General features: G+C 44.7%; 55 protein-coding genes and 1 tRNA gene (1 of these 56 running past the window's edge). 16 read left to right on the top strand and 40 right to left on the bottom strand.

What is annotated here, in order from left to right:
* Window positions 1-356: the 3' portion of an alkaline phosphatase gene (locus ACED45_RS02710; protein ID WP_371713269.1), read on the top strand. It extends 1222 nt beyond the left edge of the window; only the last 356 of its 1578 coding nucleotides appear in the window; its start codon lies off the left edge, out of view; its stop codon occupies window positions 354-356.
* 180 nt (window positions 357-536) lie between these two features.
* Here ACED45_RS02710 and ACED45_RS02705 read toward each other — a convergent pair whose 3' ends face one another.
* Complete coding sequence (locus tag ACED45_RS02705) at window positions 537-974, bottom strand: YcgN family cysteine cluster protein (RefSeq protein WP_285953179.1); 438 nt, start codon at window positions 972-974, stop codon at window positions 537-539.
* Between the two features lie 159 nt (window positions 975-1133).
* On the opposite strand from ACED45_RS02705, the gene ACED45_RS02700 reads away from it, so the two are divergent.
* The 3 genes from ACED45_RS02700 to ACED45_RS02690 all read left to right on the top strand — a co-directional run bounded on the left by ACED45_RS02700 (window position 1134) and on the right by ACED45_RS02690 (window position 3056).
* A complete protein-coding gene (locus ACED45_RS02700; RefSeq protein ID WP_017106172.1) occupies window positions 1134-1382 on the top strand; it encodes a YkgJ family cysteine cluster protein in 249 nt (82 codons plus the stop codon).
* A gap of 93 nt (window positions 1383-1475) precedes the next feature.
* Window positions 1476-2165 (top strand): aquaporin Z, encoded by a 690-nt coding sequence (gene aqpZ / locus ACED45_RS02695; protein WP_371713268.1) that lies wholly within the window; start codon window positions 1476-1478, stop codon window positions 2163-2165.
* 231 nt (window positions 2166-2396) lie between these two features.
* Window positions 2397-3056 (top strand): porin family protein, encoded by a 660-nt coding sequence (locus ACED45_RS02690; protein WP_048662027.1) that lies wholly within the window; start codon window positions 2397-2399, stop codon window positions 3054-3056.
* A 98-nt stretch (window positions 3057-3154) separates the two neighbouring features.
* Here ACED45_RS02690 and recR read toward each other — a convergent pair whose 3' ends face one another.
* The 7 genes from recR to ACED45_RS02655 all read right to left on the bottom strand — a co-directional run bounded on the left by recR (window position 3155) and on the right by ACED45_RS02655 (window position 9106).
* A complete protein-coding gene (gene recR / locus ACED45_RS02685) occupies window positions 3155-3754 on the bottom strand; it encodes a recombination mediator RecR (protein ID WP_019823189.1) in 600 nt (199 codons plus the stop codon).
* Window positions 3755-3831: 77 nt separating this feature from the next.
* Entirely contained in the window at window positions 3832-4161 is a 330-nt protein-coding gene (locus tag ACED45_RS02680) for a YbaB/EbfC family nucleoid-associated protein (RefSeq protein WP_017062338.1), read from the bottom strand.
* Between the two features lie 152 nt (window positions 4162-4313).
* The gene (gene dnaX / locus ACED45_RS02675; protein ID WP_371713267.1) at window positions 4314-6545 is read right to left on the bottom strand and encodes a DNA polymerase III subunit gamma/tau; all 2232 of its coding nucleotides are present in this window, start codon (window positions 6543-6545) and stop codon (window positions 4314-4316) included.
* Between the two features lie 18 nt (window positions 6546-6563).
* On the bottom strand, window positions 6564-7109 hold the full coding sequence (apt, locus tag ACED45_RS02670) for an adenine phosphoribosyltransferase (RefSeq protein WP_060982251.1): 546 nt from the start codon (window positions 7107-7109) through the stop codon (window positions 6564-6566).
* A gap of 161 nt (window positions 7110-7270) precedes the next feature.
* The gene (locus tag ACED45_RS02665; protein WP_371713286.1) at window positions 7271-7642 is read right to left on the bottom strand and encodes a YbaN family protein; all 372 of its coding nucleotides are present in this window, start codon (window positions 7640-7642) and stop codon (window positions 7271-7273) included.
* 74 nt (window positions 7643-7716) lie between these two features.
* Entirely contained in the window at window positions 7717-7854 is a 138-nt protein-coding gene (locus tag ACED45_RS02660; protein WP_017067606.1) for a hypothetical protein, read from the bottom strand.
* 148 nt (window positions 7855-8002) lie between these two features.
* Window positions 8003-9106 carry a response regulator gene (locus tag ACED45_RS02655; protein WP_371713266.1) on the bottom strand — a complete coding sequence of 368 codons (1104 nt, stop codon included), beginning with the start codon at window positions 9104-9106 and terminating at the stop codon, window positions 8003-8005.
* Between the two features lie 228 nt (window positions 9107-9334).
* Between ACED45_RS02655 and ACED45_RS02650 the strand changes: the two genes are divergently transcribed.
* Window positions 9335-10210, top strand: coding sequence for a LysR family transcriptional regulator (locus ACED45_RS02650; protein ID WP_060982248.1), 876 nt, complete (start codon window positions 9335-9337; stop codon window positions 10208-10210).
* A 76-nt stretch (window positions 10211-10286) separates the two neighbouring features.
* Here ACED45_RS02650 and purF read toward each other — a convergent pair whose 3' ends face one another.
* From purF to ACED45_RS02605, 9 genes are all read right to left on the bottom strand, one after another.
* Window positions 10287-11801, bottom strand: coding sequence for an amidophosphoribosyltransferase (gene purF, locus ACED45_RS02645; RefSeq protein ID WP_048660823.1), 1515 nt, complete (start codon window positions 11799-11801; stop codon window positions 10287-10289).
* Between the two features lie 34 nt (window positions 11802-11835).
* Window positions 11836-12327, bottom strand: coding sequence for a CvpA family protein (locus ACED45_RS02640; protein ID WP_009848678.1), 492 nt, complete (start codon window positions 12325-12327; stop codon window positions 11836-11838).
* 61 nt (window positions 12328-12388) lie between these two features.
* Entirely contained in the window at window positions 12389-12964 is a 576-nt protein-coding gene (locus ACED45_RS02635) for an SPOR domain-containing protein (protein WP_048662025.1), read from the bottom strand.
* Window positions 12965-14227, bottom strand: a complete 1263-nt coding sequence (gene folC / locus ACED45_RS02630) for a bifunctional tetrahydrofolate synthase/dihydrofolate synthase (RefSeq protein ID WP_371713265.1) — start codon at window positions 14225-14227, stop codon at window positions 12965-12967.
* 42 nt (window positions 14228-14269) lie between these two features.
* A complete protein-coding gene (gene accD, locus ACED45_RS02625) occupies window positions 14270-15196 on the bottom strand; it encodes an acetyl-CoA carboxylase, carboxyltransferase subunit beta (RefSeq protein ID WP_017062348.1) in 927 nt (308 codons plus the stop codon).
* A 176-nt stretch (window positions 15197-15372) separates the two neighbouring features.
* The gene (gene truA / locus ACED45_RS02620; RefSeq protein WP_004734161.1) at window positions 15373-16167 is read right to left on the bottom strand and encodes a tRNA pseudouridine(38-40) synthase TruA; all 795 of its coding nucleotides are present in this window, start codon (window positions 16165-16167) and stop codon (window positions 15373-15375) included.
* A 194-nt stretch (window positions 16168-16361) separates the two neighbouring features.
* Window positions 16362-21341: a FimV/HubP family polar landmark protein gene (locus tag ACED45_RS02615; RefSeq protein WP_371713264.1), complete on the bottom strand. Its 4980-nt coding sequence runs from the start codon at window positions 21339-21341 to the stop codon at window positions 16362-16364.
* Between the two features lie 207 nt (window positions 21342-21548).
* Window positions 21549-22562 (bottom strand): aspartate-semialdehyde dehydrogenase, encoded by a 1014-nt coding sequence (locus tag ACED45_RS02610; RefSeq protein WP_371713263.1) that lies wholly within the window; start codon window positions 22560-22562, stop codon window positions 21549-21551.
* Window positions 22563-22574: 12 nt separating this feature from the next.
* Window positions 22575-23708, bottom strand: coding sequence for a 4-phosphoerythronate dehydrogenase (locus ACED45_RS02605; RefSeq protein WP_048611503.1), 1134 nt, complete (start codon window positions 23706-23708; stop codon window positions 22575-22577).
* A 150-nt stretch (window positions 23709-23858) separates the two neighbouring features.
* Between ACED45_RS02605 and ACED45_RS02600 the strand changes: the two genes are divergently transcribed.
* Window positions 23859-24122 carry a hypothetical protein gene (locus ACED45_RS02600; RefSeq protein WP_371713262.1) on the top strand — a complete coding sequence of 88 codons (264 nt, stop codon included), beginning with the start codon at window positions 23859-23861 and terminating at the stop codon, window positions 24120-24122.
* A 71-nt stretch (window positions 24123-24193) separates the two neighbouring features.
* Here ACED45_RS02600 and fabB read toward each other — a convergent pair whose 3' ends face one another.
* Window positions 24194-25420 (bottom strand): beta-ketoacyl-ACP synthase I, encoded by a 1227-nt coding sequence (gene fabB, locus ACED45_RS02595; protein WP_057622324.1) that lies wholly within the window; start codon window positions 25418-25420, stop codon window positions 24194-24196.
* A gap of 56 nt (window positions 25421-25476) precedes the next feature.
* Between fabB and mnmC the strand changes: the two genes are divergently transcribed.
* Window positions 25477-27627 carry a bifunctional tRNA (5-methylaminomethyl-2-thiouridine)(34)-methyltransferase MnmD/FAD-dependent 5-carboxymethylaminomethyl-2-thiouridine(34) oxidoreductase MnmC gene (mnmC, locus tag ACED45_RS02590; protein WP_102433598.1) on the top strand — a complete coding sequence of 717 codons (2151 nt, stop codon included), beginning with the start codon at window positions 25477-25479 and terminating at the stop codon, window positions 27625-27627.
* 120 nt (window positions 27628-27747) lie between these two features.
* Here mnmC and ACED45_RS02585 read toward each other — a convergent pair whose 3' ends face one another.
* The 3 genes from ACED45_RS02585 to ACED45_RS02575 form a co-directional block, all read right to left on the bottom strand.
* On the bottom strand, window positions 27748-28269 hold the full coding sequence (locus ACED45_RS02585) for an NADPH-dependent FMN reductase (RefSeq protein WP_017632536.1): 522 nt from the start codon (window positions 28267-28269) through the stop codon (window positions 27748-27750).
* A 175-nt stretch (window positions 28270-28444) separates the two neighbouring features.
* The gene (locus ACED45_RS02580) at window positions 28445-28708 is read right to left on the bottom strand and encodes a YfcL family protein (protein WP_017632537.1); all 264 of its coding nucleotides are present in this window, start codon (window positions 28706-28708) and stop codon (window positions 28445-28447) included.
* A gap of 9 nt (window positions 28709-28717) precedes the next feature.
* The gene (locus ACED45_RS02575) at window positions 28718-29248 is read right to left on the bottom strand and encodes an elongation factor P hydroxylase (RefSeq protein ID WP_146492289.1); all 531 of its coding nucleotides are present in this window, start codon (window positions 29246-29248) and stop codon (window positions 28718-28720) included.
* A gap of 299 nt (window positions 29249-29547) precedes the next feature.
* Here ACED45_RS02575 and ACED45_RS02570 point away from each other — a divergent pair, with 299 nt between their 5' ends.
* Complete coding sequence (locus ACED45_RS02570; RefSeq protein WP_004734183.1) at window positions 29548-30171, top strand: trimeric intracellular cation channel family protein; 624 nt, start codon at window positions 29548-29550, stop codon at window positions 30169-30171.
* A 112-nt stretch (window positions 30172-30283) separates the two neighbouring features.
* Here ACED45_RS02570 and aroC read toward each other — a convergent pair whose 3' ends face one another.
* On the bottom strand, window positions 30284-31369 hold the full coding sequence (gene aroC / locus ACED45_RS02565; protein ID WP_004734182.1) for a chorismate synthase: 1086 nt from the start codon (window positions 31367-31369) through the stop codon (window positions 30284-30286).
* 270 nt (window positions 31370-31639) lie between these two features.
* Window positions 31640-31716 (bottom strand) — tRNA-Arg (locus tag ACED45_RS02560).
* A 211-nt stretch (window positions 31717-31927) separates the two neighbouring features.
* Between ACED45_RS02560 and folD the strand changes: the two genes are divergently transcribed.
* Complete coding sequence (folD, locus tag ACED45_RS02555) at window positions 31928-32785, top strand: bifunctional methylenetetrahydrofolate dehydrogenase/methenyltetrahydrofolate cyclohydrolase FolD (protein WP_017629535.1); 858 nt, start codon at window positions 31928-31930, stop codon at window positions 32783-32785.
* 117 nt (window positions 32786-32902) lie between these two features.
* Here the strand turns inward: folD and ACED45_RS02550 are convergent, their stop codons facing one another.
* The 5 genes from ACED45_RS02550 to ACED45_RS02530 all read right to left on the bottom strand — a co-directional run bounded on the left by ACED45_RS02550 (window position 32903) and on the right by ACED45_RS02530 (window position 38661).
* Window positions 32903-34717: a cation:proton antiporter gene (locus ACED45_RS02550; protein ID WP_371713261.1), complete on the bottom strand. Its 1815-nt coding sequence runs from the start codon at window positions 34715-34717 to the stop codon at window positions 32903-32905.
* Window positions 34718-34881: 164 nt separating this feature from the next.
* A complete protein-coding gene (locus ACED45_RS02545) occupies window positions 34882-36081 on the bottom strand; it encodes a NupC/NupG family nucleoside CNT transporter (RefSeq protein WP_371713260.1) in 1200 nt (399 codons plus the stop codon).
* Window positions 36082-36286: 205 nt separating this feature from the next.
* The gene (locus tag ACED45_RS02540) at window positions 36287-37207 is read right to left on the bottom strand and encodes a LysR family transcriptional regulator (protein ID WP_080967320.1); all 921 of its coding nucleotides are present in this window, start codon (window positions 37205-37207) and stop codon (window positions 36287-36289) included.
* A 134-nt stretch (window positions 37208-37341) separates the two neighbouring features.
* The gene (locus ACED45_RS02535; protein WP_102433616.1) at window positions 37342-38340 is read right to left on the bottom strand and encodes a lytic murein transglycosylase; all 999 of its coding nucleotides are present in this window, start codon (window positions 38338-38340) and stop codon (window positions 37342-37344) included.
* Window positions 38341-38370: 30 nt separating this feature from the next.
* The gene (locus tag ACED45_RS02530) at window positions 38371-38661 is read right to left on the bottom strand and encodes a YcgL domain-containing protein (protein WP_017062372.1); all 291 of its coding nucleotides are present in this window, start codon (window positions 38659-38661) and stop codon (window positions 38371-38373) included.
* A gap of 220 nt (window positions 38662-38881) precedes the next feature.
* Here ACED45_RS02530 and minC point away from each other — a divergent pair, with 220 nt between their 5' ends.
* Genes minC through minE form a run of 3 tightly spaced genes read left to right on the top strand, consistent with a single transcriptional unit; the run spans window position 38882 to window position 40648 of the window.
* Entirely contained in the window at window positions 38882-39544 is a 663-nt protein-coding gene (gene minC / locus ACED45_RS02525) for a septum site-determining protein MinC (protein ID WP_017629530.1), read from the top strand.
* 21 nt (window positions 39545-39565) lie between these two features.
* Entirely contained in the window at window positions 39566-40378 is an 813-nt protein-coding gene (gene minD / locus ACED45_RS02520; protein WP_009848498.1) for a septum site-determining protein MinD, read from the top strand.
* 6 nt (window positions 40379-40384) lie between these two features.
* On the top strand, window positions 40385-40648 hold the full coding sequence (gene minE / locus ACED45_RS02515; protein ID WP_004737949.1) for a cell division topological specificity factor MinE: 264 nt from the start codon (window positions 40385-40387) through the stop codon (window positions 40646-40648).
* 113 nt (window positions 40649-40761) lie between these two features.
* On the opposite strand, the gene rnd is transcribed toward minE, so the two are convergent.
* The 8 genes from rnd to ACED45_RS02475 all read right to left on the bottom strand — a co-directional run bounded on the left by rnd (window position 40762) and on the right by ACED45_RS02475 (window position 48803).
* Window positions 40762-41880, bottom strand: a complete 1119-nt coding sequence (gene rnd, locus ACED45_RS02510; protein ID WP_102433594.1) for a ribonuclease D — start codon at window positions 41878-41880, stop codon at window positions 40762-40764.
* 143 nt (window positions 41881-42023) lie between these two features.
* Window positions 42024-43718, bottom strand: coding sequence for a long-chain-fatty-acid--CoA ligase FadD (gene fadD, locus ACED45_RS02505; protein WP_048664620.1), 1695 nt, complete (start codon window positions 43716-43718; stop codon window positions 42024-42026).
* A 106-nt stretch (window positions 43719-43824) separates the two neighbouring features.
* Window positions 43825-44676: an alpha/beta fold hydrolase gene (locus ACED45_RS02500; RefSeq protein ID WP_102433593.1), complete on the bottom strand. Its 852-nt coding sequence runs from the start codon at window positions 44674-44676 to the stop codon at window positions 43825-43827.
* Between the two features lie 47 nt (window positions 44677-44723).
* Window positions 44724-45284, bottom strand: a complete 561-nt coding sequence (locus ACED45_RS02495) for a Slp family lipoprotein (protein ID WP_048660838.1) — start codon at window positions 45282-45284, stop codon at window positions 44724-44726.
* Between the two features lie 39 nt (window positions 45285-45323).
* Window positions 45324-45629 (bottom strand): hypothetical protein, encoded by a 306-nt coding sequence (locus ACED45_RS02490; protein ID WP_017074520.1) that lies wholly within the window; start codon window positions 45627-45629, stop codon window positions 45324-45326.
* Window positions 45630-45747: 118 nt separating this feature from the next.
* Entirely contained in the window at window positions 45748-46449 is a 702-nt protein-coding gene (tsaB, locus tag ACED45_RS02485; RefSeq protein WP_048664625.1) for a tRNA (adenosine(37)-N6)-threonylcarbamoyltransferase complex dimerization subunit type 1 TsaB, read from the bottom strand.
* 59 nt (window positions 46450-46508) lie between these two features.
* Window positions 46509-48437, bottom strand: coding sequence for an ATP-dependent DNA helicase (locus ACED45_RS02480; RefSeq protein ID WP_371713259.1), 1929 nt, complete (start codon window positions 48435-48437; stop codon window positions 46509-46511).
* Window positions 48438-48602: 165 nt separating this feature from the next.
* Entirely contained in the window at window positions 48603-48803 is a 201-nt protein-coding gene (locus ACED45_RS02475; protein WP_146492298.1) for a hypothetical protein, read from the bottom strand.
* A gap of 301 nt (window positions 48804-49104) precedes the next feature.
* Between ACED45_RS02475 and purU the strand changes: the two genes are divergently transcribed.
* Window positions 49105-49938: a formyltetrahydrofolate deformylase gene (gene purU, locus ACED45_RS02470; RefSeq protein ID WP_048660881.1), complete on the top strand. Its 834-nt coding sequence runs from the start codon at window positions 49105-49107 to the stop codon at window positions 49936-49938.
* 288 nt (window positions 49939-50226) lie between these two features.
* Here the strand turns inward: purU and ACED45_RS02465 are convergent, their stop codons facing one another.
* On the bottom strand, window positions 50227-50823 hold the full coding sequence (locus ACED45_RS02465) for a VOC family protein (protein ID WP_102433591.1): 597 nt from the start codon (window positions 50821-50823) through the stop codon (window positions 50227-50229).
* Window positions 50824-51170: 347 nt separating this feature from the next.
* On the opposite strand from ACED45_RS02465, the gene argS reads away from it, so the two are divergent.
* The 3 genes from argS to ACED45_RS02450 all read left to right on the top strand — a co-directional run bounded on the left by argS (window position 51171) and on the right by ACED45_RS02450 (window position 54329).
* Window positions 51171-52904: an arginine--tRNA ligase gene (argS, locus tag ACED45_RS02460; protein WP_371713258.1), complete on the top strand. Its 1734-nt coding sequence runs from the start codon at window positions 51171-51173 to the stop codon at window positions 52902-52904.
* Between the two features lie 331 nt (window positions 52905-53235).
* Window positions 53236-53664 carry an HIT family protein gene (locus ACED45_RS02455; RefSeq protein ID WP_371713257.1) on the top strand — a complete coding sequence of 143 codons (429 nt, stop codon included), beginning with the start codon at window positions 53236-53238 and terminating at the stop codon, window positions 53662-53664.
* A gap of 137 nt (window positions 53665-53801) precedes the next feature.
* Window positions 53802-54329, top strand: a complete 528-nt coding sequence (locus ACED45_RS02450; protein ID WP_371713256.1) for a YqhA family protein — start codon at window positions 53802-53804, stop codon at window positions 54327-54329.
* Window positions 54330-54393: 64 nt separating this feature from the next.
* On the opposite strand, the gene ACED45_RS02445 is transcribed toward ACED45_RS02450, so the two are convergent.
* Genes ACED45_RS02445 through ACED45_RS02435 form a run of 3 tightly spaced genes read right to left on the bottom strand, consistent with a single transcriptional unit; the run spans window position 54394 to window position 57116 of the window.
* Window positions 54394-54624 (bottom strand): FeoC-like transcriptional regulator, encoded by a 231-nt coding sequence (locus ACED45_RS02445; RefSeq protein ID WP_146492303.1) that lies wholly within the window; start codon window positions 54622-54624, stop codon window positions 54394-54396.
* Entirely contained in the window at window positions 54621-56894 is a 2274-nt protein-coding gene (gene feoB / locus ACED45_RS02440; protein ID WP_285953149.1) for a Fe(2+) transporter permease subunit FeoB, read from the bottom strand. Before feoB ends, ACED45_RS02445 begins: the two co-directional genes overlap by 4 nt.
* Window positions 56895-57116 (bottom strand): FeoA family protein, encoded by a 222-nt coding sequence (locus ACED45_RS02435; protein ID WP_060982221.1) that lies wholly within the window; start codon window positions 57114-57116, stop codon window positions 56895-56897. It abuts the gene before it with no gap.
* Window positions 57117-57671 lie beyond the last annotated feature (555 nt).

The following is a 57671-nucleotide window of genomic DNA, read 5'->3' as shown; positions in this document are numbered from 1 at the left end:
CAGAAAAGCTGGCTGAGATCGTCAACAAAAACAGTGAGTTCCCTATCACAGCTGAACAAGCGAAAAACGTCTTAGCAAGTAAGCCGAACTCATACCGATTGGCTCAGCACAAATACTTGTCGGCAGAAGAAGTGCCTGCTATCAACGATTTCGATGCTTTCTTCCCATATAACGACCGTGGCAACCTACTTGCTCGAGAACAAGCAACAGGTCAAAACATCGTTTGGGGTACAGGTACACACACTCACACACCAGTGAACGTGTTTGCTTGGGGTCCTGCTGAAAAGATACTGCCAGTTTCGAAAATCATGCACCACTCAGAACTAGGTGAGTACATTAAACAACAAGTAAACTAGCCTGAATCTTTTTTGCTCGTTTAACTTTAGCGCCCTTCGGGGCGTTTTTTGTTTTAAACCTTTAAGCCTTTAAGCCTTTAAGCCTTTAAGCCTTTAAGCCTTTAAACTAAGTAAGTTTCAAATTTAGGTGACGCCAAATAGCAAAACAGCCGCTATTGAGCGACTGTTTTTCTTTAATCATTAACGATTTGGGTGGTTCAAGATGTGGTCTTCCCAATCAACAACATCAATTTCGTAAACCACTTTATTACGAACACTTTCACCAGCTGCATGCATCTCTGATTTAGAACCCGTGATCAATGGGTGCCATTCAGGGATCGGCTTAGATTCAGATAGAAGACGATAGGCACAAGTATCTGGCAACCAATGGAATTCATCGATCTTGTCACGAGTCAGCTTCAAACACTCTTCACCTGAAGTGAAGCGGTTCGGGTAATCTTTACATGAACATGTTTTGTCGTTTAACCAGCTACACGCGACATTGGTGTAGTACACTTCATCGCTATCTTCATCCATTAGCTTATGTAGACAACACTTACCACAACCGTCACACAGTGATTCCCACTCATTCTCGGTCATTTGTTCTAGTGTCTTTTCTTGCCAAAATGGATTCGTCATAGGATTACTTCTTACTCTTTTACTGGGGTGCGTGTTATACCGCTAGCCCATAAAAAGTTCAAGGATAATAATTGTTCATTCTTTGATTCAATCAACAGCTGTCACTCTCATCATTTTTTGCTACTATCGCGCACCCTGTTATTTAGTGAGTTTAATTTGATGGAATGTCGCCTAGGTTGTGGAGCATGCTGTGTCGCTCCAAGTATTACATCTGCTATTCCTGGAATGCCAAATGGCAAGCCTGCTGGCGTGCGTTGCATTCAATTAAATGAGCAAAACCTCTGTAAGCTATTTGGTCAGTCTTCACGCCCCAAGGTGTGTCACCAATTTAAAGCTTGTCCTGTAATCTGTGGAAAAACAGATCAAGAAGCACTTGATAACCTTATTGAGCTCGAAGCAATAACCTAACAATACTTTTCTTTTTATATATGCCCAAGATTTCACAACTTTGATAAATTTAAACTATCTTATTGATACTGGTAAAGATTAATAAGGATCGTTATGAATAGGTATATCGCAGAAATGTTCGGTACATTTTGGTTGGTGTTAGGTGGTTGTGGTAGTGCAGTATTGGCCGCCGCTTTCCCCGATGTGGGAATTGGTCTACTCGGAGTTTCCCTCGCCTTTGGTTTAACCGTACTCACCATGGCCTTTGCTATTGGGCATATATCCGGTTGTCACCTCAACCCCGCTGTTACTATCGGCCTTTGGAGTGGTGGTCGCTTTGATGGCAAAGATGTTGCACCTTATATTATTGCCCAAGTGATTGGCGGTATTATCGCGGGTGGCGTGCTATTTGTTATAGCTTCCGGCCAAGCAGGTTTTGATGCTGTCTCATCAGGCTTTGCTTCAAATGGTTATGGTGAACACTCTCCAGGAGGCTATTCACTTACCGCAGCACTCGTGTGTGAGGTTGTCATGACCATGGTGTTCCTGTTCGTGATTATGGGCGCAACCGATTCAAAAGCACCGGCTGGATTCGCACCTATCGCTATCGGTCTATGTTTAACCCTAATTCACCTTATCAGCATTCCTGTAACCAACACCTCAGTGAACCCCGCTCGAAGTACTGGCGTAGCTGTGTTTGTTGGTGATTGGGCTGTGTCGCAATTATGGCTATTCTGGGTTGCACCGATTATTGGTGCCGTGATTGGCGCAATGATCTACAAAGCAGTGAGAGGTTCAGATTAAGTCCTATAACTCAATAAAAACCTACGTTAAATAAATGCAAGGCCGTTAAATTAGCGGCTTTGTGTTTTATGTCGTTTAGTTACTTATAAAGCTCTACCTGTATCTTCCTATCACATCGGTCACCTCTAGCTTGATAACTTTTGGTTAACAGGGCTATTCCATTGAATCATTAGCCGCAGTTGTCAGTGCTGCGCATAATGCACCCCATTCCCTATACCGATGGACATAACAATGAAAAAAACACTACTTGTACTAGCTCTTTCTTCTTTAACGGCAACAACAGCTTTCGCTAACGAATCGGCACCAACCCCTGAATTAATGCCAGAACCAATTAAAACCGAGTTTTTTGTTGGTGGTGGTTTGGGTTACCACTCAGCTAAAGCTCAAATCTCTGGACCTGGCTTTAAAGAAAGTAAAACAGCCAAAGGCGCTGCTTTCCATATTCGTGGCGGTGCTTACATTCAAGAAAACCACAGAATTACTGGTACGATTAACTTTACTGGTGACAATGAACTATGGCATAGCCGTGGGGATCAGGACGAAATTAATCTAGATTTAGCTCAGACAGAGTTCCTTTTATCTTATGACTATATTCACGCCATTAACTCTCAGTTCTCCGTATTTGGTGGCGCGACGGTTGGTATGACACAAAACACTTTTAAAGGCGAGTATATTGATCTAATTGACTCTTCAGAGAATGGTTCAGCTAAATCTAAAGAAACTGACTTTGTGTACGGTTTACAAGCCGGTGTTCAATACAAGATCATGAAAAACGTTTCTGCCGATTTCCAATACCGTCATATGTTCGAATCATATTCTGAAGGCAATTTAATTGAACTATCTGTACCAAACAACAGCGAGTTTACTGTGTCTGTCGATTACCGCTTCTAATTAGATAGTGATATTCAGCTAAAGTGAATATAGGGAAGATATTCAGACTGCCTTAATAAAGAAAAAGCCGCTCAGTGATAATTCACCAAGCGGCTTTTTTAGATCTTATGACGACCGAGTAAGGAGTGCGAAAGCGTGGTGCCATCCACCAGCTCTAGCTCACCACCAACGGGAACACCATGAGCGATACGGCTTGCGTTCACTTCATGGGCATTACATAGCTCAGCAATGTAGTGCGCTGTCGCTTCCCCTTCAACTGTCGGGTTGGTCGCTAGGATTACTTCAGAGATATCACCACGTCGTAAGCGGTAGTCCAGCACATCGAGACCGATATCACTTGGACCAATACCATCAAGTGGTGAAAGGTGACCCATAAGAACAAAGTAACGACCAGAGTATTGGCCAGTTGCTTCGATAGCTGCAATGTCTGCAGGGCTCTCTACTACACAGATTTGACCATTTTCCTGACGTTTAGGATTGGTACAAATGTGGCAAGTATCTTCTTCAGTAAAAGTACGGCACTCATTACAGTGACCAATTTCGGTCATTGCTTGGCTAAGAGCTTCAGCCAACTGTAGGCCGCCTTTTCTATCGCGCTGTAACAAATGAAAGGCCATACGCTGCGCCGACTTGGGGCCAACCCCAGGTAGACAACGTAAGGCCTCCATCAAATGCTCCAGCATATGACTGGTACGCATATTTAACCGTTCTAATTTTCAAGTAACGGTTTACTCAAGATAAACCGCAGCTTGAATAAACCTTTAGAAATAGTTTCTTAGAAAGGCATCTTCATACCTGGTGGAAGTTGCATTCCGCCAGTTACGCTAGCCATTTTCTCTTTTTGAGTTTCTTCAACGCGACGGGCCGCATCGTTGAAAGCAGCAGCGATAAGATCTTCAAGCATCTCTTTATCGTCTTCCATTAGGCTTTCATCGATATCAACACGGCGAACGCTGTGGCTACCAGTGATCGTTACTTTTACAAGGCCAGCACCTGACTCACCTGTAACTTCCATATTTGCGATTTCTTCTTGAAGCTTTTGCATGCGCTCTTGCATTTGCTGGGCTTGCTTCATCATGTTGCCCATACCGCCTTTACCAAACATGTTAATACTCTCTGGTCTAATTGGTTTATTAAAATTAATTAAGCTATACGTGCTTAAATGGGGGTTAAGCCAGTGCGATTCAACCCCTCGATGTTCAGTTCTCAGATTTGCTTATCTGGGATGATATGCCGGTCACTAAACGAGAAAGTGTTCTAGATAGGACGAACGCTGTCTCTGTCGAGTTCTGCAGCAAAACGTCTTTTGATAAACTGTACGTTGGCATCGTTTTCCAAACTGGTAAACGCGTCTTTCAACTTGCCTTGGTACAACCTTTCTCGTAATTCTAGTGGCGTTTCTCCACCATCACCGATTTCAACACTCAAATGACACTCCTCTCCGAGCACAGTATTGAGCGACTGTAATAGTTCGCTCTGCGCGCGGTCCGTATTCAAGTGAGCTTGGCTCGCTCTTAACGTTAAAGTGATTGATGTGTCGTTTTTAGCAAACACTGAGTTCAATGCTAACTGTTCAACAAGCTTGGCTGTCTCTAGCTTTTGAATCGTGGCGGACCATTCATCTTGAGCAATCGACTCTTGAAGCAATTTATCGACCATTTCTGGTGTCTTAATATGCTCTAACGCACGCTTGATCTGAGTAGGTGTAAGCTCTTTGCTCACCTCTTTCACTACAGGTTTAGACGGTTTCCAGCGATAAGGTTCATTATCATTGGTCACATTTTCTGTCGAAGAGGCTGATAAAGAAGCTGGCGACACCCGCTCAGAACCACCGTGTTGCTGAGCAACTCGATCAAGAACTGATGTTTTAGCTGGTGTCGCTTTAGCCTTTTTTGGCGCCGAGCCTTTGTTTTCTGTTGTCGCGCTGCCTCTGCGTTGAGAACGTAATTGGTGGCGTAAACCACTCACAGGCGAAGTTGCACGCGCTGGCTGCTCTTGCGAAACAGGAGGAGCAGACGGTGCAGCGCTTGGCTGTTGAACCGGACTCTGGCTCTGATAATTCGTTTGTTGCTGCTGAGGCTGCTCTGCACCGTAGCTTGGACGCTCATCATAAGCAGGTGGTGCATCATACTGGCTATGCGGGTAATCCTGTTCTGGATAACCTTGGTTGCCTGCGTGATCAGCGTAACCTTGCGAGTCTGAATACTGTGCTGGATTCTGCTGCGGAGCCTGTTGCACGGGTTGCTGCTGCATAGCTTGCTGTTGAGGCGCCTGTTGTTGCATCTGAGGCTGTCTCGGAACTGCCATTGGCGCAGGTTGACTCACTGACTGAGCAACGCTCTGAGCTTGATCTGCTGGCGCTGGGCTTGTCGACTGAGTCGAGATTGCCGTTGCAACCGCTTGTTCAGCAGGTCTAAATGCCAACATACGCAGAACCACCATCTCAATACCAACGCGAGCGGTTGGCGACAATGGTAAGTCTTCACGACCTTTCAACACGATCTGGTAGTAGAGTTGAATGTCTTGTGGGCTAAGCGCTTTGCTCAGTAGTTCAAGCTTCTCTGCGTCAGGCTGTGCCTTATCTAATGTAGATGGCAAAGCTTGGAACATCGCAAGACGATGAAGTTGGGCCGCAAGCTGATTCAGCAAACCATCCCACTCTACGCCATTCTCAGCAAGACTTTGAATACACGCCATTGCTTGTTGCGGCTGCTTACTGCTAATCGCTTCAAGTAAATGGATAGCTTGATCTGTATCCAATGTACCAAGCATGTGCGCAACCGTATCAGTCACGACATTGCCGTTACCTAATGCGATAGCTTGGTCAGTAAGACTTAGCGCATCACGCATACTGCCATCAGCAGCATGAGCAATCATGCCAAGCGCACGAGATTCAGACGTCACATTTTCTTGTTCAAGAATATGATCGAGCTGCTCATGAATATTATCAACGCTGATCGGCTTAAGGTGGAACTGCAAACAACGCGACAAGATAGTCACTGGAAGCTTCTGTGGATCCGTTGTTGCGAGCAAGAATTTCACATACTCAGGCGGCTCTTCTAAGGTCTTTAGAAGCGCATTAAAGCTGTGCCTAGAAAGCATGTGTACTTCATCGATTAGGTAAACCTTGAAGCGACCACGTGCAGGCTTGTACTGAACATTGTCCAGAAGCTCGCGGGTATCTTCTACCTTGGTACGTGAGGCCGCATCAATCTCAAGTAGGTCAACAAAGCGACCTTCATCGATCTCTTTACAGGTTGCACATTCACCACAAGGAGTTGAGGTAATGCCTGTTTCACAGTTGAGTCCCTTAGCAAACAAACGGCCGATGGTTGTTTTACCAACACCTCGTGTACCACTGAACAGGTATGCATGGTGCAATCTATTCTGGCTAAGGGCATTCTCTAATGCTGTTAAAACATGGGCTTGACCAACCACTTCTTTAAATTTGGTTGGTCGCCATTTTCGCGCTAACGCAAGATAGCTCATGAATAATTCCGAAAAGGATTAGTGACCGTCGAATTCGCAGATGCTAAACACTTCTAGACCTAAGCCTTGTAAGCGCTTGTCACCACCGATTTCTGGAAGGTTAATAACAAATGCGGCGTGCTCTACCACACCACCAAGCTGACGAATCAACTTTGTTGTTGCTTCAATCGTACCGCCCGTTGCTAGTAAATCATCCACCATAAGCACTTTATCGCCTTCAACGATAGCATCGGTATGGATTTCTAGTGTATCAGTGCCGTACTCAAGCTCATAAGATTGTGCCACAGTTTGACGAGGCAGCTTGCCCGGCTTACGAACAGGAATGAAGCCAACACCTAACTCAAGTGCAAGAGGCGCACCAAATAGGAAACCACGAGCTTCAGTACCAACGATCTTAGTAAAGCCCATGTCCTTGTATGTTTCCGTTAGCAGGTCGATAGTCGCTTTGTAAGCTACTGGATCTTCCATCAAGCTTGTTACGTCACGGAACAAAATACCCGCTTTAGGGTAATCAGGAATGCTTTTGATGCTTGCTTTGATCAGAGAGATTTTTTCTGTGTTCATAATCTTATGCACTTCATTAGGCCGCTTTCCAAACTCTCGTTAACGAATCAAACATCAACGTTCGGAATTAAGGAAAGGTACGATTGGTATTCATTGCAACGAGAGTCATAACTCTGGTTGCTGAAATAATAAACGCCCGCTATACAAGCAGGCACACTGGCTTAATGGTAGTGATTTTCTTTGCTGTCAGCAACCAACTCATGAGTTGGAAGTCGCATAAACCATGTGAGAAGAATAACAAGTACGCAAATTAGGAAAACCTTGACCCAAATGATAGGGGCAAAGTAGATGGATAACGCAAAACTCAACAAGATAAAGAGTACGCCGCGCGTTTTAACTTGTTTGGTGACCGCACCGTATTGATGCCAAGTGTTCAACAAAGGACCCAGCGTTTTATGCTCGTGCATCCACTTGTGAACTTTCGGATTGCTTCGCATGAAGCATGCGCTGGCAAGAAGGAGAAAAGGAGTGGTTGGCAGAACGGGCAAAACTATCCCTAGAACTGCGAGAAATATACAAAGGCCACCAGCAATATTGAGGCTTAAAACTCGAACGCTAATTGTGGCCTCCTTGAGTTAGCTATCGTTAATCAGCGACGACAGCTTAACTAGAATGTTGCGTAACCATTGAATACACGGATCAACGTAAGCGTTGCTGGTAGCAATGGGATCATTAAAAATGCGGCTAAAAACCCTAAAAAGTAGAATACATTAAACGGGTCTTGAAAGTCTTTGTTATCTGCCATGATTGCTTCTTGTTTTTGTTAGTAAAGGTGAGTATCCGGCGAACCAAACCCGCTTTGCTAAATCGACATTTAACAAAAAAGGCATAGCCACACCATTTGCGCAACTATACCTTAATCAATTATTCACAAAAACCGAGGAAATATAGGGTTAATCAGTAGACCCTTGGTGTATGTCTAAACTAAAACTTGCCGATCCAAGTAGACTCAACGAAAGTTGGCAGCCCTGTTCGATCGGTAGATCCCTTGTAATAAAGTTCTTCTTACAGTTCTCGCCCAAGCGCTCACCTGCTGCAATATGTTGATTCAATTCACCATTTGACCATTGCCCATCTAAGCCCGCAGGTAAAATAGAAATGGTTCCCTCTGCGAGATCAGCAACACCAAACAGTGCATTCACTGGGGTTGAACATTTAGAGCAACGAATCCCCTTCTCTAAGATCTCAGCAATATCTTTGAGATCAACATTAAAATCTTTTCTGTTTCTTATGTAATCGTGGAACAGCGCTCTCACCAACAGTGTTGTCGCGGAGCCACCATTATCAGAAGACGATGAATCGACGAGGTAAAAAGCAAACTGCCCGTTCATCATCCACGCATAATCAAACACAAGTGGCATCATCTCTGTTGACTGCAGTAAACGGTAACTGCAACGCCATGAGCCTTGTTGAGTATCTTTCTCTGGAAGCAGCGCATGCAGTAAGTCTTTTGCTGCGCTTGGATTTTCTTGAAGGTAATTCAGATGCCAATGCAGTTCTTGGTCTTCAGGGATCTCTCCCCCGTCATCCACACAGAACCATTGGCTCGAAAAATCTCGTTGGTCTGAAATGTTGTCGAATGAATCTGTCAATGTATTCGCAATCGCACTTCCTAGGTGACCGTGAGCCTCTAACGGTTTCGCTAGAAAGTCTTTAATGCCAAATCGTAATGCTTTCGCCACATCAGACATATCATCAGTGCCAGACACCACGATCATAGGCAGTGACGGGTACTCTAAACTGAGCTCTTCCACAAGCTCGATGCCATCAAGTATCGGCATTGATAAGTCACACACAATTAAATCTGGCGCTGAGTCTCTAAGCTTTTGCAGAGCGTCCAGTCCATTTTCAGCCTCAACCACTTTATAACCGACCTTGTCTAGGTACGCGCTGGTTATACGGCGAAAAATAGGATCATCATCAACCAACATCACGCATTTCTGGTTAATTACTTCCTGAGCCGAGGTCATTACTGGCTGACTGTGAGTTTTGTACATAATCTATAACCTCACAAAACTAAGTCGAATTATTATTGTTATCTGTTCTAAGAACTAATATAAAACTTAGTAATAAAATGCTAAATACACAAATTTGCACTCTTTACTGGTAATTCGTGACGAGGGTTGGAATACTTGTAAATAGTGCAACGAGTTGACGTAACGCAAACATTGATCTCACTGTTACGTATAAATTAGATGAGATTGTAAACAAATGTGTCTGGATTTATGAAATTAGATGATTTAAACCTCTTTCGACTCGTCGTTGAAAATGGGAGCTACACCGCAACATCGCGCAAGACTATGATTCCGGTTGCGACCATCACACGACGCATCCAAGCCTTAGAAGATTCTTTGAATCTTAGGCTTCTCAATAGACACGCGCGTAAACTTTCTTTAACAGAGGCCGGCGAACGTTTCTTTAATGAATGCTCTCCACTATTGCAACGTCTCTCTTCTACTGCAGAAGAGCTGACTGACGTGTGCAAAGGAGCTTCCGGTAAGATTCGTATTACGGCCCCCTCCAACCTGACTAAGCGCATGATGATGCCAATGTTCAGCGATTTCATGACTCAATACCCTGATATCAATATTGAGCTGATGATGAACAACCAAGCGGATCAGTTGGATCCAACTGAATGGGACGTGATTTTCCGTGTTGGCCCACAGCGTGATTCAAGCCTAATTGCCCGAAAAATCAGTGAAGTCAAAGATATTCTTATCGCGAGCCCTGAGTATTTAGCGAAGAACCCAGCACCAAGCCATGCTGAAGAGCTAGCGAACCATTCGCTACTCAAAGGCTACCCGCTGATTAAGTGGCAGCTGAGTAATTCGAATGAAGAGACGGTGGTGAATAGCGAGAAAGGCCGTTTCAATGCGAATGCGCTTAATGTCGTGAGACAAGCCTGTTCAGAAGGCCTAGGTATCACCCTAATGCCTGACGTGATGATCCGTGAATACATTGAAGATGGCAGCTTAGTCCAAGTCTTAGAAGACTGGAGCGCTAACCCTCGTGATATTTACATGCTTTATAACCACAAAGATCATCTACCAGAGAAAGTTAGATTGTTTATTGATTTTGTGATCGCGTACCACATTCATTAAGGTCAATCCCCTTCTCCGTAAACAAAAAAACCAGAGCCGATGCTCTGGTTTTTTATATTGTTGCCACTAACGAAAACTAAGCACCTTCGTTGTGTAACTCTAGGTTCGCTAGATCTTGTTGAATCTCACGCTGAACCTTTGAGTCGTCATTACGCAAAGAGTCTAGGAAATCTAGGTACGCTTGGTCGATATCACCCGTTACATACTCGCCGTTAAATACAGAAGTATCGAAACGAGAAATGTCTTGATTGCCCATGCCCACTGCCGAAATCAGATCTGGTAGTGTTTGGAAAATCAAGGCATCTGCGCCAATCTGCTTACAAATCGTTTCGTTATCACGACCATGAGCAATCAGCTCTGTCGCGCTCGGCATATCAATACCGTAAACGTTAGGGAAGCGAACCTCTGGAGCTGCTGAAACCATGAACACTTTGTTTGCGCCAGAATCACGAGCCATTTCAATGATCTGCTCTGATGTTGTGCCGCGAACGATAGAGTCATCAACCAATAGAACGTTCTTACCTTTAAACTCAGAACGGATTGCGTTCAGCTTACGGCGAACCGACTTCTTACGCTGTTGCTGACCAGGCATAATGAACGTGCGGCCAACATAACGGTTTTTTACGAAACCTTGACGGTATGGCTTATTGATCGCTTGAGCGATTCGCAGCGCAATATCGTTTGATGTTTCAGGGATTGGGATAACCACATCAATATCTAAGTCTGCGTACTCTTCTTTAATACGCTTACCAAGCATCTCACCCATCTCAACGCGTGCGCTGTAAACCGAGATTTTATCGATGAATGAATCTGGGCGTGCAAAGTATACAAACTCAAAGATACATGGGTTTAGTTGTGGGTTGTCTGCACATTGCTTAGTGAAAAGCTCACCGTCGAATGTTGCGTAGATAGCTTCACCTGGCGCTACGTCGCGCATGAAGTCGAAGCCAACAGCATCGAGTGCTACCGATTCAGACGCAACCATGTACTCTGTTTTACCATTAACTTCACGCTTACCAAGACACAGTGGACGAATACCATGTGGGTCACGGAATGCGATCATACCGTGGCCGATGATCATCGCAGTTACGGCGTAAGCACCGCGAATTGTGCGGTGCACATTTGCCACAGCGCGGAAAACATCATCCGAAGTCACGTTACCTTTAACAGTATCGATCTCATGAGCCAATACGTTCAGTAGAACTTCAGAGTCAGAGGTTGTGTTTACATGGCGACGGTCTTTTTCGAACAACTTCTCACGAACTTCGTTTGCGTTCGTCAGGTTACCGTTGTGCGCCAACGTAATGCCAAAAGGAGAGTTTACGTAGAAAGGCTGAGCTTCAGACGCACTTGAACTACCCGCTGTAGGATAACGAACATGGCCAATACCAACTTCACCTTGTAGGCGCTGCATGTGTTTTGCTTCAAAAACATCTTTTACTAAACCGTTCGCCTTACGCAGACGGAAACGATTGCTTTCTATGGTACAAATACCAGCGGCATCTTGGCCACGATGCTGCAATACCGTTAAAGCGTCATAAATAGACTGGTTTACAGGTGTTGAACCCACGATTCCAACAATACCACACATGTCCTAATCCTCGATTTTTCGACATTAACTGGCGCTAGAGCGCGCCAGATAAGAAACTAGATGTTGCTTGTAAATGCTCGAAGAACGGCGCAATGATTCGACTAAATTCCGGAACCAATTGCGAATTCTTCCACCACTCAGAACTTGGGAATGCAGTAAACGCATCCATGAAAAACAACACTGCAGAAACAATCAAAACACCACGTAAGCCACCAAAGACGACACCGAGGATTCTGTCTGTACCTGACAGGCCTGTTTTCTGAACTAGCTGACCGATGACATAGTTAACTAAGGCACCAACAACTAACGTTGCAACAAACAATGCTGCTATCGCAGTTCCGTTTCGAAACATCTCATCTTCGATATTGGTGAAGTACATCGCTAATTTAGCGTAGTACTGGCTAGCAATAAAAAATGCTCCAAACCAAATTACGAGTGACAAGGCTTCTTTAGCGAAACCACGAACTAAACTGATCACGGCAGAGAAGCCGATCACGCCTAAAATGACAAAATCTAACCAATTCATGAATTCTTCATCTTAAGTTGGCGCGCATTTTAACAGAAAAAATGCTGACGCAAACGTTTTCTTATGGATTTAACGGTTTAAATTTGAGCAATTGGCCTTTTGAACCCGTAATTTTTTCTAATTCCTTAATTTGTCGCTCAAGTTTGGATTTAGAGACATCCGGGCCAATAATTACTCGCGTAAAAGTTTTTTCTTGCTTGGTGTGAGCCTGATAACCACGCTTTTGCAGATCCTCAACAACGTTTTTTGCGTTGTCAGCATTCTTCAAAGCCATCAATTGAATAATCCAAGCACTGTCTTGGTATTCATTTTTTTCCGGTACTGGCTTAACTACTACTGCCACTTTGTCAGCTTCTTTATTATTGGAAGAAGACGCGGTTTGCGTGTTTGAACTATCAGTACGACCACTTTCAACCACTTGCTCAACTGGAGAATCCGGTAGCGCTATCTGATCTTCAACAGGATCGAGTACTTCAAACACTTCAACATTACTATCAAGCTCTGGCTTAATCGGAATGCTTGCAAACTCTTCTTTATAGTGGAGCTTCTTACCATCTAGCACATCGGGCAATACAATCACGCCAATGGCCACTAAAATGATGGTGCCGACTAATCGGCTTTGGAATTTACTTGCCATTTAGTTTCCTTTTTTCTGCCAATGCTCCAAGACTTCGCCTACGGTATGGAAAGAACCGACCACCAACACAACATCATCACCTTTAACAGAAGCTAAAGCCGCTTCAAACGCTGCTACAGGGTTTAGATACTGCTCTACACCTTCAGGCAGGCTTTGACACAATTCAGCCGCTGTTGCTGCGCGTGGGCCTTGCAACGAAGCTGGATACCAATGTGTTGTGATAGGGGCTAATACTTCCAATGTCGCTGGAATATCTTTGTCATGAAGCATAGCGACTACAACGTGTAAATTTTTGCCTGCGTATTGCTTCGTTACTTGCTGTGCAAAGTACTCAGCGGAATGTGGGTTGTGTGCCACATCAAGAACAATCACAGGTTGATCGCTAATTTGCTGCATACGCCCAGGAAGCTTCGCATTCTTCATGCCGTTAACAACGTTCACGTCGCTAATATTAAGCTCTGATGTGCCCAATGCCATCAACGCAGTTGCAGCGTTAGGTAACGGCAGGCTTGGAATAGGTAGCGATTCCAGTTGAAATGCGCCACTGCGCCAGTTCCACGTATCACCATCAACATCATAGGTGTATTGGATACCAACTTGGTAGAACTCAGCCTTAATGTCATCAGCGTGTGCCGCAACCGTTGCCGGTGGTTTAGGTTGACCACAAATAGCTGGTTTACCGCTACGATAAATGCCCGCTTTCTCAAAGCCAATTACATTGATGTCATCACCAAGCCAATCAACGTGGTCGACAGCCAAGCTCGTAATTACAGACACGTCATGATCAACGATATTCGTTGCGTCTAAACGACCGCCTAACCCCACTTCCAATAGCACGACATCTACCGTTTCCGTTTGAAATGCACGTAACGTCGCTAAGGTGCCGTATTCGAAAAAGCTAAGACTGATTTCGCCACGCTCTTTCTCAATGAAATCGAAAGACTGAACCATCTTCTCATCAGAGAGATCTTGGCCATTGATACGAACACGTTCGTTATAGCGAATTAAGTGAGGAGAGCTGTAGACACCGACAGAGTAACCAGCATCCAATAGAATCGCTTCCATAAGGGCACACGTTGAGCCTTTGCCATTGGTTCCGGCAACAGTAATGACGTGTTGAGCAGGTTTGGTGAGGTTTGCCTTAGAGGCGACGGCCTGAACTCGGTCTAATCCAAGATCAATAGCACTGGTGTGGATGTTTGATAAATAATCAAGCCACATCTCCAAAGAGGATGTGGCTTGAGGAATAGGTTGTTGACTCATCTAACTCATAACCATAATTAAGTTGGTTTGTTAGAAGGTACTTTACCCTTTTTCTGGCGCTTCTGGTACTTCATAAGTAGCTTCATTCGGTGAATCGTTCACAGAAACTACTAATGGTGAAGGCTGGTTGGTCATTTTAGCAACAAGGCTTGCAACGCGCTGACGCATCTCACGACGGTCAACGATCATGTCGATAGCACCGTGGTCTAGAAGAAACTCACTACGTTGGAAACCTTCAGGAAGGTCTTCACGTACCGTTTGTTCGATTACACGACGTCCAGCAAAACCAATCAGTGCTTTTGGTTCACCAATGTTGATATCGCCAAGCATTGCCAAACTTGCAGAAACACCGCCCATTGTTGGATCAGTCATTACTGAAACAAACGGTAGGCCTTTCGCAGATAAGCGCTCTAGAGCTGCACTGGTTTTCGCCATTTGCATTAGAGACATCAATGCCTCTTGCATACGAGCACCACCACTTGCAGAGAAACAAACTAAACCACAGTTGTTCTCAATAGCAGCATCTACCGCTTTCACAAAGCGAGCACCAACAACAGAACCCATTGAGCCGCCCATGAATGAGAATTCAAAAGCACACGCTACAATAGGTAAACCAAGCAGTTCGCCTTTCATTGCAACTAATGCGTCTGTCTCACCACTGTTCTTTTGAGCAGCAGAGATACGTTCTTTGTAACGCTTTGAGTCTTTAAACTTCAGCTTGTCTTGTGGCTCAAGATCAGCACCGAGTTCAACACGCTCACCTTTGTCTAGGAAGGTATCCAGACGACGACGTGCTTTCATGCGCATGTGATGGTCACATTTTGGACATACTTCTAGGTTACGCTCTAGTTCTGCATGGTACAGAACCTGCTCACAAGAAGTACATTTAGTCCAAACACCCTCAGGGATAGACGCTTTACGAGATGTTACGATGTTGCTTTTTTCTAAAATCTTTTCAAGCCAACTCATGGAAGACCTTTTTGTTTCGATTCTTCCGCTTGATTGCGAAAGAAATAAATTTGGGAATTATGCGTGGGAATTAAAGCACATAAAACAGCGACTGTAGATAAAAAACTGGTTGTACCTATTTTCTGGCACTATCTTACGCACTAAACCGTAATATTTTTTGAACCTAAGTCTCACATTTAGTTCAAATTGTCCGGCAAAAATAGAGGACCAATTGGCTCTCGTGGTAGCTCAAAATGTTCAGGATAATCAACATCCACAAGATACAAACCTTCCGCTTTTGCAGTTGCGCCGGCTACTTTTCGATCTTTAGCTTCTAAAAGCCACTGGATCCACTCTGGTTTCTGCTCACCTTTACCTACGGCAATAAGGCTACCAGTAATATTCCTTACCATGTGGTGAACAAACGCATTCGCTTTAATATCAATCACAATGTAGTGTCCATGACGAGTCACGTTCAAGTGAATCATGTTTCTCCATGGGCTACGGGATTGACAATGTGTTGCCCTGAACGAAGTGAAATCATTCTCACCAAGTAAGTACTGACCCGCTTCGTGCATTTTTTTCTCATCAAGATGGCCATGATAATGGCTCACGCCTGAATTCAAAATGCCAGGGCGAAGTGCATGGTTAAAGATAATGTAGCGATAACGGCGGGCAGTTGCTGAGAAGCGAGCATGAAAATCCTCATTCACTTCTGTCGCCCAACGAACCGCAATATCTTTTGGCATGTTGGCATTCGCGCCCATTGTCCATGCCACCATTTTACGATCGACATTAGTTTCAAAGTGAACGACTTGTCCCGTACCGTGAACACCGGCATCTGTACGACCTGCGCACATAACTTCTACAGGGTGATTCGCGACAACTGAAAGAGCCTTTTCCAATTCTTCTTGGACACTTTTCACGTCTCGTTGGCGCTGCCAACCAAAGTAGTGGGTACCGTTATATTCAATACCTAAAGCAATTTTCATGTTCTTGTTCTCTTTGAAAATGGGCGAGAAGTATATACGGAAATCAGTGCTAGCCCAAATAGGATGGGGCTAAAACTTCAATAAACAATCAGCATCGACCTAGGCGATGCTTTTGGGAAAGCAAATCAAACAATAGCGCTCTGTATCATCTAAAAATAAAGGGTAGCCAACGCTACCCTTTATGATTTGTTAATTTATCGACCGTTTAACGAATCGATAAGATTTTTTGCCTCTCGACGAATATCATCGCTGCCGTCAACGATTGCCTCTTCTAGAAGCTTAATTGCCCCATGCGAGTCACTCATCTCGATGTAGATTTTAGCCAAATCAAGCTTACCCGCAGCTTCTGCATTACTGTCGACATCATAATTGCCAATATCACCGATAACATCAGGGAATTCGTTGAGACCAACATCCAGTTTAAGCTCTTCATCGTCTGGATTAGTGACTTCTCCACCTTCTCGCTCGACTTGAGCCATCAGTTCATCAATCGTCATGTATTGCTTATCACGACTGCTGCCTGATTCGGTTAGGTTGTCTTGTTGAGCCCAATTCTCTTCTTTGATCTTCGGTTCAGCTTGCTGTTCAGCCGACGCCCAAATCTCTTGTTGGTCGTCAGGCACATCATGATGCATGCTCGATTGTTGCTCTGGCGCTAGGTTAAAGCCTTTCCAGTCTTCGCCACCAACTTCAAGCATGGCATCAATATCTAGCCCTGCACTATCAATCGATGTTGCATCCAATGGCTTATTAAACATGTTGTCGACAGAGTCTTGAACATCTTCAGAAAGCAGCTCAGCTAATGCTGTCTCATCAAAGTCATCAAAGCCTTCTAGTGGTTCGTCTTGAACCGCTGTAGGCGTTGAGTTTAGCTCAGAAGCTGTGCTCAGTGATTCTTCTGGCTGTGTAAAACCAGCCAACTCAGAGTCTTGTGGATTCGAGAAATCTTCAGCCTGACTGAAGCTTTGTGGGTTCGCGAACAAATCATGCAACGCATCTTGCTCTTCGCCTTGTGGGCTGAAAGAAGTCAGTGGTGTTGGTTTCTCTGCAAACGCGTCTGAGATGGCTTCATCTTCACCGTATTCTGGTAAATCAAGCTCATCGAACTCTACGTCTTCATCTTCTGCTACTGGCTCAGCACTGCTTTGCTCAATATCATCTAAAACAGAGTCCGCTTTTGCGCTTTCTTCATCGTACTCTGGAAGATCAAGGTCATTGAACTCGAACTTCTCTGTACCATCAGATAGGTCTTGTTCTAATTGAGCTTCATCCGGCTCACTCACCACTTCAGCTAATGCATCTTCTTCACCGAATTCTGGCAACTCAAAATCATCAAACGAGAACTCTTCTTCACTTTCTGGTTTAGCAGTTTCAGCCTTTGGTGCAGCATCTAGTTGAGGCTCAGCGGTTGGTTGTGATTCAACACTTGGTTGAGAATCAATAGCAGGCGTTATTGGTTCTGATGTTGATTCAGCATCAGCTTCTGCTAGTGCGTCTTCTTCACCGAACTCTGGTAGCTCAAAGTCATCAAACGAGAACTCTTCGTCGTCTTGACCCTGAGCGTCAGTTCGAGGTTCAACATCTAATTGAGGCTCAACAGCAGGCATTACTGGTTCTGGTGTTGATTCAGCATCAGCTTCCGCTAGTGCGTCTTCTTCACTAAACTCTGGCAACTCAAAGTCATCGAACGAGAACTCATCTACGCTTTCTTGTTTCGCTATTTCTGATTGTGGCGCAGCATCAGCTTCCGCCAGTGCGTCTTCTTCACCAAACTCTGGAAGTTCGAAGTCATCAAACGAGAATTCTTCTTCGCTTTCTTGTTCTGCCACTTCCGCTTGTGGTGTAGCTTCAACTTGCGGTTCAGCGTCTAACTGAGGTTCAACAACAGGTGTTACTGGTTCTGGTGTTACATCAGTTTCTGCTAATACTTCTGGTGCAGACGTATCATCTTCAATCAGCCAATCATCGTCTTGCGGCACACCAAATTCATTCGGAATGATCTCTGGCATATTTGCAGCACGAGCTGGCTCTGGCTCTGGCTCTGGCTCTGGCTCTGGCTCTGGCTCTGGCTCTGGCTCTGGCAAGGATTCAACAACATCTTCAAATTGTTCACTACCTTGGATTTTCGGTTCAAAGTCAAAATCAGAAGCTACGTCCGCAGGCGACTCTACATCGTCGATCGCTTCAGCTAACCAGTCTTCAACCGTCTCTTCTTCATATTCAGAGATATCATTTAAAGATGATGGTGAAGCTTGCTCTTCAAAACTAGCAGCAATGTCTTCGCGCTGCTCTTGTGCGTCGGCTTCTTTCGGTTCTGATTCTAGTGACGCAGTTTCTTCTTGAACTCGCTCTTCAAAAGCTGGTTTGTCAAAATCAGAATTCTCAGATAACAGCGAGTCGATATCCAGTTCGTCATCTTCAACCGATGATGCAATTTCGTCCGCTGATGCTTGGTTGCTATCTGAAAGAGACGCTTGCTCTAGTTCAACCGTATTTTCAATTGAGGGCTCAACAGGCTCTTCTGTCGCTTGCAGCGAATCATTGTCATCAGAAGTCATTAACTCATCAATCAACGCTTCGTCTGTTGTTTCTAGCGAGTCATCAAGCAAAGCATCCGTTGCCGGTGCGACACCGAACAAGTCATCGATAAAGTCATCACGATTGAAGTTTTCATCATTTTCTGGCTTAACGTCAGCACTTTCTTGGATCAGTTCCGAATCTAGCGATTCATCACGAACGATTTCAGGTTGTGTTATTTCACTAATGTCCGACGCTTGCTCAGGCTCAACGTCAGATGTTTCTGAGGTTAACGGAGTAAGAGCAACGTCTGAGTCCTTTTCCGGCTCCTCGTTGACGTTGTTAAAACCAAAGGCTGCATCAAGCTCTTTATCAAACGCCTTCTCTTCAGACTCAAGCTCATCTTCAATGCCACTTGTCAGTAAGTCATCAAACGGGTCTAAAGATTCTGATTCTTGTACATCCGCTGAAAGCTCATCACCTGACAATTCACTATCAAGAAAATCATCCAGTAAGTCGGTACTTTCGGCATCAAGTTCGAAATCATCATCGTCAGAATCGCCTATCAATTCATCCAAGGTTTCCGTGCTGTCTTCTGCGATGTTTAGATCATCATCCGTCGATAAACCAGAAAGCTCTTCAAGTTCAGATAGGGAGTCAAAACCTAAAGGCTCACTTTCAGACTCTACACCCGATTCGTCTTCCAACATTTCATCAAGGAGGTCTGTCGAGTTACTTAGATCAACGTCATCCCCTGCCAATTGCTCATCAAGCAGGTCAACGCTATCTTGAGGTTCTTCATCTACGATTGGCTTATCGAACTGAGATAGAATGTTTTCGATATCATCATCAGACGCCAAACCACTGTTTAAGTTAGTGGCAATCTCATCGTCGCTATCGAGGTTAAAAGGATCATTCGCTTGATCGTTCTGAGCGGCAACCTGAGCAAAGATATCGTCAATATCATCTTCTACGCTAGAAGCCGAAGGTTGAGGGGATTGCTGTTCCGAGATAAGAGCTTCGATATCAAATTCGTCGTTGCTTACATTCTCAGGAGCAGTATCAGTCTGTTGCTCTGAGATAAGCGCATCAATGTCAAAATCATCACTTGCTGGTGTTTCAGTGTTAGACGGCGAATCACTTTGCTCTTCAGAAATCAACGCATCAATGTCGAAGCTGTCGTCATCTTCATCATCAAGAGCAAACAGATCATCTAACAGAGACTGGTCTAGCTCGTTGGAACCTAGATCTTCAGTTTCACCCTCTTGAGATAACAAGGCTTCAATGTCATCAGCAGACATTGCGTTATCATCAGAAAGGTCAAAGTCAACATCATCACTATCGAGTGCGCTTTCCGCTGTTTTGTCTAGCGCGCGCTCCATCTCTTCAAGACCAAGCGCTTTGTCTTCGCTATTAACACTGATACCGTTGCTGCTGTCTAAATCTAGATCGTCGAAGTTAGTATCTAAATCACCATTTTCACCAATGCTGGCAAACGGGTCATCGTCTTCACCATCCAGATTGAAATCAAGATCAGATTCATCTAAACCAGCAAATACATCATCTTCTTCAACCAGTGCTTGGTCGTCAAACAACTTGTTGGCATCATCTTCTGAGCCAAACAAGTCATCGTCTAAAGAGAGTTCGTTCAGGTCGTCCATTTCATCGCCCAATGCAATAGGCGCAACGCTGCTTGGTTGTGGCTGAATAGGTTGATCTTGAGTGATTTGCTGTTGCTCAGCATTTTTAGAGCGACGGCCTAACAGCATCACAATGATCAAACCAAGTAGCAAACCTGGAATAATCGCAAGAGCCGCCACTAACCAACCATTCGATAACAGTTCGTCCAGTGCACTTGGTGCCATTTTTTCAATTTCGGAGTTCTTTCTGCGCTCTTCATCAAGCAGCTTTTCCACTTCGCTACGAATGCGGTCTTCATCACTGAGCTCTGTTTTTAACTCATCGACTTCCGATTGAACATTCGACAACATCAAACGAAGCTGATGGTTCTTCTCTTCAAGTGACAGTAGTTCAGTTTCTGAAAGCTCTAGCTGCTTCTCAAGCTTATTCATCTCTTTCGCTGGAGATGATGGAACAAGCGAGGCAGGTTTCTTAACGTCTTCAGTTGAGCTGGCTTGTTTTGTAGGCGTGGTAATTTTTGAGCCAGTATTCGATTGATTTGAGGTTTGAACTGCTTTTGGCTTTGAAGCTGCAGGCTTGGTCACTGGCGCATCAAGCTTAGCAAGATGTGAGTTCATGATGTTGATAGCTTGCTGCGTCGAACTTGCACGTGTTTGATCTAAAGAAGGCACACGTAAATTACTGGCAGGCAGCAGGCTATGGATATTCTGGTTTTCAAACGCTTGTGGGTTTAAGCGATAAATAGCCAACAGGGTTTGTTGGACTGACACGGAGTTATCAGGGCGTAACTTTGAAGCAATAGACCACAATGTTTCTGAGCCGCGAGTTGGACCATAGAAACGTGAAGGCTCAGCGCTATTCGATTGCGCTCTTTGAAGAGGTTCTGAAAACGTAGGCGCTGATTGTATCTGACCATTAGGTCCTACAACTCGAATGGAATCTGCACGAACAACGGAAATCTGAGTCGCAATGATAAAGGCAAAGGGCATTAACCACGGCTTGAAAATTTGAAACATAAAAGGCTCAGCTAGGTGCTTAAATTCGGAAAAGTGATGATCTATTAAATATATCGGATAAATGACGTAAAACTATAGAGATGAAAACAAAAAATGTGTTGCAGCAACAATATTCGCAGCAATTTCACACAATTTGACTAACAATATTTTCAATCGATTAAAAAAGCCCCACTAAAGAGTGAGGCTTGTTTATCAAAGCAATAAAGCTTAGAAGTAATCGCGAATCAGAACTTCAGCGATTTGAACTGCGTTTGTTGCTGCGCCTTTACGAACGTTATCAGCTACAACCCACATGTTCACGCCGCTGTGATGGCTGATGTCGTTACGAATACGACCAACCATTACGTGGTCTTTACCACCTGCATCACGAACTTGAGTTGGGAAGTCTAGCGCTTGGAATACTTCAACACCTTCTGTGTTCTCTAGAAGCTGAAGCACTTGTTCTGCACCGATTGGCGCGCGAGTTTCAATGTGCAGAGATTCTGCGTGACCATAGAATACTGGTACGCGAACACAAGTCGGGTTCACTGTGATTGAAGAGTCAGCAAAGATTTTTTGAGTTTCCCAAACCATCTTCATCTCTTCACGCGTGTAGCCGTTCTCTGTAAATTCATCGATTTGAGGAATACAGTTAAACGCGATCTGCTGTGAGAATGCTGAATTTTCAGCTGGCATACCATTAAGAAGCTTAGCCGTTTGACCCGCTAGCTCATCGATACCAGGCTTACCCGCACCAGACACAGATTGGTAAGTTGAAACGTTAATACGCTCAAGGCCCACTTCATCGTGAATTGGTTTCAGAGCGACTACCATTTGGATAGTCGAGCAGTTAGGGTTCGCGATGATGTTACGGTTACGGAACTCAGCAATTGCTTCAGGGTTCACCTCAGGCACAACCAGAGGAACATCGTATTCGTAACGGAAACGTGATGTATTATCGATAACAACAACACCTTCATCAGCTGCAATTGGAGCCCAGCGCTCCGAAAGCTCGCTACCTGCAGAGAAAAACGCAATATGTACTTGAGACCAATCGAAGTCTTCTACGTTTTGTACTTGTATTGTTTTGCCGTTAAAACGGGAAGTTTTGCCTTCACTACGTTCACTTGCTAGTAAGTGCATTTCACCGACAGGGAATTTACGCTCTTTAAGTACTTCAAGAATGGTTTCACCAACCGCACCAGTCGCACCTAAAATAGCAATATTAAATTCTTGGCTCATTGTTTCTCTCTTTTATAAAGTTGGCTTTACCATAAAACCGAGTTTAGATAACGGCGTTAAATTACAAGATTCGTCGCCCGTTAACTCGACTGCACTGTACTCTCTACGGTCCCAATATTCTTTACGCATCTTGTCAAAAGAACCCGGCGTAGCGATATTGCGACGGAATAAGGCGTCGTCTTTGCGCACATCATAGATCAACTGAGTCAAATTGTGCAGTGTTGCTTCATCCCAAGCTCTATCTAATTTCATTTGAGGTACAGGCGCTGTCGGCAATAAGTCGCTTGCATACGCACGCTGTTCAGTACCTAAAAACTCACAATAACTGTTGAAGATCATCGTGGTACCACGCGCTTTACCCTCTAAACCGTAGCCCGCTACGTGAGGAGTTGCAAAAGCGAGTAACGGAAGAAGCTCGAAGTCGACTTCAGGTTCAAATTCAAACACATCCAGAACCGCAGTGAAACCGTCGGCTTTTTGCAGGCGAGCTTTTAGCGCTTGGTTATCAACCACAGGACCGCGAGCTGCATTAATCAGGATTTGATCAGCACGTAAGTTGTTCAGCACTTGCTCATTGATCAAGTGATGCGTTGGAAACTCACCTGTCTTGGTGATGGGTGTATGCAATGTAATAACGTCTGATTGCTCAAGCAGAGTCTCTAGCTCAGTAAATTCGCGAGTATCACCCTCTTGCTGTTTTAGAGGATCGTTCAGCAGAACTTTAATACCAATGCCTTCTAGGCACTTAGCTAAGTAACTGCCCACTTGACCACAGCCGATAATACCAACCGTTTTATCAAAAACAGAGAAGCCTTGTTGCTGCGCAAGCACCATCATCGCACTGAACGCGTACTCAGCAACACCCACCTTGTTACAGCCAGGCGCCGCAGTAAAGAAAATGCCACGCTCTTTCATCAATTCTTGGTCAACATGGTCCATACCAGCCGTCGCAGTACCGACAAACTTCAGCTTATTGGCTTTGCTGATCAATGACTCGTTTACCTTGGTAACAGAGCGAATCATCAATGCGTCTACGTCAACTAGGTCGTCGGCCGTTAATGTGCGACCAGACTTCATTGTCACTTCACCTAACTGGCTAAAAAGCGCTTCAGCGTAAGGCATATTTTCGTCGATTAAGATTTTCATTTGGCGCGTACTTTTGTTGGGGTCTATCGACCTAAATGTGAATTGAAATGATTGTGCAAAATTCCACACACGGTGTCGAGTAGCAATTGGAATACATTATAAATAAAGGGCTGAATCACCTAGCCTTGACAGACAAGAACCGAAACCAAAGTGAACACCCAACATCAAAAGGCTAAAACGAAAAATGCCCGATTGAATAAACAATCGGGCAAACATCCAGAACAAAAGGATCCTATCTCGCTCTCCAGGAGACAGAGTCTTGCGTCTGTTCAACCAGTACTAACCAAGGTCAGCACTGGTCAAGCTCTGGAAACCTTTCAATTTCTAAAACCAGATTTAAAAACTATGTTTAAAAAACACGTTTACAAACCTACGTCTAAAAACTTTGTTCTGATGGTCATTATTACTGGGTGACCTGTGCGTGTTGAATTGGCACTAGCGCAACCCTTTAACGATTAACCTTGTCTCTCTAACTCAAGCCTAAGTTAAGCTTGGTATTTTTTGATTACTAGCGTTGCGTTCGTACCGCCAAAACCAAAGCTGTTAGACATAACCGTTGTTAGCTCTTGCTCACGAGCTTCAGTTACGATGTCTAGGCCAGCAGCAGCTTCGTCTAGGTTAGAAACGTTAATGCTTGGAGCAATAAAGCCATTGTCTAGCATTAGCGTTGAGTAAATTGCTTCGTGTACACCAGCAGCACCTAGAGCGTGACCTGTCATCGCTTTCGTTGCGGAAATTGCTGGGCTGTTGCCACCGCCATTACCTTGAGAGAAAACTTCTTGGATAGCGCCTAGCTCTTTCACGTCACCAACTGGAGTTGAAGTACCGTGAGTGTTCACGTAGTCAACGCCATCGACGTTTTGCATTGCCATCTTCATACAACGAACCGCACCTTCACCAGAAGGAGCAACCATGTCGTAGCCATCTGAAGTTGCTCCGTAACCTACGATCTCGCCGTAAATTTTCGCGCCACGAGCAACAGCGTGCTCAAGCTCTTCGATAACTAGCATGCCGCCGCCACCAGAGATAACGAAACCATCACGGTCTGCATCGTAGGTACGAGAAGCCAGTTCTGGTGTGTCGTTGTACTTAGTAGAAAGTGCGCCCATTGCGTCGAACATCATAGTCAGAGACCAATCCAGTTCTTCACCGCCACCAGCGAATACAACGTCTTGCTTACCAAGTTGGATAAGCTCCATTGCGTGACCAATACAGTGTGCAGATGTCGCACATGCAGAGCTCATAGAGTAGTTCACACCACGGATTTTGAAAGGAGTTGCTAGACAAGCAGAAACAGTAGAAGCCATTGTACGTGGCACCATATATGGACCAACGCGCTTCACGCCTTTCTCACGAATGATGTCTACCGCGTTTACTTGGTTTAGAGATGAAGCACCACCAGAACCCGCAACGATACCCGTGCGGTCATTAGATACTTGATCTTCAGTTAAACCAGAATCAGCAATTGCTTGCTCCATTGAAAGATAAGCGAATGCCGCTGCATCACCCATAAAGCGCATCTTTTTGCGATCAATATGGTCAGCAGGGTTCATTTTTAGGTTACCCCAAACTTGAGAGCGCAAGCCATTTTCCTTGAACTGCTCTGAAGCGGTAATACCAGATTTACCCTCTTTCAGTGATGCTAAAACTTCTTCGACGTTGTTACCGATACTTGAAACAATACCCATACCGGTGATTACGACTCGTTTCATGTGACATTCCTATAATTCTAAATTCAGCTAGATGATAACTAAGAAGCCTAACAAAAGTGGTCAGCTTTCCTAGAAATTCGTACAATCCCTACCAACATATCGCTTCAAATCACAAAATGATAGATTTTATGACTTCAATTACTAATGCAGAACTGGAATGGAATGAGTCTGGCACGCCAGTTTCAGACCAATTTGACGACGTTTACTTCTCCAATGTTAACGGTTTAGAAGAAACTCGCTACGTCTTTTTAAAGCAAAACCACCTTCCAGAGCGTTGGCTTGAACATGAACAACGCCGTTTTGTGATTGCAGAAACCGGCTTTGGCACAGGTTTGAACTTTCTTGCAGTTTGGCAATGGTTCGATGCTTTTCTTAAAGATAACCCACAAGCGATGACCAAAGAGTTACATTTCATCAGTTTTGAAAAATATCCTTTAAATAAAGAGGATCTCATCAAAGCACACCAATCGTGGCCAGAATTAGCCGAGTATGCGACGCAACTCCAACAACACTACCCTATCGCCCTGCCTGAATGTCACCGCATTGTGCTGGGTGATGGTGCAATCACGCTTGATTTATGGTTTGGCGATATTAAAGATTGCATGCCTAACGTACCAACCCCACGTGAAGGTTTGGTTGATGCTTGGTTCTTAGACGGTTTTGCTCCGAGCAAGAACCCAGAGATGTGGAATCAAAACCTATTCAACGGTATGGCCAAGCTCGCCAAGCAAGATTGTAGTTGCGCGACTTTCACCGCGGCTGGCTTTGTGCGCCGTGGCTTAATTGAAGCTGGCTTTGAAATGAAGAAGGTCAAAGGTTTTGGCACCAAGCGAGAAATGATTGCAGGCCGACTTGGCGAAAAGCATGCTCACACCAACATCAAACCTTGGTATGGCCTATCACAGCACAACGAATCGCAAGACATCGCTATCATCGGTGGTGGTGTTGCTAGTGCAGCACTCGCTAAAACGCTGAGCCGCCGTGGTAAAGACATCACGCTTTATTGTGAGCACCCACAAGCAGCGGGTAATGCATCAGGCAACAATCAAGGTGCGATTTATCCATTGTTAAGCGAAGCCACCTCGAACGTGTCTCGCGTGTTTGGACCAGGCTTACTGTTTGCTCGCCAGTTCATTAATCAGGCGGCGCAATCTATTCAGTTTGACCACAGTTGGTGTGGCGTGAACATTTTGATGTGGGACGAAGGCTCCACTAAAAAGCTCAACCGCATGTTGGAAGGCAATTTCCATACAGATTTGATTCAGCGTTTATCGCCAGAACAAGCGAATGAAAAGATTGGCCTACCGGTCGATAAAGAGAGCGTTTACTTCCCACTGGGTGGTTGGTTGAGCCCTCTGCAACTGACACAAGGCCTGATCGGGAAGTTAGAAGAGACCCACCAAGTTAGCACTCACTATCAACATCAAGTGACTCAACTAGAATGGCTCGAAACTGAACAACAATGGTTGCTCATCATTGAGACACCACAAGGTGAGATTCAAACCAAGCATGACCAAGTGGTGGTTGCGAACGGCCACAAGTTCACTCAGTTTGAGCAGACTCAGCCAGTACCACTGACACCGGTTAAAGGTCAAGTGAGCCACATTCCGACCACGGATAACCTCAGTAAACTAAAAACCGTGTTGTGCTTTGATGGTTACTTAACACCACAAAACCCAAACAATGGACACCATTGTATTGGCGCAAACTACGACAAAACCAACATCGACCAAGAGTTTGATATTGAGGTTCAGCAACATAATGGCGAGCGTCTGCATGGGTCACTGCCAGACCAAGCATGGACAAAAGATGTCGATACCAGTAGCAACCTAGCGCGCCAAGGTATCCGTAGCGTGAGCCGTGACCACTTGCCATTTGTTGGCAATGTGGGCGATTTCGAAGCCATTAAAGATCAGTACCAAGATCTACACAACTTTAACCCACAGCGTGACTCGGTTGATGATGTTGAAACGGTGACAAGCTTCCCTAACCTATACTGTTTTATCGGATTAGGCTCACGTGGCTTGAGCTCTGCGCCATTATTGGCTGAAGTGTTAGCATCACAAATTTGTGGCGATCCGCTTCCCTTACCTGTCGATGTGCTTGAAGCGATTCACCCAAGCAGAATGTGGGTACGCAGGCTGCGTAAAGGCAAGGCACTAACCGCTGGCTGGGTTGCAGATAAGCACTCAAAAACAAATCAGTAGTTTCTAGTTCAACTATTCTGAATATCTAAATATTGGAAATACCTGAAACTAAAAGCTAAAAAGCCCGAGCGACATTATGTCCCTCGGGCTTTTTGTTGTTCGTGTTGATCTAACTTGTATTTACAGCTTAGCAACCGCGTCTTTGATCTGCTGAGCAATCTCTTCGTTGCTGATAGAACCAGACTCAAAATCAAAGTTATCGTAGAAGCTTGGTACTGAAACTGACGCTTTTACGTTTCCGCCAAAGTATGGCGCTGAACCTGTTGCTGCGCCAAGTACCGTTTGTGCACCGCCTGGGCCAGGTGAAGTCGCTAGGTAAACCGCCGGCTTCTCGCCAAACACAGAGCGCTCAATGCGTGTCGCCCAATCAAATAGGTTTTTGTACGCAGCTGGGTAGTGGCCGTTGTGCTCAGCAAAAGAGATAACAAACGCATCTGCTTCAGCTAAATCACGTAAGAATGCTTGTGCGCCTTCCGCTTGGCCAATCTCTTTTTCAGTGTCTTCACTGAACATAGGAACGTTGTAATCGTTGATGTTTAGAACTTTAACTTCAGCACCTTCAATCAAGTTAGCTGCGTAAGTTGCTAGAGTTTTGTTGATAGAAGTAGAGCTTGTGCTTGCGCCGAATGCGATAACTTTCATGATGTGACCTTTTCTGTAAATCCGTTAAGTGGGATTAGAATAACGTAGTCAGAAAATGGAACCATCACAAGGATTGAACGGACTCATTCAAAAATTTCGAATGAGTCTCAAACTATTCACTGCTCAGCAAAATGAAAAGGAAGGGACTGAGCGGATAATGATAAACAACCAGCGATTAAGCTTGGTTTTGCAGTTCAACCCAAAGGTCATTCACGATGGTACGGTCTGCAGGCGTGAGTTCAGAGCGAGCGTCGTCTAGGCTCTTTTCAATGCGAGCTTTTACTTCAGCCACATCTTCAATGCCTTCTTCTTCACATGAAGCCACTGACAGAGAAATATGACCACGTAAGTAACCACCAGCAAACAGTTCATCGTCTGATGCGTTTTCAATGCGAGCATCAATTACTTCAAGTAGTTTTTCTTCAAATTCGATAATCATAATATTCTCTTATTTCACAATAAATTGGCTAGTGCATAAAGGTTCTACATCGTAGAAGCTGCGTAATGCTTCAGAGAGCATTTTCACGCGAGGCGGAAGACCAGCTTCAAAGATACCCATGACTTCGCTGTGTACTTTATTCATAAAGGCCAAACGATCTGGCTCAAAATCGCCGTGTAGATTGTCACAGCTGACATTAAAAGGAAAGCCCGCACTCATCGCAATGATCCATTCATACGCTTGTGGGCGAATTTCTACTTTTTCAAACTCAGCTTGAACCGCTTCTGTTCGACCATCAGGCTCATACCAATAGCCAAAATCTTCCAACAAACGACGTTCTGGGCCAGCGACACACCAGTGTGCGATTTCGTGAAGTGCAGACGCATAAAAACCGCGAGCAAATACGATACGGTGGTGAGAAACCTGTTCATCGGCTGGCAGGTAAATAGGCTCGTCTGCACCCAGTTCGATCTTGGTATTGTAGCTCTCGAAAAAGGTTTGATTGAAAATATCGATGATGTCTGAGTATTGGTGCGTCATAAAATCAAATTTAAGTAAAAAGAACTGGGGCATTTTGCGTTTTTTTAAGCGTTCGGTAAAGCCCTATCACGGGCAATGGCATTAGGTTGATCCCAATATTTTACCGTGACAATCGATTGCTGATCCCAGATTACACTACTTTGAGGTGAATGATTAGTTTAGCTAATCTGAAATGCCGATTCACGGTACAAATATTCATTCGTCAATCAGTGTTTTTACTACTACACTCGCGCTTCATTTTTATATCCCTAAGGCCTATAAGACTCCAATTTATAGACCTATATTATAGAGCTACAGCAATGCTACTAAGTGTTTTGTATATCATTGGCATCACGGCAGAAGCCATGACCGGCGCTCTCAGTGCTGGCAAACAAAAAATGGATTGGTTTGGTGTAATGTTGGTTGCGAGTGCAACGGCAATTGGCGGTGGCACAGTACGCGATATCTTACTCGGCCATTACCCTTTAGGTTGGGTTGAAAACCCGCAGTATCTGGCAATCACCTGTATCGCGGGTGTTATTACAACGGGGCTGGCTAAGTGGGTAATCAAGCTAAAAGGCTTATTCATTCGTTTAGATGCTCTAGGGCTTATCGTGTTCAGTATCATTGGTACTAAAGTCGCGATGACCATGGGCCTACACCCAATGATCTGCATGGTGTCTGCGCTAGTCACCGGGGTCTTTGGTGGTTTGCTGCGCGACCTGATCTGTCGTCAAACACCATTGGTATTGCATGAAGAGCTGTATGCGTCTGTCGCACTGGTCGCCTCAGGTTTATACCTAGGTTTGCTTGAACTTGGCATTAACGACGTAACCGCGACGATTGTGACGCTTGTGGTTGGTTACTTGCTGCGCATGGCGGCCGTGCGATTCAAGTGGCGTTTACCTTCGTTCCAGCTTGATCCTGAAAGCTCGGTACATTAAATGATATATTCTCAATTACGCAGAATATAAAAAGGGTTGCTTCATCACGAAGCAACCCTCTTTGTTTTTATCAAATCAGTTTCAAATCTGTTCTGATTACAACGAAGCAGAACTAGATTTTTGGCGTTTCAGTTGTCACACCAAAGTTTTGACCACGGTGACGTAGCAAGTGATCAAGCAATACAATCGCTAACATCGCTTCTGCGATCGGCACGGCACGGATACCTACACATGGGTCATGACGACCTTTAGTGATTAGTTGCGTTGCTTCACCGTCTTTAGTGATCGTGTCACCAGGAACGGTAATGCTTGATGTTGGTTTAAGCGCAATGCTTGCAACAATATCTTGGCCAGTAGAAATACCACCTAAGATACCGCCAGCATGGTTGCTGCTGAAACCTTCTGGCGTTAATGGATCACGGTGTTCACTACCGCGTTGATTAACGACGTCAAAGCCATCACCAATCTCAACACCTTTCACCGCATTGATGCTCATTAGAGCGTGAGCAATGTCAGCATCTAGACGATCAAAAATTGGCTCACCAAGGCCTACAGGCACTTTAGTCGCAACCACTTGAATCTTCGCACCAATCGAGTTGCCTTCTTTTAGCAAGTCACGAATCAGTTGATCAAATTCTGGTACTTTGTCGGCATCTGGGCAGAAGAAAGCGTTGTTTTCAATCTCGTTCCAATCCACTTTATCAATTGAGATATCACCCATTTGAGAAAGGTATGCTTGGATTTCAACACCAAATTCTTGTTTTAGGTATTTCTTCGCTATTGCACCTGCAGCAACGCGCATTGCAGTTTCACGAGCTGAAGAACGACCACCACCTCGGTAATCACGTACACCGTACTTTTGATGGTACGTATAGTCAGCGTGGCCTGGGCGGAACTTGTCTTTAATTTCGGAATAGTCTTTAGAGCGTTGGTCTGTATTTTCAATCAATAGACCAATAGAAGTGCCCGTAGTTTGGCCTTCAAATACACCTGATAAGATTTTCACTTCATCCGCTTCACGGCGAGCCGTTGTATAACGAGAAGTACCAGGGCGACGACGATCCAAATCTCTTTGAAGGTCTGCTTCGGTAATTTCTAATCCTGGTGGGCACCCATCTACGATACATCCTAGTGCGATACCGTGACTTTCTCCGAACGTGGTCACGCGGAAATGTTGTCCGATACTGTTTCCTGCCATTACTTCCTCTAAATCAGCTATTGAGCAGAAGGTTTGATTCCGAAACCGACTGGCTAACAGCTTTACTTGTCTATTCTTCGTGAATTCATAGTGGCTTTATTACCAAATGATGTAAACCCCAAAAAACGAACAATTTTAACTTTCTATTACATGAGCCGAATGAAATGAATAACGCGGGGAAATGAGTGGCGCTTTGAGAAGAGTATTTTTATTATGGTAAGAAAGCAAAAAACCCGACAACTCGGAGAGTTATCGGGTTTCTTTAAATAATGGCACGCCCTGAAGGATTCGAACCTTCGACCACCTCCTTAGAAGGGAGGTGCTCTATCCAGCTGAGCTAAGGGCGCGCTACAGGAACGAATTATACGAATTCGAATCAGTAAAGCAACGGCTTTATGTAACATTCTGATCTAAGTGAGTAAAAAAAGGGCAACAAACATATAAGTGTTGGAAAATAGAACAAAGCAAACGTTTGCTTGATGGTAATCAAAAAGATTTTCTGGAATAATGCGCCAAAAACATCAGCCACTAACTTGAATATCAATACTAAGGAAATTCATGACTGCTCAAAATATTGATGGAAAGCTAATTTCTCAAACGGTTCGCTCCGAAGTTGCTGCACGTGTAAAAGCTCGTACTGAAGCTGGATTACGCGCTCCGGGCCTAGCGGTTGTTTTAGTGGGTGAAGACCCTGCTTCTCAGGTTTACGTTGGAAGTAAGCGTAAAGCGTGTGAAGAAGTTGGCTTCGTGTCTAAATCTTACGACTTGCCAGCCACTGCGACAGAAGACGAATTGTTAACACTGGTAGACCAACTGAACCAAGACCCAGAGATCGACGGTATTCTGGTTCAACTGCCTCTACCTGCTGGTATTGATAGCACTCACGTTCTTGAGCGTATCACGCCAGAAAAAGACGTTGATGGCTTCCACCCATACAATGTCGGCCGTTTGGCTCAGCGTATGCCTAAGCTTCGCTCTTGTACGCCAAAAGGCATCATCACGCTGCTTGACCGTTACAACATCGATTTACGTGGTAAGCACGCGGTTGTCGTTGGCGCATCAAACATCGTAGGTCGCCCAATGACGCTAGAGCTCCTTCTAGCAGGTTGTACAACGACAACATGTCACCGCTTCACCAAAGACCTTGAAGGCCACGTGCGTCAAGCAGACGTTGTTGTAGTTGCAGTAGGTAAGCCAAACTTCATTCCAGGTGCTTGGATCAAGAAAGGCGCTGTTGTGGTCGATGTGGGTATCAACCGTTTGGAATCTGGCAAACTAGTGGGTGACGTTGAATACGACGTAGCGAAAGAAAGCGCAAGCTTCATCACGCCTGTACCGGGTGGTGTTGGTCCAATGACGGTGGCGAGCCTAATCGAGAACACCATGATCGCTTGTGAGCAATTTCACTCGAAGTAATCCGCAGCGCATATAAATAAAATTAGAAGGCCGCAACGTGATGAACGCTGCGGCTTTTTTGATACTTAGACATTCGTTTTGAAACAGGGCGACTCGCTTTTGATGCACTGCTATTCGCTACTTATCTGGATTCTCGACTTTTTCCGTCTGTTCAGAAGGCGGTAATAAACTAATAAGCTCACACTCCGTTGATATGAGTTTTTCCAACTCAGATCCTTGTGTAATTAAACGGAAATCACCGCCAGTAATCACCCCAAGAGGAATGGCTTTAGGGTACAGCGCGTTAAACTCGTTTAAATCAAATGCCTCGGTCAAACCTGTACTTTTAATTTGGCTACCCTGAGCCATCAACGAGTTAAGCTTGGAATAGGTAACTCCTTCCGAAAACAAGCTTCTGTTGCCATCGCGGTTCACCTGATGCCTTTCATGTTTATTCTCTGATGACTCAAGCTCAAACACCTTATTTTCACCAAACTCGTCTTGATAGTGCATGCTAACTAATGGGTTGGTTTGACGATAAGGCGAGACGATCATCGCACGCCCTACTCCATCCAATTCCAGATTATTTTCAGCGTGACTCGAAGCTGGGTTACCAAAGTAGACATTCAAGTTATCCATGCGTGCTAAGCGAATGCTTTCCCAGTTGGTATCGGCAAGCACACTATTGATGTTGTGTGTCGCCAATACTTTGGCAAACTGGCGTGAAAACTGAGTCGCACCAAAGAAGATAACGCCTTGTGCCTTCTCTTGAGTCACACCTAGCCTTCTTGTCCACCAACTCGCGGTGAGGCTTTGAATCACAACTGTACCGATGATGATCAAGAACACCATTGGTACCAGCAGGTCTGCGCCTTCTATTAATTGTTTTTCTTGAAGCTTGATTGCAAACAGAGAAGAAACCGCGGCTGCAACGATCCCGCGCGGCGCCATCCAGCTCAAAAACCATTTATCCGCAGAGGTAAGATCCGTGCCGATCCCGCTGATCCACACACTTAACGGGCGAGCCACCAGCATAACCACCGCTAATAAACCAATACCGCCCCAACCTATCGAGAGGAAGGTTCCTGAATCGAGTCTACTCGCTAACAGAATAAACAACGCTGAAATGAGTAATACGGTCAGGGTTTCTTTGAATTCGATGATGTCTTCGATATCCAAGCCTTTCACGTTGGCAAGCCAGATCCCCATGATGGTCACGGTTAATAAACCCGATTCTTCACTCAAGTCATTCGAGAAAGAGAACGCAGCGAGCATTAGCGTCAATACAGCCACATTACGTAAATAGTGCGGTACCCAATGCCCTTGCAGCATCTTGGCAATCAAATAGCCACCGATGATCCCTAAACCTAAACCAATGGTTAAGGTTAGTCCCAGAGCTGAAAGTACATGTCCTGTAGGGTCGGCCGAAGAGACGATGTATTCATAAACCAGAACAGCAAACAGAGCGCCAATGGGATCAATCACTATCCCCTCCCATCGCAAGATACTGCCTAGAGAAGATTTAGGCTGAATACTGCGAAGCATGGGTACGATCACCGTTGGGCCAGTTACCACGACTAATGCACCAAACAATGCGGCTAACGGCCAACTAAAGTCCACAAAGTAGTAAGCACCCACCACGATACAGGCCCAGGTAATCAACATACCGAAACTCACGAGGTGAGTCACCATCCGGCCATGGCCTCTGATTTCTTTAAAATTTAGGGTTAATGCCCCTTCAAACAGGATGATGGCAACCCCTAATGAAATCATAGGAAACAACACATCACCAAAAATGGCATCGGGATTTAAGATATTCAAGCCAGGACCTAACAATAGGCCGACGATAAGGAGAGGAAGAATCGCGGGAAGACGTAAACGCCAACCGAGCAGCTGACAAGCTAAAGACAAGAGTCCAATTAACGCCAAAGAAGAAGTAATCGACAAATCCATTTGTGCCCCTAAAAGGTTTGCACCACACCCTGTGGTACAAACTATTCAATGAAATAAGAAAGCCTACGTTCTTACACTATAGGCTCTCTTTTTCACGCTAACCGAATATTATTGTGATTAATCAGTCACTTTACTATAGGGAGAGTAAAGTCATGATCAGTTAGCTACAGAGAAAGTACAACACCAGCAATCGCTGCACTCATCAAGTTAGCAAACACACCCGCACAAATTGCTTTGAAGCCATATTTTGAGATGAAAGAGCGACGCTCTGGAACTAAGCTACCCAAACCACCGATCAAAATTGCCATGGTAGAGATGTTAGCAAAGCCACATAGAGCAAAAGTTACGATCGCTTGAGAGTGCTCACTCAGTGCCTCTTTAGCATCCATTAGTTGGATGAAAGCCACGAACTCGTTCACGACAATCTTGTTACCGATCAATGAACCTGCAACCACAGCCTCAGACCACGGTACACCGATTAGCCATGCAACGGGTGCAAACACATAACCTAGGATAAGTTCGAAGCTTAGGTTTACGCCAAACCAGCCACCAACAATACCTAGCAAGCCATTCAGCATTGCAATCACACTGATAAAGGCAAGAAGTGTTGCACCCACTGCAACGGCAATACGAAGTCCAGACATAGCCCCATCTGCCATTGCCTCAACTACGTTTGTTGCTCGTGGAATTTCTACATCAGACTCAATATTTTCTTGAGCGTCATCTGGGCTGCCAGGTACTAAGATTTTAGCCATCAGTAGACCGGCTGGTGCAGACATGAATGCCGCAGCGATCAGGAAGTTTAAGTCAACGCCAAGAGATGCATAACCCACTAACGTACCACCAGCTACAGAAGCCAAACCACACACCATCACAGCAAACAGTTGTGAATCCGTCATGTGCTTTAGGTAAGGTTTAACCACCAATGGCGCTTCAATCATGCCGACAAAGATATTGGCAGTCGCAGACAGTGATTCTGCACGACCTGTACCCAAGAACTTCTGTAGCGCACCACCAATAAGGTTGATCACCTTTGGCATAAAGCCAATGTGGTACAAACCTGAAATCAATGCAGAGAAAAAGATAATGATGCCAAGAACATTAATCGCGAAAACAAATCCGTTATTCGTTAGGCCACCAAATAGAAAGTTAATCCCCTCTTGACCGTAGTTGATCAAGCTAGATACCGCACCTGTGGCTGCATTCAACGCTTCTTTACCCATTGGTACATACAGAACCAACAGCGCGAATGAGATTTGTAATAAGAAAGCCAAAGAGACTGTTCTTAGTGGAATATTTTTTCTGTCCGTAGATAGTAACCAAGCGGCAACTAAAATAGTGATAATTCCAAGTAGGGAAGCCATGTGCGTCAACCTAAAAGTTATAGATAGGAAAGGCGACGCATTCTATAGAGGAAATCGTTTGCGGCAAGCTGAGGTTGTTAACGTGATGTTGGGGTAATCAAGGTTTAACTATGAGTATAATTAAGTTATTGAATTTTAATAATTAACTTTGATTAAAAAGCGTACTTTTTCCATATGGAAATTATATTTATAGATTAGGAAACAGTTAGCGATGCAGTTCAACACAAGTTTTGAGGTTTTTGTCCCAATACGTCGGCGACCCTATATGATCTTTAATGAACTCAATCACCGCTGAAAGCTTCTTCGGCATGTTCTTTCTGCTTGGGTAAACAGCATAGAATGGCATCAGCTGACTGGCTCTCCACTCTGGTAATACTTGAATCAACTTACCCGTTCTAAACTCTTCTTTCACTAAGTAAGTCGCCAAATAAGCAACACCCCACCCTGATACTGCTGCGTCTCGTACAGCCTCAGCCAAATCGACTGAGTAATCGCCCGCGACTTTAACACTAAGGTTTTCTTGCCCGTTATCAAACGCCCACGATGTGTAATCTCGCTCTCGGCTGCGATAGATAAGGCAATTGTGGTCAATCAGATCAGAAGGCACATGCGGCGTCCCGGCCTTAATCAGATAATCCGGTGATGCAGCCACTACAAACTGGCTGTCGGCTAATCGCTGCGCAATGTAACCTTCAGGCAAGTCTTCATTGTTGGTGATCCAGAGATCCAAACGCTCTTCAATCATATCCACCTTATAATCGAACAAGTGAACCTCGATTCTCAGCTGTGGGTAAAGCTGTCTGAGTTGGTCGATCGCGGGAATGATATGCAGCGTGCCAAATGACTGCGACAAACCGACGCGCAGTATTCCAGAGATATCATCGCGCTGGCTGTCCATATCCATCTGAGCTGATTTCACCGTGTTAAACAGCTGCTCACAGTGTTGATAGAACACGTCTCCCGCTTCGGTAAGCGTGAGGCTTCGTGTCGTCCTTTGCACCAGCTTGATTCCTATCGAGTCTTCAAGCAAAGCGACTTGCTTGCTGATATGAGACACTGAAACATTTAAGCTCTTTGCAGCACTGGTAAAGCCTTCATGCTTAATTAACGCATGGAATATCACCATCTGTGCAGCTCTATCTGTTAGCACAAGGCCACCTTCTCAAATCTCTAAAATATAAAATCAAAAAGGACTCCGAAGAGTCCTTTAGTTCGTTCTGCCTATGGTAGGCCAAATGCTATCAAAGCAAGCTATGCCAATTAATCAAACTTAATTCTGTCGGCTAGGTGGCTTACTGCCAAAGCAAAGTAGTAAGAACGATTCCACTTCATTAACACATTGTAGTTGTTATAAATGAGGTACGAACGTCCGGTTTCATCATCCGGCATGATTAACCAAGCTTTAATGTCTTCATCAAGTGTTGGCAGTGGGCGATCGTCATAACGCTTAATACCGAGTTCAGACCACTCTTTTAAGTATTTCGCTTTGTCTTCAGTTCGACCTTGTAAATCGATCGACACAGATGACGGAACATGAACCTGACGACCCCAAGTATATTTGTCATCCCATCCTGATTGGCTGAGATAATTTGCCGCTGAAGCAAATACGTCTTCTTCAGTGCCCCAAATGTCTTTCTTACCGTCGCCATTACCATCAGCCGCATATGCTAAGAATGAGCTTGGCATAAATTGAGGCTGACCCATTGCGCCCGCCCAAGAGCCTTTCATCTCTTTTGGTGCAATATGGCCTTGATCAAGAATCTTCAACGCCGCCATCGCTTCGCTGCGGAAAAACGCTTCTCTGCGTCCTTCGTAAGCCATGGTCGTTAGCGCATCGATAACACTGTAGTTACCAGTGAACTTACCAAAGTTACTCTCAACACCCCATAGCGCGACAATGAATCTTGGTTGAACACCATATTCATCACCAATACGCTTTAGCGCTGTGTAATGCTTCTTATAAAGTGATCTGGCTTGCTTCACTTTCCAATCAGGCACTGCTCGTGGAATGTATTCATCCAGAGTCAGTTTTTTCTCAGGTTGATTCTTGTCGGCTTTCACCGCTCTTGGCTTAAACGTTACACCATCAAAGGCTTCATCAATGATCGTTTCAGAGATGCCTTCTTCACGGCCTTGTTGCTTTAGTTTTTCTACATATTGTTCGAAGCTCAATTCTTCAGCGTGCACTGAGCTAATGGTCAAGCTATTACCCAATAGTAATGCCGACACAGCCAATATGGTTTTCGAAAATTTACTCAACAATCACTCCTCCTTGAATTGAGGTGGCTATCACTCTTCGTCTTGAGATTTCTGTTGAGCTTTACGCTCTTTATGAAGCTCAAGTTCGTTAACTGGTGGTGGCGGAACCTGCAAAAAGAAACCATCGGTATTCAGTGATTCTTTCACTTTTTCGATGTTCACTTGAGCCAGTTTACGGCCATCCATTTTAATTACCATTACAAAACTAGGTTTACCAAACATTTGCATCAATGCGTCAGGAACTTGTGAAAAATCATCCTTCTTAGGGATATAAAGGTATGTTCCTTCTTTCTTTGAGCTTTTATATATAGAACACAGCATGACAAACCTTTTTAATTGATTATGACTACAAAACTCTCACTTGCGAGATCAATAGTTTATGTTAGGGAAATATTGGGAACAAAACGTCCATTTGACAACAAGATTACTTGCTGTGCTTGGTTTGGGAATATAACATGATAAACCTAGTTTCAGGCAATGCCCTTTATTTTATTGATAAAGAAATTGTACCAATTCGCTATTGAGGTCCTGTAGTTTTTCGATGTCTAGTAACCCAGATCTAAAAGGTAGCAGCTTTACGCTATCTGTTTTGCACTTATCCGATGATCAAGTCGAAAATGCAGTGTCTTTTCTTCAAGAGAAGGTAGACCAAGCACCTACGTTTTTCGCCGCCGCGCCTGTTGTTATCAACATCAGTAAAGTCGCAGGCGATATCGATTTTGTGCAACTGAAAAATGGTATCTCTCAAGCGGGCATGATCCCGGTTGGCGTGGCTGGCTGTTCTGATAAGCGTATGCAAAATCTAGCGAAAGAAGCGGGCTTTGCAGTCATGACGGCAAGTAAATCTCCATCGCAAGCACCGGCTAAGATGGCGCCGATTAAGGTGGTTCGAACCCCAATTCGTTCTGGTCAGCAGGTTTATGCGAAAGATGGCGATCTGTTGATCCTTAGCCATGTGAGTGCGGGTGCAGAAGTGATTGCCGATGGCAGCATCCATATACATGGCACATTACGCGGCCGCGCGATTGCAGGTGCAAGTGGTCAAACTGAAGCAAAAATAATTTGTAATGATTTACAAGCCGAGCTGGTTTCCATTGCGGGAAATTACTGGCTCAGCGATCAAATTGAAAGCGAGTACTGGCAGAAGAAAACCATGTTCAGTATGGCAAACGATGTATTACACGTTGACGTCCTCGCAATATAAGAGAAATAAAAGGAAAACAGAATGGCACGCATTATCGTTGTAACGTCAGGTAAAGGCGGGGTAGGCAAAACGACCTCTAGTGCAGCTATTGCCTCAGGTCTGGCTTTAAAAGGGAAGAAAACCGCAGTTATCGACTTTGATATCGGTCTGCGTAACCTAGATTTAATCATGGGTTGTGAGCGTCGTGTCGTTTACGATTTCGTTAACGTTATCAATGGTGAAGCTACGCTGAACCAAGCGATGATCAAAGACAAGCGCACAGAGAACCTGTTCATTCTTCCTGCTTCTCAAACTCGTGATAAAGATGCACTAACCAAAGACGGTGTTCGTCGCGTATTTGATGAGCTAGATGAAATGGGCTTTGATTTCATCATCTGTGATTCTCCTGCGGGTATCGAACAAGGCGCTCTAATGGCGTTGTACTTTGCTGATGAAGCGATTGTAACGACTAACCCTGAAGTCTCTTCTGTACGCGACTCAGACCGTATTCTAGGTATTCTTGACTCTAAATCTCGTCGTTCAGAAGACGGTTTAGAGCCAGTGAAAACACACCTTCTACTGACTCGCTACAACCCAGCACGCGTAACTCAAGGTGAGATGCTAAGTGTTGAAGACGTTGAAGAGATCCTACACATCTCTCTACTGGGCGTGATTCCAGAGAGCCAAGCGGTACTGAATGCATCGAACAAGGGTGTTCCAGTTATCTTTGACGAAGCAACCGACGCAGGTATGGCTTACAATGATACTGTAGAGCGACTACTAGGTAGCCAAGTGGACTTCCGTTTCTTAACGGAACAGAAGAAAGGCATCTTCAAAAGACTGTTCGGGGGCTAATACGCAATGTCATTACTAGAGTTTTTCAGACCACAGAAAAAGACGACCGCAAACCTAGCCAAAGAGCGTTTGCAGATCATTGTTGCTGAGCGCCGCAGTCATGACGACCCTGCTCCATCGTACTTACCGCAACTGAAAGAAGACATCTTGAAGTGTATTGCAAAGTACGTTGAGGTAGATCCATCAATGGTTGATCTGACGTTCGAACACAAAGATGACGACATCTCAGTATTAGAGCTGAATGTTAAGCTACCAGAAGACGATAAGTGATCTTCGTTATCTTGTAAGTAGTCAGCAGATTAAATAAAAAAGAGAGCCTAGGCTCTCTTTTTTGTGTCTGCATTTTATATCTGTAGCTGGCTAACTCTTAGAACAAGAACAGGTTACTTAATCGCTTTATTCAGCTTTTCGCCAACCAGATCTAAACGCCAGCCTTGCATAACATCAGGCAGTTTTTCTGGGTTACGATCGTGCTTCCACACCCAGCTTAACACTTGGTTAAGTTGCTTCTTAGATGCTAAGAATTCCGTAGCCAAACCGCTGTGCTGTGATGCTGTTTTCACTTCATCTTTCAGCACTTTGAAAAGTTGCTTGTAGCCAGGGAAGTCCATTAAACGTTCTACTGGTGCTGGGTACTCTTCTTCAGGCGTGTGTTCCGCCAACTTAACGATTGAGCTAATCTTCGCACCATGGCGGCGTACAGAGCGGTAATCAAAACCTTCTTGCTCCATGTGCTTAGGATCTTTCATCGCGAAACGAGCCACAGCCCATAGGTCTTGTTCTTTGAAGACAAAGTTCAGCGCTAAATCGCGCTTGATTGCTTCTTTTAGACGCCAAGTTGCTAGAGGTCGTAAGATCGCTAGCTGCTTAGGTTTAAGCTGCCATGCCCCTTTAATATCAAGGTAGGCAGTATCTGGGTTTACTTTACGGATGCGCTTGGCAACTTGTAAATCAGACTCTTGTTGAGCCGCTTCCCACCAGCCAGCTTCCATCACTTTTTCAAGAAGCTTGTTGTACATTGGCATCAGGTAATGCACATCTGCCGCCGCGTAGTCCAATTGCTTTTGAGAAAGCGGACGCGCTAGCCAGTCAGTGCGAGATTCACTCTTATCGAGATCGACACCGACAAACTCTGAAACCAGAGCAGCAAAGCCTGTTGATAAACCATGACCCAAGAAAGCCGCCATGATCTGTGTGTCGACCATTGGAGTTGGCGTACAACCGAATGCGTTCTGGAACACTTCCAAATCTTCACCGCAAGCGTGCAGTACTTTCAGAACAGAAGCATCTTTCAACAATCCAACAAATGGTGTCATTTCACCAAGAGCAATAGGGTCAATCAGTGACAGCGTTTCACCATCAAATAACTGAATCAAGCCTAATTGAGGGTAATAGGTTCTTGTACGAACGAACTCCGTATCAAGCATAACGACATCGGCTTCACGTGCTTGTTGGCAAACTCGCTCAAGGTCTTTCAATTGGGTAATGATTTGATAATCCACAAAAACTCTCACTGGTTTCTATTTGATCGCCGGATACAAAAATGCCGACATTAACTGTCGGCATTCTAACACCATTTTTCAGCGCTCGCTTAGATTAAGCGCCTCAATGGTTATGGTGCAGTACTTTCGCGTAAACGGGCTAATTATTTGCTAGCGCGTTTCGCAAGTTCTGCATCGTTTTCTTCACGCAGTACGCGGCGTAAGATCTTACCTACGTTAGTCTTTGGAAGATCATCTCTGAACTCGACTAATTTAGGGATCTTGTAACCCGTTAGGTGCTCACGACAGTGCGCGATAATGTCTTCTTTGGTTAGGCTAGGGTCACGCTTAACCACGTAGATCTTAACTAACTCACCAGACACTTCATGAGGCTGGCCGATAGCTGCTACTTCTAACACTTTGCCATGCAGAGCCACTACGTCTTCAATCTCGTTCGGGTAAACGTTGAATCCAGACACAAGAATCATGTCTTTCTTACGGTCTACGATGTACAACAAGCCTTCGTCATCAAACTTAACGATGTCACCTGTAGATAGCCAACCGTCTTGATCGATCACTTCTTTAGTCGCTTCAGGGCGCTGCCAGTAACCTTGCATCACTTGAGGGCCACGAACCTGCAATTCACCCACTTGGTCATTGCCTACTACTTTCCCTTCATCATCAACAATACGAACTTCTGTCGATGGTACAGGTAGGCCGATTGCACCTGTGTAGTCTTTTAGATCGTATGGGTTACCCGTTACCAGTGGTGAACACTCGGTTAACCCATAGCCTTCCAATAGGTGAACGCCTGTTGCTTTCTTCCATTGCTCAGCAACAGCGCGTTGAACCGCCATGCCGCCGCCAACAGATAAACGCATGTTACTGAAATCCAATTCATGGAAATCTTCGTTATTTACCAACGCATTGAACAGGGTATTTACGCCAGTAATCGCGGTAAACGGAACCTTTTGTAGCTCTTTAATGAAACCTGGAATATCACGAGGGTTAGTAATTAGAAGGTTACGACCACCCATCTCAACAAACAGTAAGCAGTTCACGGTCAGTGCAAATACGTGGTAAAGCGGCAGTGCTGTTACAACCAACTCGCGGCCTTCTTGCAGAACAGGACCGTAAGCCCCTTTCGCTTGAAGTACGTTCGCAATCATATTGCGGTGCGTTAGGATTGCGCCCTTAGCTACACCCGTTGTACCACCCGTGTACTGTAGGAATGCAATGTCATCACCCGCCATAAACGGCTTCACATACTGAAGACGGCGACCTTTGTGCAGTGCTTTTCTGAATGAAATAGCACCCGGCAGGTCATACTTAGGCACCATGCCTTTTACGTACTTCACTACGAAATCGACAATTGTACCTTTCGCGCGTGGCAGCATTTGCCCTAGGCTAGTTAGAACTACGTGTTTAACCGGCGTGTTATCAACCACTTTCTCTAGCGTGCTCGCAAAGTTAGATACGATAACAATCGCCTTTGCACCAGAATCGTTCAGTTGATGTTCAAGCTCACGAGGTGTGTACAGTGGGTTGACATTCACTGCAATCATACCGGCACGCAATACACCAAACAGTGCAATTGGGTATTGCAGTAGGTTTGGCATCATTAGCGCGACGCGATCGCCCTTCTTCAGTTTCAAGTCATTCTGCAGGTAAGCGGCAAAAGCACGGCTGCGCTCTTCTAGCTTACGGAATGTCATAATCGAGCCCATGTTCTCGAATGCAGGTTGGTCTGCGTACTTCTGTACCGACTGTTCAAACATTTCTACAAGAGATGGGTACTGATCTGGGTTGATCGTTTCTGGTACGTCACTTGGATAACGTGAAAGCCAAGGTTTATCCACGATGTTACTCCTCGTTTATCAGCTGACGACTGCTTCGCCGCTTTTTATCATTGCGGTATTACAGCACAGCTTTAGTGCATGAGCACTAAAAGGCTCAAACACTTGTTTAAATTTTGTTAACTACACCAAGAATTAGCTCTGAAACTAGCTCTGGGCTCTCTAAATGACAATGATGTCCGCCCGGAACAGTCTCTATATGCAGAGGACTATGCACTGATTTGTAGCGATTATGCTGCAAATGTCGGAATCCACCATTCCCTAGGATTATTAATTGAGGGCATTCAATAGCCGCCATAATCGCTTCAGCGTGCGCCTGTGACATTCGATATAACGAGTCACATTTTAGATTAGGGTCGCATCGCCATTGCCAAGAGTTCTCGAACTCGACAATACCTCGCTCAACAATAGGAGCGATTAATTCAGCATTAATTTGGTTGGCGTGAGCTCTCAGCTTAATAGCATCCTCAAGGCTTGCCAAAGGACGTGAAGGCTTTCTTCGCTGTCGAAGACGACTGAGTACCCCATCCCTCAAGCGAGAGACTGTTTCGTGGGGAGCTTCAGAAAGAGGTCCGTGACCTTCAATTTGAATTAATCCTGACACCTTTTCAGGAAAGGCGGCACTATAGCAACTTGCTATCAATGCACCAAGTGAATGTCCTACCAGTACCAGTCTGTTTGGCGATAATTTAGTCACCAACTGATGCAAGTCATCAATATAATCATGAAATGGGTAGTAACTTCCCAATTTATGCGACGAGAAGCCGTGTCCGAAGAGATCGATAGCAACAAGGTGAGCATTGGGAGCAAACTTGGCGACTTGCTGCATAACCTGATTAAAGCTGGACGAATTATCCAACCACCCATGAATAAAAACGACCGTCGTTGCGGTCGTTTGTGGGTTGCCTATCTGTTGTGTGGCAAGCGTCCCGCTCGCAAGGGAGTATGACTTTTCAATCATTGATTTTAAGTTGTCCCTATCGTTAAGTGTGTCGGGGTTAGGTTCGACTATTCCACATCTTGAATCACACGCCCTGACTTAGGCATGGTTTGAAAACTGCGACAATGCAAACTGCGGCAAGAGTAATAGTTCGGCGCAAAATCGTTGATAACCACTCGCTCAGTGATCTGCCATAAACGTTGATTGTAGACATTCATGACTGGGAAGGTGTAAGGGTAGTCACCAATGGTGCCATCTTCAGTGCCATTTGATGTGCCAACTAAAGTGACTAAGCGGCCTTCAGCAAAGCTCAATGGTTCAACGTAGCCATCAATGTAACCAACAAAACGCCCTTTGGGCTCGGCGTCAATATCTGGCTTACCATTGCTTGAAATAGGTAAATTAACCACTTCAACTCGAGTCTTATCTTTCAAGTTGGTCACTTTAGCAATCACGCCACCCAAGCGAACGTCACCCGCATCAGGCACTGTGTTAACCCACTCTTGGTAATCGGTGACCACTTGTTCAGAGTTTGCATTAAGTTCTTGAGGTAGCGAGGAGCACCCCATCACCATCGAAGAGAAAGCGATAAGGAAGAATAAGCGAGATTTAGAAATGAGAGAAAACATAATGCTGGTCCTTAGAACAGGATAAATAAAAGCACAAAGCTAGATGTAAATATCGACTCCAATAAGCTTCGCAAGTTCCTCTTTTTTAGCTTGATTCATCACATCCATATACTCTTCCATCGCACGTCGACCACGCCCTTCTGGAAGATCATACTGAACCTGAGCTTTGTGAATCTCAGATTCTTTGACTTGGCGAATGGAATGCGAGACAGCATTCGCGACCTTAGTTGGCTGACCAACTGAGGTTTTTGCATCGCCTTTTTTTACCTCATTCTTTTTATTGGTTCGATTGGTTTTGGATGTATTGCCTATCGAAGAAGGAGGTAAGCCGTTTATTGAAACCATGCTTAAAGAATTTTGTACCTGATTTTTATGATGTTGTATCTAACGTTAATCTCGACTCTACAGCTAAGCAATAGAGCCAACTTCAGGCGTGCAACCACACGCCCTAGTATTTTTTTACTTACTCACGACCAGGCAGTTTTTTCCAAGTCACTTTATCACGAAGATAAACAGGCTCAGACTCTTCAGCTGCAACCGCCTTGCCTTCTGCATAAGCGAATTGAGCAAGGAAAGCCATATCTTGAGCTTCTGGGAATAGTACTTCACATGCTTTGGTGTTGATCGCTAGAGTATCCATATGTTCTGCGTACGCTTCCCAACCTGTACCTACTTTTGCCCATGTTTCAGAGTCCGCTTCAAGCTGCGCAGCCAACTCACTTGGTGGTGTAACACACTCTGCATCAACCGCAGTCCAGCGGCCATCTTCTTCACGGCTGTAACGAGCCCAGTACACTTCACTCATACGCGCATCAATCGCTGTCGCAACATGAGTTTCACCAAATTTACGGTAGCTGCCCTGCGCCATCGCAGCCAGTGTAGAGACACCGATCATCGGTAAATCCGCACCAAAAGCCAAGCCTTGAGCAATACCAATACCAATACGTACACCCGTGAAACTGCCTGGGCCTTGGCCAAACGCGATAGCATCAATATCGGTTAAAGCGACATTCGCTTCTTTCAGTACTTCATCAACCATAGGTAGAATTTTTTTTGTATGGTCTCGAGGAGCCTCTTCGCTACGTGCGAACACCTGGTCACCCATTACTAATGCAACTGAACAGTTTTCAGTTGCGGTATCTACTGCAAGAATTTTCGCGCTCATTTGTGTCTCAAATATCTGTTATCTAATCTAAAAATAATGGCTAAGCTCAACAATGCCAATTACTCAGCAGCGATTGAATGGTCTTTAGCTAAGAATTCTTTAATGACCCCTAAGTCACGGGTACGTGGGATAGGCGGTAAACTCGCCAAAAATATGCCACCGTAATCGCGAGTCACCAATCGGTTATCGCAAATAATCAAAGCGCCATTATCGCGCTTGTCACGTATCAATCGGCCGACACCTTGTTTCAAGGTAATCACGGCGTCTGGCAACTGTACCTGTGCAAAAGGATCACCCCCTTTTAACTTACAGTCCTCGATTCGAGCCTTAAGTAAAGGGTCATCAGGGGCGGTAAAGGGCAATTTATCGATGATAACACAGCTTAATGCGTCGCCCCTAACATCTATCCCTTCCCAGAAAGCACCTGTAGCTACGAGCAATGCGTTACCTAATTCCATGAACTCGGCTAAGGTTTTTTGCTTGCTTGTCTCACCTTGTAATAGGACTGGTACAGTGAGGGTTTCTCGGAATCGCTCACCCAACTCTTTCATCATGCTGTGTGAAGTACACAAGAAGAAACAGCGGCCTTGGTTTTGCTCAATCACCGGAGTCAGCATTCGAACTAACTTATCCGCCAAACCCGGACTATTGGGTTCTGGAAGATAACGAGGCACACATAAACGTGCCTGATTCGGATAATCAAATGGACTCGGCAGTGAAAACTGAGCCGACGGCTTTAAGCCAAGTCGAGAGGTGAAGTGGTCGAAATCATCTGACACCGCCAAGGTTGCTGAGGTAAATACCCAAGCGCCCGGTTTAAGTTCGATTTGCTCATGGAATTTATCCGCAACCGACAGTGGTGTGATGTGCAAAGCGAATTGCCTTGGTGTTGTGTCATACCAATAGGAGTAACCCGTAATCGACACATCGCACACACGTTCAATGCGTGACTTAATCATGTTCGCACGTTCAAAAGCGGTGTCTAACAGTTGGCTTCGACCCAATGCTAGCTTCAATACATCGACGGCCAGTTGCAACGCATCTTGTAGACGAACAAGTTCTCGTGCAATTGACTCAGACTTTAGTGCTTCACGCCAGTTACCACGAAAGCTGGTATCGCCCAACACAATGCGTAGGTCGGCAGCTGACTGAACAAGCCTGTCCCCCACCTTTTGTAACTGACGCATGTCTTTCGCTTCGGTTCGGTAGGCGATCTCGATGTCTTTAGCGAGCTCATTAATCTGTCGGCTCGACACGGACTGACCAAAGTATTGGCTGGCAATATCGGGAAGCTGATGGGCTTCATCGAAGATAAACACGTCTGCTTCTGGGATTAGCTCACCGAACCCGGTTTCTTTAATCGCTAAGTCCGCTAAGAATAGGTGATGGTTTACAACAACCACATCCGAATCCATCGCTTTTTTACGCGCCTTAAGCACAAAGCAATCGGTGTAGCTTGGGCACTCTTTACCTAAGCAGTTGTCGTTAGTGGAAGTAATCGTAGGAATGATTGGGCTGTCTTCAGCGATATCATCACAATCGCCTAAATCCCCCGTTTGAGTGGATGACGACCAACTACGAACTTTGACTAACTGAGCCAGCAGTGTTGGATCGGTATGAGCACCATGACTCTCGATCATTTGACGGCTGAGTCTGTCCAAACACAAATAGTTTGAACGCCCTTTAAGTAACGCAACCTGACCATAAAAGCCAAGCGCATCGACCATCAATGGTAAATCTCGGTGAAACAGCTGTTCTTGAAGGTTTTTAGACCCCGTACTAATGATGGTTTTCTTGCCACTAAGCAGCGCTGGCACTAAGTAAGCAAAGGTCTTACCGGTACCCGTTCCCGCTTCAACAACTAATTGGCTCTGTTGCTCAATAGCTTGTGAAACCGCTTCAGCCATGTCTAGCTGAGCTTGTCGTGGCTGAAACCCTGGGATCGCTTTACCCAGAGCACCATCAGCAGAAAACGTTTTAGATATCATAGAGTACGAAGTTTAGAAAAATAGAAGACGAATTATGGCAGGTTTAGTGAGCCGGCGCGAATCAAGAATGACTTCGCACCGGAGGTGTTTGGTTTGGTTTAGTTTGACGTGACTTGAGTTACCTTAAAGGTAAGAACTGAAGAAGTAAGAATTAGAGAGTCATTTTTATTTTCGACTTAGATAACGTGACAACCAAGAGGCGCCTTCAAAATGGTTATCACAAGGTTGCATGGCCTTCACAGCATCGGTTGGCGAGGTCTTGCTTTCCCACATTTCATCTAGAACATTACCATCTAACTCAGTGCCACCCGCCAATGAATTCACTCGCTTGCAGTACAGTTTTTTGGCTAATAACTCTTTATCCATAAGTATCACCTCTATTTTTGGCCAAGGCGTAAATGCCTCGGTTGAAGTTCAAATGCGTACTACGGTCAAAACTTTAAAAAATGAAGCTTCTGCCTGTTTTTCTATCTAAAAACTGATATTTCTATATCAAACAATTTATCAAAGCGATAAATCAGCAGCAGAATTTGTTGAAACCAAATTGATAATAGATTAATTATAACGGTGATATTGCGGCTCAGTTCACCGTTCGACAGCCTGCATTAAATTTGAAGAATCCCGATTTCATATAACAAGTGCAACATTTCATGGAAGTAAGATGCAGATGGAAAGAAAAACTTTATTAACACATTGTACTGACGCCCCGGGCCTCATCTCTAAGATCACCAACATTTGTTATAAGCACCAACTCAATATTATTCACAACAATGAGTTCGTAGATAACACAAGTGGCCACTTCTTTATGCGCACCGAGCTTGAAGGGTATTTCAATGACGAAACCTTGCTTGCCGATTTAGACCAGGCGCTGCCACAAAATACGAAGCGTAAACTTGTTGATTCATCTCGCAAGCGTGTTGTGATACTCGTGACCAAAGAGGCGCACTGCCTTGGCGACATTCTAATGAAGAACTTCGATGGCAGTTTAGACGTGGAAATCGCAGCAGTGGTTGGCAACTATGACATTCTACAAAGCCTAACCGAGCGTTTTGACATCCCTTACCACCATGTTTCTCACGAAGGGCTAAACCGTGAAGAGCATGAGAAGAAGATGCTAGAAGTGATTGACCAATACGAGGCTGATTACCTTGTTTTGGCTAAGTACATGCGAGTACTGACTCCGGGATTTGTTGAAAGATACAACCACAAGATCATCAATATCCACCACAGCTTCTTGCCAGCGTTTATCGGTGCGAAGCCATACCAACAAGCGTATGAGCGTGGCGTAAAGATCATTGGTGCAACGGCACACTTCGTGACTAATGATCTCGATGAAGGACCGATCATTAAGCAAGACGTTATTCCAGTGGATCACAACTTCAGCGCGAAAGACATGGCGCAAGCGGGTCGTGACGTAGAGAAGAACGTATTGAGTAAGGCGCTAAACAAGGTGATCAATGATCACGTGTTTGTTTACGGCAACAAGACTGTGATTCTGTAAGTTGCTAATTTAAGTTCGACTTCCAGCTAGAATCCAATAAAAAACGCGCAATAGGGTTAACCCACTGCGCGTTTTTTATATTTAATGTTCAGGGTAACTTTAAGAGATTCCCGACTACGCTCCTTCGTCGCTATCGGGAATGACGTCGTTCTCTAGCTAGCAAAAACTATGGCTCGGAAACAATCCACTCAAACCGAATGATTGTAAGGCACAAGCCTAGCCCACATCCGTCATTCCGACGAGCCTAGGCGAGTTCAGGAATCTTTTCCTAGCGACTCTCTACTCAAATTAAGCCTGTTCAGATTCAACAATACGCTTAAGTGAGTGTGGGTGCAGCTTGATGCAAATCCCTTGATGTTTAAAAGCCACTGTTGGGTTATTCAAGCGTTCCCCCTCGCCTTTCGGACTAGAGAGTTTGATCTTAATACCTTGCTCAGCCAGCGTTTCAAAGTTAGCAGCGAACTGCGGGTAAGTTTCTTTAAGATCCGCTAGATACTCATCAGCCGTTTGGGCATGAGACGGAATCACAAACTCTACATGTTCCCAATCTTGGCTTGGGTAAATCTTACCTTCTGCTGGATATGGCAACTCCAAGCATTCAATTTTCCAGCCAAGGCTTTGCAAGGGTTCATCGAAAGCCAACACCACAATTGGACGACCATTGATCATCGCCTCTGAAATGGTAGAGCCGTACTCAGACCATGCTTGATGCGCAGATTTGGCTAACTCAGTGTCATTGACTCGCAGCGCAATATGATCCGCTTGAGCAAAGCTTAAATCTAAACCCAGTGTATTTCCTAGGTTCTCGATTTTTGCCATAAAGGTATCAAGGCGGGCGATCATTTGTTGTGGTTCTAGTTCAGCTTGCTTCAGGCTCATCATCATTGTCTGCGTTCTCCAAATAATGGCTGCATGTTATCAGTTTTGCCTTTTGCAACAAGCGTTGCTTTTACAAAAGATACTCAATAACTATGTTCTTTCCGATCCTTAAACATGCAAACGCGTCTTGGTAAAAGTCGATTGTCAAAAACCACTCAGGAAATGTTAATTTTCTATCAATTCGACCTATAAGAAACCCCACAAAATTGGTATGATTACCGCCATTTCTGTGAACTTAAACAGAGTCTGCTGCTGATTTTGGCATTAAATCGTTAACTAGAAGCATAATTAACCAGTTTAATGACCAAGAATTAACGGCCACTCTTATCATCCTTGAATTGAAGGAAACGCGTGTGAATATCCAAGCACTTATTAATGACAAAGTATCTCAGGCTCTAGAAGCCGCTGGCGCACCTGCAGGCTCTCCTGCTGCTGTTCGTCAATCTGCAAAACCACAGTTTGGTGACTACCAAGCAAACGGCGTTATGGGCGTTGCTAAACGACTAGGCACTAACCCACGAGAATTTGCTCAAAAAGTATTGGACGTTCTAAACCTAGACGGTATCGCGTCTAAAGTTGAAATCGCAGGTCCGGGTTTCCTAAACATCTTCCTAGATGAAGCTTTCCTAGCAAAACAAGCAGACGCAGCATTGGCTGACTCTCGCCTTGGTGTTGCAGTTGCTGAAACGCAAACTATTGTTGCGGATTACTCTGCACCAAACGTTGCTAAAGAAATGCACGTTGGTCACCTACGTTCAACTATCATCGGTGATGCAGTTGTTCGTACTCTAGAATTCCTAGGCCACAACGTTATCCGTGCTAACCACATCGGTGACTGGGGTACTCAATTTGGTATGCTTATCGCAAACCTTGAGCGCGTTCAGGCCGAGTCTGGCGAAGTTTCAATGGAACTTGCTGACCTTGAAGGCTTCTACCGTGAGTCTAAAAAGCTTTACGATGAAGACGAAGAGTTCGCAGTTAAAGCACGTGGCTACGTTGTGAAACTGCAAAGCGGCGACGAGTTCTGCGCAGAGATGTGGAAGAAGCTTGTTGACGTTACAATGATTCAAAACCAACGCAACTACGATCGTCTAAACGTATCTCTAACACGTGATGACGTAATGGGCGAAAGCATGTACAACCACATGCTGCCAACTATCGTTGCGGATCTGAAAGAGCAAGGTCTTGCTAAAGAAGATGACGGCGCACAAGTTGTATTCCTAGACGAATACAAAAACAAAGATGGTGACCCAATGGGCGTTATCATCCAGAAACGTGACGGCGGCTTCCTATACACAACAACCGACATTGCTTGTGCAAAATACCGTTTTGAAGAGCTAGGCGCAGACCGCGTACTTTACTTCATCGACTCACGTCAGCACCAACACCTAATGCAAGCTTGGACTATCGTTCGTAAAGCAGGTTACATCCCAGAATCTGTTTCTCTTGAGCACCACGCGTTCGGCATGATGCTAGGTAAAGACGGCAAGCCATTCAAGACTCGTGCAGGCGGTACTGTTCGTCTTGCTGATCTTCTTGATGAAGCAGAAGTTCGTGCAGCACAACTGATCGAATCTAAGAACCCAGAACTAGCAGAAGACGAGAAGAAAGTGATCGCTAACACGGTTGCTATGGCAGCGGTTAAGTACGCAGACCTTTCTAAGCACCGTACAACTGACTACGTGTTCGATTGGGACAACATGCTTGCATTCGAAGGTAACACTGCACCGTACATGCAGTACGCATACACTCGTGTTGCTTCTGTATTTGCTAAAGCTGGTATTTCTATGGACTCTCTTGCAGGTGAAATCAAAATCACGGAAGAGAAAGAGAAAGCGCTTATCGCGAAACTTCTACAGTTTGAAGAAGCGGTACAGTCTGTTGCTCGTGAAGGTCAACCACACATCATGTGTAGCTACCTGTTCGAACTTGCTGGTCAATTCTCTAGCTTCTACGAAGCATGCCCAATCCTAGTTGCTGAAGACGAAGCTGTTAAGCAGAGCCGCCTGAAGCTTGCTGCACTCACAGCGAAGACTATCAAGCAAGGTCTATCGCTTCTAGGTATCGACACTCTAGAACGCATGTAAGCGATTCGAGATTCGAGATTCGAGATTCGAGATTCGAGATTCGAGATTCGAGATTCGAGATAATTAGAAAGGTTGGCGTGAAAGCGTCAACCTTTTGTTTTATTTGGAGGTTATATTTACTTAGCTATCGAGCTGCCCACAGACTTCCGTCGCAGAGATCTCCTACTCCGCTCCTTCGTCGCTATAGGAGATGACGAAACCTATTTCCCCACCCGTCATCCTCTACAATGAGGAACGAACGTGATATGGAATCTGCTTATTGAGATCGTAAGCGCTAGCCACATTCCTATTCCAACCTTATACTCAACTAAAACAATTAATTGGAAAGATCATGGGCTTCGAACTTCACCCGCAACTTGCAAAAGACACTACGCTTATCGGCGAGTTTCCATTGTGCTTAGCACTACTAAGTAAAGACAGCGCTGTACCTTGGGTTATCTTGGTACCAAAACGTGCCAACCTGAAAGAGTTGCACCACTTACCAATGAAAGAACAACAGCAGTTCTTACACGAATCTCAAGCAGTAAGCCAAGCATTAGAAGCGACGTTCCAGCCAGATAAGCTCAACCTAGGCGCACTAGGTAACATGGTTCCACAACTGCATATCCACCACATAGCACGCTTCAAAGATGATATTGCGTGGCCTGGCCCGGTGTGGGGAAACACTAAAGGTGAACAACGCAGTGAAGAAGATCAAACAGCTATCCTGACTCGTATTCAGAATGTGCTGTCACTAAGCTCTATCTTTAAAAAAGCTTAATGTTGTGAGTAAGGTAATGCCTAACCTCTAGGCATTATCATTATTACCAATATGTAATAATAATTCACAAAAACACACCATTATCACAAAAAAGACTCCCGAGTATACTCTCTTGCACACAACATAGAGAGAGCATCATGAAACAAACCTTCAACTTATTTCGTCATATCAGCTGGATCGCCATCATCTGTTCTATGCTTGCTTCACTGCTTTTGTTTTCTATGGGAGCAACCAAAACCTACTCTGCTTTTGCGATCTTTATGCTCAACCAGGTACCGCCAGAATCACTGGCACATCTAGACACCACAGACATCGCGATCTCATACTTAATTAAGTCCCTAGATACGTTTCTGATTGCTTTTGTACTCTTCATCTTTTCTCACGGTGTGTTCACTTTATTCATCTCAGACAAAAGTGACGCGGCAAAAAATGATGAACAGATCAAAAAGAACAAAGTGCTTAACTGGATAAAAACACCCAACATTGGCCATCTGAAAAACATTTTGGCTGAAGTGATTATCATCATTCTATTCGTGAAGTTTTTGGAGCTCGTACTCGTCAACTTCGACAGTATCGGATGGGACATACTTGTCCTGCCTGTATCAATACTGTTACTTAGTATCGGTCTTAAAGTTCTCGGCCTAGGCGGAACCAAAGAGTCCTAAGTAGATAAGCACAAACAAAAAACCGCAGCTAAAGAGCTGCGGTTTTTTATTCAAGCGATCTGAACTACATCATCACATTCAGCGATAAACCATCTTGTTTACTAATGGTGTAGCGAACACGCGTCGTATGACCATGTTTATTGGTGTCGACCAAACGGGATATTTTCCCTTTCTTGACCCACACACTCAGCATCGCATCCACACCATCTTCACTCATACCAAACTTCGTGGCGATCTCTTTACGAGCCGCTACACCTTGATTGTCAATGTACTGATGGAGTTCAGTTAAAATCATGCGACTTGCACCTCTAATGCTTTTTGCTTACTGCCGACTTTCTTGAACACGCGATAGGTGATCACAAAGCCACCTGCAATCGCTACCATCCATACAGCACTAGTCACAGGATGGGCTGCAAAGTTTGCCGCTTGATAGTAGAAGGTCGCGCCAAAGTAGCCAAGCGCCATCGTCCAAACCGCAATGAATCGCGCAAACATTTGACCAAATTCACGAACGTAAGCACCCATCGCAGCCACGCAAGGCGTGTAAAGCAGGATAAGGATTAAGTAAGCAAATGCAGCATGACCAGAAACGAATTTGTCTTTTAGGTTACCAAAGATAGATGAGTCAACCTCTTGCTCTTCGGCAACAGCACCTGAATCGCTTAAGTCACCAACCTCAATACCTAGAGGATCCGAGTAGCTTAGACCGGCTAGATTCTCAGGGATCGTCATCACAGCTTCTTCTAAGCTCGCCGCTAAATCAAACTCAGCAGCTTCTTCATCAGAAGGCGTTGTGTATAGGCTGTTCAGCGTACCGACTACCGCTTCTTTCGCGAAGATACCAGTAATGATACCTACCGTTGCTGGCCAGTTTTCTTCTGTAATACCAATTGGTTGGAATACAGGAGTCACAACTTGCGCTGCCTTAGAAAGTACTGAGTTTTCACTGTCTTCGTTACCGAAACTGCCGTCCATACCCAGAGAATTCAAGAAGCTTAAGATTGCTACCACAACCACAATCGTTTTACCTGCACCAAGCACGAAACGCTTCAGTTTTTGCCACGTTTTCAGCATCACGTTTTGTACAGTTGGCAGCTCGTAGTCTGGCATTTCCATTACTAAGCTGTCGCTGCTACCTGGGTAGATAGTGTTTTTAAGGAACAAACCGGTAAATACAGAAGCAAGGATACCCATGATGTACAAAGCAAATACCACGTTTTGACCAGCACCAGGGAAGAACGCCGCAGCAAACAGTGCGTATACAGGTAGACGAGCACCACATGACATAAATGGCGCCATAGATGCAGCTAGCTTACGCTCACGCTCTTGGTCAAGTGTACGAGTTGCCATAATTGACGGTACGTTACAGCCAAAGCCAAGAACTAACGGTACAAACGCCTTACCCGGCAGACCAATCTTTTGCATCACTTTATCAAGTACAAACGCAGCACGCGCCATGTAGCCTGAGCTTTCTAGCACCGCTAAGAACAAGTAAAGCGCCGCGATAACTGGAATAAAGGTGGCAACAGTTTGAATACCGCCACCGATACCATCTGCAAGAATAGTAACCAGCCAAACTGGTAGGTGTCCGTCTAATAAATGGTGTCCACCATCAACCAATATTGCACCAACGCCAATATCAAAGAAGTCGATAAACGCACTACCGATATTGATAGAGAACATGAACATTAGGTACATGATGACAAAGAAGAAAGGGATACCGACCCATTTGTTCAGAATGAATTGGTCAGCTTTCTCTGTGAAATTACGGCTGAGTTTGCCTTCACTACGGCGAACACGTTTACACAGGTCGTGTAAGAAGGTGTATTTGGCGTCTGCTACCGCAAGGTCGATATCAAACTCGGCACCAAGACGCACATTGTCAATTTGAGTACGTGTTTGCGGAGCTAAACCGTTTAACACCAAGTAATCATTTTCTAGAGCACGAATCGCAAGCGCGCGGTGAGAAACATCAGCATCATCAAAGTGTGATTCAACAGAAGGAATAAGTGCTTCTAATGCTTCGTCATAGTTAATAGAGATAGGGTCAAGGCTAACACCTTGAACAAGAAGCTTATGCAGGCGCTCTTTGAAACGAGCCACTTGACCTTTATCGTTCGCAGACAAGCTAAGAACCGGGCAACCTAGCTCTTTCTCTAGCGCTTTCAGGTTAATCACCTGACGCTCACGCTTTAATACATCCATTTTGTTCAATACAACGATCATTGGACGACCCAACTCTCGCAATTGCAATGTCATGTATAAGCTTCGCTCTAAGCAACTTGCATCAACAACATTAATGATCACGTCAGCAGGGTGAGTCAGAACAGCTCGCGACGCGATAGACTCATCAATACTATTTGCATCATTACCACTATCTAGTGCGTAGATACCAGGCAAGTCAGTTAACTGAAATTGGTCACCTGCGTGTGAGTACAAACCCGTTTTCTTTTCTACGGTTACACCAACCCAGTTACCAACATGCTGCTTGGCACCAGTCAGTGCATTGAACAGTGTTGTTTTACCACTATTCGGGTTACCAACGGTAAGAACTTGATAATCCATTTAGATAACCTCGATTTGTTCTGCAATGCTTTCACGAATGGCGATAGAAACACCTCTCACTTCAACTTGAAGCGGGTCACCCATCGGCGCACGGCGGATAAGCGTCACCTCAGTTTTTGGCAACATACCCATGACCATAAGTTTTTTTCTTACGTCAGGTGTTAAACCTGTTAGTGCAACAATAGAAGCCTGCTTTCCTTGCTCTAGTTGTGAGAGTTTCATAAGTACCCAATTCGTGACTGATAATGAGAAAGATTGTTATTAACGCTATGATACACATACATGCCCACAATTCTATTGTGTGAAATCAATGTTTTCGAAAATACACACTCGTAAATTTCGTTAAAAACGTTTACGTCAAAAACGTTACTTTCAACAACCTACGAGAACTACCTCACTAGTACAAAAACACCAAACCAATAACAAATTATTATTTATCAATAACTTAAGATAATGTCGGTTTTCTCATAGGCATCTGTCGTTAATTTTATAAGTAAAATAAGTACCTAGACGTATAGTTACTCCATCGAAGAGAAATTCCTTCTCTTTAATTTTATTCCAGAGGTGATGTGGCTCGCCATATCACTCCGGCAGCAAGCGAAGGTGTCATTGGCACCCGTGGTATAGTCCCCCCGGCTATGCCACGATATTTTTTTTCTTCCTTTTGTTTTACCCTACAAACTTTTTTAAACTCCTCCTACTATCTCATATCTCATATCTCGTATCTCGTATCTCGTATCTCGTATCTCGTATCTCGTATCTCGTATCTCGTATCTC

The sequence above is a fragment of the Vibrio crassostreae genome (assembly GCF_041439375.1).
GTDB lineage: Bacteria > Pseudomonadota > Gammaproteobacteria > Enterobacterales > Vibrionaceae > Vibrio > Vibrio crassostreae_D.
Note: the sequence above shows the minus strand (reverse complement) of the source record. Positions and strands in the feature narration are given on the sequence as shown.

Excerpts from the sequence above, each read along its gene's own strand:
- ACED45_RS02705 (WP_285953179.1), bottom strand. The coding sequence starts at position 974 with ATGACGAATCCATTTTGGCAAGAAAAGACACTAGAACAAATGACCGAG.
- ACED45_RS02700 (WP_017106172.1), top strand. The coding sequence starts at position 1,134 with ATGGAATGTCGCCTAGGTTGTGGAGCATGCTGTGTCGCTCCAAGTATT.
- aqpZ (WP_371713268.1), top strand. The coding sequence starts at position 1,476 with ATGAATAGGTATATCGCAGAAATGTTCGGTACATTTTGGTTGGTGTTA.
- ACED45_RS02690 (WP_048662027.1), top strand. The coding sequence starts at position 2,397 with ATGAAAAAAACACTACTTGTACTAGCTCTTTCTTCTTTAACGGCAACA.
- recR (WP_019823189.1), bottom strand. The coding sequence starts at position 3,754 with ATGCGTACCAGTCATATGCTGGAGCATTTGATGGAGGCCTTACGTTGT.
- ACED45_RS02680 (WP_017062338.1), bottom strand. The coding sequence starts at position 4,161 with ATGTTTGGTAAAGGCGGTATGGGCAACATGATGAAGCAAGCCCAGCAA.
- dnaX (WP_371713267.1), bottom strand. The coding sequence starts at position 6,545 with ATGAGCTATCTTGCGTTAGCGCGAAAATGGCGACCAACCAAATTTAAA.
- apt (WP_060982251.1), bottom strand. The coding sequence starts at position 7,109 with ATGAACACAGAAAAAATCTCTCTGATCAAAGCAAGCATCAAAAGCATT.
- ACED45_RS02660 (WP_017067606.1), bottom strand. The coding sequence starts at position 7,854 with ATGGCAGATAACAAAGACTTTCAAGACCCGTTTAATGTATTCTACTTT.
- ACED45_RS02655 (WP_371713266.1), bottom strand. The coding sequence starts at position 9,106 with ATGTACAAAACTCACAGTCAGCCAGTAATGACCTCGGCTCAGGAAGTA.
- ACED45_RS02650 (WP_060982248.1), top strand. The coding sequence starts at position 9,335 with ATGAAATTAGATGATTTAAACCTCTTTCGACTCGTCGTTGAAAATGGG.
- purF (WP_048660823.1), bottom strand. The coding sequence starts at position 11,801 with ATGTGTGGTATTGTTGGAATCGTGGGTTCAACACCTGTAAACCAGTCT.
- ACED45_RS02640 (WP_009848678.1), bottom strand. The coding sequence starts at position 12,327 with ATGAATTGGTTAGATTTTGTCATTTTAGGCGTGATCGGCTTCTCTGCC.
- ACED45_RS02635 (WP_048662025.1), bottom strand. The coding sequence starts at position 12,964 with ATGGCAAGTAAATTCCAAAGCCGATTAGTCGGCACCATCATTTTAGTG.
- folC (WP_371713265.1), bottom strand. The coding sequence starts at position 14,227 with ATGAGTCAACAACCTATTCCTCAAGCCACATCCTCTTTGGAGATGTGG.
- accD (WP_017062348.1), bottom strand. The coding sequence starts at position 15,196 with ATGAGTTGGCTTGAAAAGATTTTAGAAAAAAGCAACATCGTAACATCT.
- truA (WP_004734161.1), bottom strand. The coding sequence starts at position 16,167 with ATGAAAATTGCTTTAGGTATTGAATATAACGGTACCCACTACTTTGGT.
- ACED45_RS02615 (WP_371713264.1), bottom strand. The coding sequence starts at position 21,341 with ATGTTTCAAATTTTCAAGCCGTGGTTAATGCCCTTTGCCTTTATCATT.
- ACED45_RS02610 (WP_371713263.1), bottom strand. The coding sequence starts at position 22,562 with ATGAGCCAAGAATTTAATATTGCTATTTTAGGTGCGACTGGTGCGGTT.
- ACED45_RS02605 (WP_048611503.1), bottom strand. The coding sequence starts at position 23,708 with ATGAAAATCTTAATCGACGAAAATATGCCTTACGCTGAAGCGCTTTTT.
- fabB (WP_057622324.1), bottom strand. The coding sequence starts at position 25,420 with ATGAAACGAGTCGTAATCACCGGTATGGGTATTGTTTCAAGTATCGGT.
- ACED45_RS02585 (WP_017632536.1), bottom strand. The coding sequence starts at position 28,269 with ATGAAAGTTATCGCATTCGGCGCAAGCACAAGCTCTACTTCTATCAAC.
- ACED45_RS02580 (WP_017632537.1), bottom strand. The coding sequence starts at position 28,708 with ATGATTATCGAATTTGAAGAAAAACTACTTGAAGTAATTGATGCTCGC.
- ACED45_RS02575 (WP_146492289.1), bottom strand. The coding sequence starts at position 29,248 with ATGACGCACCAATACTCAGACATCATCGATATTTTCAATCAAACCTTT.
- ACED45_RS02570 (WP_004734183.1), top strand. The coding sequence starts at position 29,548 with ATGCTACTAAGTGTTTTGTATATCATTGGCATCACGGCAGAAGCCATG.
- aroC (WP_004734182.1), bottom strand. The coding sequence starts at position 31,369 with ATGGCAGGAAACAGTATCGGACAACATTTCCGCGTGACCACGTTCGGA.
- folD (WP_017629535.1), top strand. The coding sequence starts at position 31,928 with ATGACTGCTCAAAATATTGATGGAAAGCTAATTTCTCAAACGGTTCGC.
- ACED45_RS02550 (WP_371713261.1), bottom strand. The coding sequence starts at position 34,717 with ATGGATTTGTCGATTACTTCTTCTTTGGCGTTAATTGGACTCTTGTCT.
- ACED45_RS02545 (WP_371713260.1), bottom strand. The coding sequence starts at position 36,081 with ATGGCTTCCCTACTTGGAATTATCACTATTTTAGTTGCCGCTTGGTTA.
- ACED45_RS02540 (WP_080967320.1), bottom strand. The coding sequence starts at position 37,207 with ATGGTGATATTCCATGCGTTAATTAAGCATGAAGGCTTTACCAGTGCT.
- ACED45_RS02530 (WP_017062372.1), bottom strand. The coding sequence starts at position 38,661 with ATGCTGTGTTCTATATATAAAAGCTCAAAGAAAGAAGGAACATACCTT.
- minC (WP_017629530.1), top strand. The coding sequence starts at position 38,882 with ATGTCTAGTAACCCAGATCTAAAAGGTAGCAGCTTTACGCTATCTGTT.
- minD (WP_009848498.1), top strand. The coding sequence starts at position 39,566 with ATGGCACGCATTATCGTTGTAACGTCAGGTAAAGGCGGGGTAGGCAAA.
- minE (WP_004737949.1), top strand. The coding sequence starts at position 40,385 with ATGTCATTACTAGAGTTTTTCAGACCACAGAAAAAGACGACCGCAAAC.
- ACED45_RS02500 (WP_102433593.1), bottom strand. The coding sequence starts at position 44,676 with ATGATTGAAAAGTCATACTCCCTTGCGAGCGGGACGCTTGCCACACAA.
- ACED45_RS02495 (WP_048660838.1), bottom strand. The coding sequence starts at position 45,284 with ATGTTTTCTCTCATTTCTAAATCTCGCTTATTCTTCCTTATCGCTTTC.
- ACED45_RS02490 (WP_017074520.1), bottom strand. The coding sequence starts at position 45,629 with ATGGTTTCAATAAACGGCTTACCTCCTTCTTCGATAGGCAATACATCC.
- tsaB (WP_048664625.1), bottom strand. The coding sequence starts at position 46,449 with ATGAGCGCGAAAATTCTTGCAGTAGATACCGCAACTGAAAACTGTTCA.
- ACED45_RS02480 (WP_371713259.1), bottom strand. The coding sequence starts at position 48,437 with ATGATATCTAAAACGTTTTCTGCTGATGGTGCTCTGGGTAAAGCGATC.
- ACED45_RS02475 (WP_146492298.1), bottom strand. The coding sequence starts at position 48,803 with ATGGATAAAGAGTTATTAGCCAAAAAACTGTACTGCAAGCGAGTGAAT.
- purU (WP_048660881.1), top strand. The coding sequence starts at position 49,105 with ATGGAAAGAAAAACTTTATTAACACATTGTACTGACGCCCCGGGCCTC.
- ACED45_RS02465 (WP_102433591.1), bottom strand. The coding sequence starts at position 50,823 with ATGATGATGAGCCTGAAGCAAGCTGAACTAGAACCACAACAAATGATC.
- ACED45_RS02455 (WP_371713257.1), top strand. The coding sequence starts at position 53,236 with ATGGGCTTCGAACTTCACCCGCAACTTGCAAAAGACACTACGCTTATC.
- ACED45_RS02450 (WP_371713256.1), top strand. The coding sequence starts at position 53,802 with ATGAAACAAACCTTCAACTTATTTCGTCATATCAGCTGGATCGCCATC.
- ACED45_RS02445 (WP_146492303.1), bottom strand. The coding sequence starts at position 54,624 with ATGATTTTAACTGAACTCCATCAGTACATTGACAATCAAGGTGTAGCG.
- feoB (WP_285953149.1), bottom strand. The coding sequence starts at position 56,894 with ATGGATTATCAAGTTCTTACCGTTGGTAACCCGAATAGTGGTAAAACA.
- ACED45_RS02435 (WP_060982221.1), bottom strand. The coding sequence starts at position 57,116 with ATGAAACTCTCACAACTAGAGCAAGGAAAGCAGGCTTCTATTGTTGCA.